The following is a 56,635-nucleotide window of genomic DNA, read 5'->3' on the forward strand; positions in this document are numbered from 1 at the left end:
AAAGATGACTCCTGTACAGTACAGGAATCATCTCCTTCAAGCAGCGTGATCTTTTTTTAAAATGTCCTTTACATAGGGTACAGATTAAAAAGCGGAGGACACTTTTTTGGTTAGCGTGGGATTGTAAGCACTTGCCCGACGCTGATCAAGCTGACGTTCGTAATATTGTTGGCGGCTGCAATCTTAGCGACAGTCGTGTTATACATCGTCGCAATCTTGTAGAGCGTATCCCCTGATTTTACCGTGTATTTTACCGTAGTCGTCGGTGGTGTGACGGTTGTACCTGGGATGATCAGTACTTGTCCGACATAGATGGAGTTGACGTTCGTAATATTGTTGGCGGCTGCAATCTTAGCGACAGTCGTTTTGTACAAAGTGGCGATCTTATAGAGCGTGTCACCCGATTTAACCGTATACTTGACGGTCGTCGTAGGTGGAGGAGTTACAGTGGAACCCGGGATGACGAGCACTTGTCCGACATAGATGAGACTGTAGTTTGTAATTTTGTTGGCCGCGGCGAGCGCAGCGACTGTGACGTTGTAAGCTCGGGCGATGCTATAGAGCGTATCGCCTGATTTGACGGTATACGTTTTGCTGGTAGATGTGTTTTGGTAAGCGAGCAATTGCGAGACGGTGACGAACTTGTAGCCTTTCGCTTTCAACTGGGCAATCATCGTCGGCAAGGCGAGTGGTGTACCTGGAGCGCCGGCACCGGTGTGCATCAAGACGATTGAGCCTGGTTTGATGTTCGCCTGTACTTTCGTATTGATTTGGCTAGCGGTGACTCCTTTCCAGTCCACGGTATCGATGTTCCATTGAATCGTATAGCCGTAGCCGGCAGCGCCGACTCCGCTCAACACGGCGCTATTGACGGCGCCGAATGGTGCCCGGAAGATTGGTTTTGTCGTTTTACCGGTAATGGATTTGATTTTTGCTTCCGTCCGATCAAGTTCTGATTTCATTTGCGTGGCGGTCAACTTTGTGAAGTCTGGATGGGTATACGAATGGTTACCGAGTTGGTGACCTTTAGCTGCGATGTTTTTAATGTATTGAGGATGGTTATTGGCGCCTGATCCAGTCAAAAAGAAAGTGGCTTTGACATTGTTCTTGGCAAGTATGTCCAAAATCTTATTCGTATTCGCACCATCCGCCCCGTCATCGAACGTCAACGCGACAACTTTACTCGTCGTATTCACGCTTGTGATGAATTTCGAAGCAGCGGCATCGGCCGATTTTGGATAAGCGACTAACGGTGCCAACATGATCAACAAGGCCATCAACACACGTACAAACTTGCTCTTCATTTTGGTTTCGCCTCCATTCTTGGGTGTATGTATCTTGATGTTAAGGCTTTCCATATATTGAGCTGTGTATATATTTTATATACCCCCTTTTAGTGGTAAACATCGTCTAACCCTAAAAATAGGGAAAGGAATTTTTGGATAATGACTCTCAATATTTGTGTTCAATTTATGAGTGACAAACGTGCCAAATATCACACAATCCTCACACATTTCCTAAAAAAGGGTGCTATCATGAACAATGTGTGAAGAATGTAAGCGATTGAATAGGGGGATTCAACATGAGCAAATCAATGAAACGGTTCGGGGTGGCATTTGGTCTCGTCGGTCTGTTCGTCCTTGGGGCGTGCGGAGCCGATGAAACGGCCAGTGGTACGGAGACGGTGCAGTCGATGGAACCGGTAGAAGCAGAATTAAACGTTCCGGACACGGCGGACAAAGACGAGACGGTCACGTTGGCGGTTCGCGTCACACAAGACGGTGAAGCGGTCGATGATGCCGACGAGATTAAGTTCGAGGTCTGGAAAAATGGCGCCAAGGAAGAGAGTGAGATGACGAAAGCGTCGCTCACAGAAGATGGAGTCTACGAGGCGAAGACGACGTTTGTCGAAGAAGCAGTTTACACGGTGCAAGTCCATGTGACGGCCCGTTCGATGCATACGATGCCGACGACGAACGTTACGGTCGGCCATCCGGAGACGGCGGCCGAGGCTGAAGCTGAAGCTGAGCAAGACCATCACAACCACGCGGGAGCAGACATTGTCCTTGATCCGACTCAAGCTGTCGCCAATGAAGTCCAACCGTTCACAGTCAACGTCAAAATTGAGCATGAGGCGTTGACGGGTGCGGACGTCCAACTCGAAGTGTTCAAAGACGGAGCGGACAAGCACGACTGGGTGAAGCTTGATGAAACGGAAGGCGGAAGCTATGCAGGTGAGCATACATTCAAAGAGTCAGGCATATACAACGTTCAAGTCCATGTGACGAAAGGACACGACATCCATGAACACATCATGGAGACGGTCGAGGTCAAATAAAAAAAACGATCGGCCGCGGCCGATCGTTTTTTTCTTATGCGTTCTGATAGAGTGACTCGACTTGCTGTTGAAGCGATTCGTTCTCGAGGAACTCGTCGTACGTCGCTTCTTTGTCGACAATCCCGTTCGGCGTCACTTCGATGATGCGCGTGGCAATCGTCGAGATGAGCTGATGGTCATGCGAGCTGAAGAGGAGGACGCCTTTGAACGTTTCGAGACCGTTGTTGAGCGCTGTGATCGACTCGAGATCCAAGTGGTTCGTCGGATCGTCGAGGACGAGGACGTTCGAGTTCGAGAGCATCATTTTCGAGAGCATGCAACGCACTTTCTCTCCCCCTGAGAGGACAGATGCTTTCTTCATGACTTCTTCGCCTGAGAAGAGCATACGTCCGAGGAAACCGCGAAGGAACGTATCCGACTCGTCGGCTGGTGAGAACTGGCGTAACCAATCCAAGATGCTCTTATCCGAGCCTTCGAAGTATTCCGAGTTGTCTTTCGGGAAGTACGACTGTGTCGTCGTCACGCCCCATTTGACCGTACCCGTGTCCGGTTCCATCTCGCCCATGATGATTTTGAAGAGAGTCGTAATGGCAACGTCCGAACGGCCGACGAATGCGACTTTGTCCGTCTTGTTGAGTGAGAACGTGACGTTGTCGAGTACTTTGACGCCATCGATCGTCTTCGAGACGTTGTCGACGTAGAGCACGTCGTTCCCGATTTCACGTTCCATCGAGAAACCGACGAACGGATAGCGACGTGATGATGGACGGATATCGTCGAGCGTGATTTTATCGAGCAACTTCTTACGCGACGTCGCTTGACGCGCCTTCGAGGCGTTCGAGCTGAAACGGGCGATGAAGTTTTGAAGTTCTTTGATTTTCTCTTCTTTTTTCTTGTTCTGGTCGTTGGCCATACGCGAAGCGAGTTGGCTCGACTCGTACCAGAAGTCGTAGTTCCCGACGTACAATTGGATCTTCCCGAAATCAAGGTCGGCCATGTGCGTACAGACTTTGTTCAAGAAGTGACGGTCGTGGGATACGACGATGACGGTATTCTCGAAGTTGATCAAGAACTCTTCGAGCCATTGGATCGCTTTGAGGTCAAGACCGTTCGTCGGCTCATCGAGGAGAAGAATGTCAGGTTTGCCAAACAATGCTTGAGCAAGGAGGACTTTGACTTTCTCGCCACCTGTGAGCTCGCTCATGAGCTTGTGGTGTGATGCATCCGTGATCCCTAGTCCTTGAAGGACCATGGCAGCTTCTGATTCGGCTTCCCAACCGTTCATCTCAGCGAATTCGCCTTCGAGTTCAGCAGCGCGCATACCATCTTCGTCAGAGAAATCTTCCTTCATATAGATGGCGTCTTTCTCTTTCATGACTTGATACAAACGCTCGTGGCCCATGATGACCGTCTCGAGTACCGCTTGATCTTCGTACGCATAATGGTCCTGCTTGAGGACGGCGAGGCGTTCGCCAGGTGAAAAGCTGACGTCACCTGTTGTCGTTTCTTGCTCGCCGGCAAGAATTTTTAAGAATGTAGACTTCCCGGCACCGTTCGCGCCGATCAAGCCGTAGCAGTTGCCTGGTGTGAACTTGATGTTCACGTCTTCGAACAACTTGCGTCCACCGAATTGGAGACTTACGTTATTTACTGTAATCATGTATAGGATCCCTCGTTTTTCTGATTAGTTTACGACGTGTATTGTATCACGTTTTTTGAAAACGCGCAGTCGTGGGTAAAAATGAAACAAACAGCAGCCTGATTCGTATAGAGAAGAAAGGGGGAATCAGCCATGAAAACAACGCTCTCGCTGAAAGAAGCGTGGTCAAACTACTACAGCCGAGATTTCTTCCGGCTCTGGGTCATCTTCCTCGTGACGAGCATCGGGTCGTATTTTCTATTCAGGGCCGTCATCGCCCCTGAACAAGTGGACGAAATTTTAGCTCAGCTCGGCGAATCATTTGAATCACAAGGATTGACGTTCGATTCGAGCGCACGCGAGACGATGATTGCCCTATTCGTGAACAATACGCGCGTCACGTTGCTCGCTTTCCTGCTCGGGATGATCCCGCTCTTCATCCCGTATATGTTCGTCGTCATCAACGCCGCGGTCATCGGCCTGGTCGCCATGCTTGTTGGGTTTGCCGGCGAGTCCGTGATCCGGGTCATCGTGCTCGGCATTTTGCCCCACGGCATCATCGAAATCTCGGCTATCTTGCTCGGAGCGGCGATGGGGTTGTCGCTTAACCGTTACATCTGGAAAAAACTACGCGGGAAAGAGACCGACGTCACGTTCAAGGCGCTGTTCGTGGCAGGCGTGAAGACATTTCTCGTCATCGCAGTTCCGCTCCTCGCCATCTCTGCGATCATCGAGGCGTACGTGACCCCACTGTTATTACAGTAAAAAAGCCATCGCTGATGGCTTTTTTACTTGAAATGAGGCGTCGTCTCGACACAGTGGGTTAAACGAATCCCTTCCGTAGACACCTCGCCATTCACTTGCCAGATTTCAAGTCCGTCCGCGATTGCGTCGCGAATCAGCTGCCGAATTCGTAAGTCGTGTTTCCGATTCGGGTTGCCGGTGAAGATGGGCGCATCATATAAGAAAACATACAGCAAGACGGCCCGACCCGTTTTCGGCAACGTCGCAATGAGTGTCTCGAGATGTCGAATCAACCGTTCGGTCTCGATCGGTCTCGTCACCGCACGCCGTTCAAAGCGGGGGAGAGGCGTTACGAACAACTCGGCTAGAGGCGCTTTCACTTCGATATAAGTGCCATCGACTTTAAAGTCGATTCGTGACGCATCGACGACTTTCTCTCGTTCCACATGTCTCGGAGAAGGAAAAGCTGAAATCACGTTCGTCCGCAACCAATGTTCGACGAAATCGTTGACGCGGCCTTGATGAATTCCAATCCATTGTCGGTCCGCGTCAATCGAGATGGCCTCCACCGTGAAGGCGGTGTTCCGTCGCGGGTCGTCCGTCGCTGAGACGAGGCAAGGCACCCCGTCAAAGACGAGGTCACCGATGCGGCCTGTGACCGGACAGTGGCAGGCGACGACAGTGTCGCCGAGCAATACGTCCATCACGAACCGATTGCGGCGTTTCAGGATGACCCCTTCCTGCAAGGGGGATACGAAGCGATACATCGTCAGACGACGCGCGTGACCGTCGTGTCGAGTTCGAACGCGACGTTGCCGGCCAAGGCGCGTGAAATCATACAGCCATCCTTCGCTTTTTTGGTGATTCGTTCGACGAGCGTGATATCGCGATCTGTGGCCGTTTTTGGAACGTTGATACGTGTCGTGTAGCGAATCGTCTCATACGTGAAGACACCGTTCGTCACGTCGACGATGCCTTCGGCGTCAATCGTGATGCCTTGATGCGGCAGTTCGCTTCGCCCGAGCATAGCCGCAAGTGTGATGATATAGCAGGTCGCCGCAGCACCGAGCAACATCTCATCCGGGTTCGTGCCGATGCCGGGTCCGTCCATTTCCGGGGGAATCGATATCTGTGTCTTTAACCGTTCGGCCTCGATCGTTCCGACGTCGTTGCGTCCGCCGGTCCAGTCGAGGTTCATTTGAAACGTATGCTTCATAAAAAATCGCCTCCAATGTCTCTATTCTAGAAGAGAACGATTGGAGGCGCATGTGTTATGCTCGCGCGCGTTCAGCGAACGTACGGAGCGTCTGGATGATGACGTGGGTCGCTTTTTCCATGTTGTTGACGGAGACGTACTCGAACTTGCCGTGATAGTTCTCGCCACCCGTGAAGATGTTCGGGGTCGGGAGTCCCATATACGACAGTTGCGAACCGTCCGTCCCGCCGCGAATCGGTTCGATTTTCGGTTCGATGCCTAGTTCGCGCATGACGTCGGCGACGGTGTCGACGATGTGTTTTACCGGCTCGATTTTCTCGGCCATGTTGTAATATTGATCGTCCATTTTCAAGTCGATACGCGCTTCGCCGTACTTCTGTTTCCATTCGACGACGAGCTTTTCAAGCAACGCTTTGCGCGCCTCAAACTTTGTGCGGTCGTGGTCGCGGATAATGTATTGCAGCGTCGTCGTCTCCACGTCGCCAGAGAAGCCGTTCAGATGGAAGAAGCCTTCATAGTCGCTCGTATGTTCCGGTGCCTCATCGGCCGGGAGGCGGTTGTGGAACGCCATCGCCAATTTCATCGAGTTGACCATCTTGTTTTTGGCGCTGCCCGGGTGCACGTTCGTCCCATGGAACGTGACCGTGGCGCCGGCAGCGTTGAAGCTCTCGTATTGCAGTTCACCGAGCGGGCCGCCGTCCATCGTATAGGCGAAATCGGCGTTGAAGCGGGCGACGTCGAACTTATGTGGTCCGCGTCCAATCTCTTCGTCCGGTGTGAAGGCGATTCGCACCGGGCCATGCGGGATTTCCGGATGGGCCAATAAGTATTCGACCGCAGTGACGATCTCGGCCATGCCGGCTTTGTCGTCGGCACCGAGCAGCGTCGTGCCGTCTGTCGTGATGAGTGTATGTCCAACGTAGCCATCGAGCTCCGGGAAGTCACGCGGCGACAAGATGACACCGAGCGCCTCGTTCAAAACAATATCGCCGCCCTCGTAATGTGCGACGAGTTGCGGGTTGACGTTCGTCCCGGTGAAGTCGGTCGCCGTATCGACGTGGGCGAGCAGGCCGATCGTCGGTACGTCATGGTCGACGTTACTCGGAAGGGTGGCGAACAAGTAGCCATAGTCATCCGTCTCGACGTCCTCGAGTCCAATCGCTTTTAACTCAGCCTCGAGATGGCGAATCAAATCCCATTGTTTCGCCGTCGACGGTGTCGTCTCACTCGTGAAGTCGGACTGTGTATCAATTTTTGCATACGTGATTAAACGTTCAATTAATTTCGATTGCATGGTCTGCCTCCTCTAATCAATCTGTTCTCGTTTAGTGTAGCATGAGAGCCGTTTTGAGAAGTATCGAAATTGTTTGAAAATAAAAAGAGAGGCGCTAAGGCCTCTACTTTTACTCAATTTGTATGAAACAAGGGTGCTGGCCTTTTTTAAAGAAGGAACGGCAGGAGAAACGGCAACAAAAACGACGTGAAGATGGCGGATAGGCCCATCGCAGCGCCCCCGGTGGCCCCTGAGAGCGGATGTTCTGTCGCGGCTTGAGCCGTGCCGATGCCGTGGCTGATCGTTCCGAGTGCGAGTCCTCGCGTGAACGGATCAGTCACTTTGAAAAGCGACAACATTAGCGGACCGAACATGGCACCGAGTATGCCACAGGCGACAGTGATGGAGGCAGCAAGCGCCGCGTCTCCTTGGAGCTGTTTTGCCAGTTCGAGTGCAATCGGAGCAGTGACGGATTTGACCGCTAGCCCGATGAGCACTTGGTCCGTCAGTTTGAGCGCCGTTCCAATCATGACTGCGACGATAATCGTCGAGACGGTACCGGCAACGATTGCACTGAGGGCACGTCTCGCGCGTGCGAGTAGCGTCGGCAAGTTGCGGTACAACGGCAGACCGAGGGCGACGGTCGCCGGGCCGAGTAAAATCGTGATCAAATCTTTGGCCGGTTCATACACGTCGTACGGTTGTTCAAAGAGAAGGAGGATCACAATCAAAATAGTTGTGCTCAAGAAGACGACGTTCGTGAACGGAGACGCCCATTTAAATGATAGTTTTCGGCTGATGAGATAGACACCAACTGTGACGAGTACCCAAAATAATGTCATGACGCTTCACCTCGTCTTCCGGAGATGATGGCGGTCACGATGAGCCCCACACTTAGACTGATCATCAAGGCGAGAAAGAGCGGGATCCCTTCTGCTTTTAATAGATTACTATAAGACATGAGACCGACCGCAATCGGGATGAAGAAGAAAGCGAGATGTTTCGTGAGGAAGCCGGCACTGTCCTCGATCCATTCGACTCGGATGATTTTTGTCATAAGTAATATCAACAACAGCATCATCCCGACGACGTTCCCAGGCACTTTCCATTCTAAAGTGGCGACGATCCAATTGCCGAGCGCGCTTAACCCGAATAAGAGCGAAAGGCCGATCATCCATTTGATAAAGAGTTGCATGTATACCATCCTTTCGCGAATACGTTCAAAACGTAAGAATTTTCTCAGATTTATTTGTACAGGTCAAGGTTAGGCAATCATCAAAAAGTGAAGTTCTTCTCTCCAAAGAGGTTTTATAAAAGCACGGAAAGCCGTGTGGAACACGTCAGGAATGACCGAATCGAAAAGAGAGTCGACCCTGTGCGGGCGACTCTCTTTTGAATTACGCTTCTTTTTTCTTACGGAACCGTGCGAAGAACTCATACACGATTGGAACGATGAGGAGCGTCAATAGCGTTGAACTTGTCAATCCACCGATGACGGTCACACCGAGACCTTTCGAAATCAAAGCGCCACCTTCAAGACCGAGCGCGAGCGGTGCGAGGGCACCAATCGTTGCGAGTGCCGTCATGAGGATTGGACGGAGGCGCGTACCGGCTGCCTCGAGCAAGGCATCACGCGTCGAGAGACCAGCTTCTTCTTTATGAATAACACGGTCAATCAAGACGATGGCGTTCGTCACAACGATCCCAATCAACATGAGCGCTCCAATCAAGGCAGATACCGAGATCGTCTCGCCAGTGATGAGAAGAGCGATAAGTCCCCCGATAATCGCGTAAGGGAGCGAGAATAGGACGACGAACGGTGTAACGGCACCGCCGAACGTGATGACGAGCACCAAGTAGACGATGGCAACGGCTGCGAGCATGGCGAGACCGAGCTGAGTGAACGATTCTTGAATCTGTTCCGTGACACCGCCGACATCATACGAGACGCCAGTCGGGAGCTCGATGTCAGACACACGTTCTTCGATGGCCGCCGAAGCTTCCGTCGCTTTGTCCGTGCTGAGCTCGACGTTGACGCGAGCGAGGAGCTTGCCGTCACGCTGAACGAGCGTATCCGGTGTCGTGCCTTCCTCGACTTCGATGAAGTCTGAGATTGGACGTGGTCCAAACGGCGTCGTCACTTCTTGTTCCTGCAAATCGTCAATGCTGTCGTACGTGACTTGTTCTGTCGGAATGATGACGTCGAGTTGCTTGTCATCAATCGTCACGGTCGAGAGCGGACTTTCTTGCGCTTGGAACTGACCAATCGTCTGGGCGAGCTGGGCGGCCGAGACGCCTGCCTCAGCAGCAGCTTGTTGGTCGACGTTGAACGTGTATTGGACGTACGATTCACGAAGGTCAGACGTTGCTTGACGGACGTAATCTGTCTCTTCTTCAATCGTCTCAATGAACGTCGGAACGATGGCTTCGAGGTCTTCGAGTGAGTTGGCGTAGACGTTGTACGTCACGCCGCTCGTTCCGGCACCGCCGGCGAAGTCTTGTTCTTTCCATTCACCGCCTGAGGCGAGTTCATTCAAGCGTTCGACGTCGGCGATTTTGACATCGGCGAAATCTTCCGTGTCCGGATCGTACTGGACGATGAAAATTCCTTGTTTGTTGTTTCCTGGGTTAAGCGGGTTCTCGCCACCGACTGTAAATTGAACGTCGGTCGCGTTCGCTTGCTCTTCCATGAAATACGTCTCGGCGATTTCGGCCGCCGCAATCGAATCATCGAGCGTTTGTCCCGGCTCTGGGTCGAACGTGACGTAAAGCGTCTTCTCAGATTCTTGGTTCAAGAAGTTGACCCCGATGGCTGGTACGAGGGCGAAACTTCCGATTAAGAGAACGGTAGCCAGGCCGAAGACGACGAGTTTATGGTTGAGCGACCAGTTGAGGACGCCGCGATACCATTCGGCGAGTTTCCCTGGTCCTTCTTCCGGCTTCAACTTGTCACGGTTCTTAAAGAACGAGTCGGCCATCATCGGCACGACCGTGATCGCGACGAGAAGTGATGCGAGCAAAGCGAAGACGACGGTCAAGGCGAACGGTAAGAACAGCTCGCCGACGAATCCGGTGACGAACCCGAGCGGCAAGAAGACGGCAATCGTAACGATTGTCGACGACGCGATCGGAATGAACACTTCTTTCGTCGCGGCGATAATCAGTTCTTTGCCGCGCAACGTCTCGTTCGGACGGGTGAGGCGACGGTAAATGTTCTCAATGACGACGATGGAGTCATCGACGACCCGTCCGATGGCGACGGTCATCGCGCCGAGCGTCATGATGTTGAGCGTGATGTCGAGCTGTTTCAAGACGATCAACGCCATCAAGAGCGAGAGCGGGATGGAGATGACCGCAATAATCGTCGAGCGGAAGTTACGAAGGAACACGAGAATAATCAAAATGGCGAATAGACCACCGAGTAACGCTTTCGAGACCATCGTCTCGACCGATTCTTCAATCGGTTGACCTTGGTCGAGCGTGACGGAGACGTTGGCCGTGTCATAGTCGGCCTCGAAGTCGGCGAGCACCTCTTTGACGGCGTTGACGACGTCGACGGTGTTCGCGTCTTGTGTTTTCGTCACTTGAATCCCGATTGAACGTTCTCCGTTTGAGCGCGAAATCGATTCCTCGATGCCACGGTCTTCAATCGTCGCGAGTTCGCTCAAAGCGACGGTCGGGACGGTTGTCGGGATATTGGCAGGTGGGACGGCACCTGGTACTTCAGTCGGGACTTGTGGGGTCTCGCCAGTCGGAAGTTCCGTTGGCGCACCTGGCACCGGCTGTTCCGTTTGTGCGGGTGAGTACGGAATTTGTAGGTCGCGGAACGCCTCGAGCGTCTCCGACTTCCCGTCGATGACGACGGCTTGCTCCGTATCACCAAGTTCATACAGGCCGAGCGCGATGCGGGCGTCGTTCGCTTGAATCAACTGTTTGACCGTGTCTTCCGTCAAGTTGTATTCGGCGAGTGCCTCCTCATCGAACTGAAGCTCGACGCGACGAATCTCTTGTCCGGCGATTTGGACGGTCTGAGCGCCTTCGACGCCTTCAAGGGCCGGTTGCAACTCATCTTCGACCAATTTCGTCAATTCGGCCAAATCGAGACTCTCATCTGAGACGGCTGCACCAACGACAGGGAACGCGTCAAAGCTGAGTCGTGATACTTGTGGGTCTTGAACGGCTTCTGGCAATTCGACGTTGCTGAGCGCGTCTTTGACGAGCTGTTCAGCTTCTTCCATATCAGTGCTGAAGTCATAATCGATTTGAATGTTTGAAGCGTTCTGGAACGAAGACGAACGAACTTGTTCGACCCCGTTCAAGCTCTTCAAGCGCTCTTCGAGCACGGTGCTGACTTCGTCGAGCACTTGTTCAGGTGAGGCTCCTGGGTAAATCGTCGTCACCGAGACGGTCGGTGTCGTGATATCAGGCAATGTTTCTAGTTTCATCGTCAAGCCGGCGAAAATTCCGGCGGCCGTCAAGATGATGGTCATCAACCAGACGGCGAACTTGTTATTGACGGAGAAGGACGTGATTTTTTGCATGGGGTTCATTTCTCCTCTAATAGATTAGTCTGTTTTACCCGAATCGATGTTCTGGGCTCGCTCGATCAAGCGAGCGATAATGTCTTGTTTTAAAGCAGGTGGGGCGACGCCGACATTGAAGTGCTCGGACATCATCATTCCTTCGAGCGCATAGCGGATGATCATCGTCTCCACTGGATCGCTCGTCTGTTGAAACTGTGCGAAGAACGTGTCGAGGTCGTGCTTCCACCGCTCTGCGTACTCTTGGTCGACGGCGAACAATGTGAGGAACGCAATCATCTTTTCGGCGTCGATGTGGATGGCTGAGCGCTCCGGATGAAGTTTCGTCTCGTCAAAGAGACGCACGAACGCCTCGACAGGGCCATTGCCATCGGCTTGGAGCGATTCGTACAAATCGTTTTGCTCGGTTTGGAGCCGTTCCACGATGGCGGTCAACAACGCTTCTTTGGATGGATAGTGGTACAAGAGACCACCTTTCGAGACACCCGCCGTCTTGGCGACTTCATCCAATGTCAGGTGATGCACACCGTGCTCCATGATGATATCGGTCGCGGCATCTAACAGTTTTTGCTTGGTGATTATTGATCGGTTTGTCATGTCATCCCTCTTTTCTGTACCGACCAGACGGTTTGTTCTCTTCTACTATAGGTGCGTAGTCATTTTGAAGTCAAGAAATGATGACGTCAAAACTGTTAAGTTATGTATTTATAACTACTGTAAACGATTTCAAAAAAAGGTTGACGTGAGAATGATTATCAGTGATGATAGTAACTGAGAGTAATTATCATTACCAACAATAGAGATGAATAAGTGGGGGATAATCAAATGAACAAAAAGTACATGGCGCTCGGCCTATCGGCTGCGCTCACAACATCACTCCTGGCCGCTTGCGCGAGCACGGAAGAGACGACGTCAAATGATAACGAGACAGCAGAAGAGTCAAAAGTCGTCAACGTCTACTCGAGCCGTCACTATGACGTCGATAAAGAACTTTACAAGCAGTTCGAAGAAGAGACGGGCGTAAAAGTTAACGTCGTCGAAGGGAAGAGCGATGAGCTTCTCGAGCGTTTGAACACAGAAGGTGAGAGCACAGAAGCCGACCTCTTTATCACGGCAGACGCCGGGAACTTGTATCAAGCGAAAGATGCGGGTCATCTTCAAGCGGTCGATAGCGACGTGCTTGAGTCGAACGTCCCTGAAAAATATCGTGATACGGACAACGAGTGGTTCGGTCTCACGAAACGGGCACGTGTCATCGTCTATGCAAAAGACCGTGTGAAACCAGAAGACTTGTCAACATACGAAGCGCTCACAGAAGAACAGTGGAACGGAAAAGTGCTCGTTCGTCCGTCTGAGAACATGTACAACATCTCACTCCTCGCTTCATTCATTGAAGTGAACGGTGTCGATCAAGCGAAAGAGTGGGCGAAAGGCATGGTCAACAATATGGCGCGTGATCCACAAGGGAACGACCGTGACCAAGCGAAAGCGGTCGTCGCCGGTGAAGGGGACGTCGCCATCATGAACACATACTACATGGGTCTCATGTTGAACTCGGAAGACGCGGAAGAGAAGAAAGTGGCCGAGCAACTCGGTGTCTTCTTCCCGAACCAAGACACAACGGGGACACACGTGAACATCTCGGGGATCGCGATGACAAAAGCAGCGAAGAACTCAGAAAACGCGAAGAAACTCATGGAGTTCATGTCTGATCCGTCAGCACAAGAGCAGTTTGCGAGCGTGAACTACGAGTATCCGGTCAACGAATCGGTTGAACCGAACGAGCTCCTTCAATCATGGGGTGAGTTCAAAGAGCAGGACATCAACTTGTCTGTCCTCGGTGAAAACCAGCAAGAAGCCATCCGTATTTTCAACGAAGCGGGCTGGAAATAAGACGACTTCGGCTTGAACAGATGTTCAGGCCGAAGGTTTTTGTGTTTCATGGCACGCTGACGGTACACCGGTGGCGCGGAAACTGATATGATGGGACAGGAAGTGACTGAACGAAAGAACGGGAGTTGTACGACATGAACTGGTACGCGCTGAAACGACAACTGAATGGATGGGCCATCCTCAGCTTTATCGCGCTGGTGTTCATCGTCCTGCCAGGCGTCGTCGTCTTGGTCGAGCTGTTCGCACCGGTCAACGAGAACTGGCAACACATTCGCGAGTACTTGTTGCCGACTTATGTGCGCAATACACTGTTCATCATGCTCGCGACCGGATTGTTGACGACCGTCATCGGAACGAGCCTGGCTTGGTTCGTCACGGTGTACGACTTTCCGTTCCGTCGGTTCTTCAAATGGGCGCTCATCTTACCGCTCGCCATCCCGCCTTACATTGGGGCTTATACGTATCACGGGATTTTAAACTATACGGGCGTCATCCAGACGACGCTTCGCAACGAGTTCGGTATCACGGTCGACCAGACGTATTTCAACATCATGACGATTCAAGGGACGGTGTTCATCTTCACGCTGTTCTTGTATCCATACATCTACACGATCACGCGTGCCTTCCTGCACAATCAATCGTCCTCGATGATTGAAAACGCCCGTATCCTCGGTCGCGGCTCGTGGGATATCTTCTTCACCGTCGTCATCCCGATTTCGCGCGTCGCCATCATCGGCGGGGTCAGCCTCGTCTTGATGGAAGTGTTGAACGACTATGGCGTCGTCAAATACTTCGGGATTCAGACGTTCAGTACGGCCATCTTCAGTACGTGGTTCGGGATGAAAGATACGTCCTCAGCGCTCAAACTCGCTGGGACGCTCATGATTCTCGTCATCGCCATCTTGACGATGGAACGGCTGATCCGAGGTCGAAAACAGTTCAGCTATGCGACGACGAAAGTGAAGCCGCTCAAACCGAGACAACTGAATGGATGGCATCGATACGCCGTGTTCGGTTATGTAGCGACCATCTTCGCGGTCGCATTCTTCATTCCGTTCGTTCAACTCGTTGCTTGGACGGTATTGACGTTTGAACAAGTGTTCACGGCCGAGTTTTTCCGTCTCGTCTGGAACACGGTGAGCGTCGCCTTCATCGCGACGATGATCATTCTCGTGTTTGCGCTCATCATCGCGAACTATACGCGCCTGTTCCCGTCAAACATGACACGCGTCATCTCGAAAGTGACGACGCTCGGTTATTCAATCCCGGGAGCGGCCATCGCCATCGCCGTCATCACGTTGTTCTTGCTGCTTGATGAGTGGGTGTTGAACGTGGCGCTCGCTTTGGACTTAGGCCAGACGTTCGTGTTCAGGACGACGCTCATCATGCTCATTTTCGCCTACGTCATCCGCTTCCTCGCCATCGGCTATAACTCGATCGAGAGTGGATTTGAGAAAGTCGGGAAGTCGTTCACGGAAGCGTCACGCATGCTCGGGTGGGGGACGGTGCAGACGTTCTTCCGGGTCGATATCCCGATGATTAAAGGGGCGATCATGAGCGCGTTCATCCTCGTCTTTATCGATATTATGAAAGAATTGCCGCTGACGCTGTTTTTACAGCCATTCAATTTTTCGACGCTCGCCACACAGGCGTTCAAATATGTCAGTGACGAGAAGATACATGAGGCCGCGCTCGCCTCGATCGTCATCGTGCTCATGAGCGGACTGTTGATCTTTGTGTTCCATAAGGTGCTTGATAAGGAGGCCGACTAATGTTTGTTCAAATCAACGATTTACACTTCAGCTATAAAGGTGCGCAAGCCGAGACGATTAAAGGATTCTCGATCTCGATCACGAAAGGTGAAATCGTCTCGCTTCTCGGTGACAGCGGTTCTGGGAAGAGTACGATTTTACGCCTCATCGCAGGGCTTGAGATGCCGAATCAAGGCGTCGTCGTCGTCAACGACTGTGTCTGTTGCGACGATTGCCAGTTCATGCCGCCTGAACAGCGTGGTGTCGGGATGGTGTTCCAAGACTATGCGCTCTTCCCGCATATGACCGTTGAGAAAAACATCCGCTTTGGTCTGCATAAATTGAGCCGGAAAGAGCGGAACGAGCGCGTCGAAGAGATGCTGACGCTCGTGAACTTGTCCGAGTTCCGTCATCGCTATCCGTACGAGCTCAGTGGCGGTCAGCAACAGCGTGTCGCGCTCGCGCGTGCGCTTGCTCCGAAACCGTCGCTCCTCATCTTGGATGAGCCGTTCAGCAACTTGGACACGTCGCTCCAACATCGCATTCGGGACGATTTGCGCCGCCTCCTCAAACAGACGGGGACGACGACGATCTTCGTTACCCACGATGAAGAGGATGCGGAGGCGCTCGCCGACCGTATCGTCTATCTCGGCGAAGGCAAAATCAAGAAACAGATCATGACGGAGAACAACAAGACGTTCAACCCGCAGATTCCGTGTTTCGTGTAAAACGTAAGAACCCGCAGACATAAATCGTCTGCGGGTTCTTTTGTGATTATTTCGTCTCTTGAGAAGGACTCGACTCGTTCCCGAGTTGATCGATCGCTGTCACATAATAAGCTGCCTGCTCGTTCATGACTTCGATGCTCTTCCGGGCGTGCGACGGGATACTTTCGATATGTGTCGCTTCACCATCGACGACTTCATAGACGCGATAGCCGATGACTGCGTCGTCACGGACGGCGTGCCACGTCAATAAGTTCCCGCGGAGTTCGACGCTCGTCGGTGCGTCGAGTTCGACTTCGGTATTGATTTCGGTATCGACAAGCTCGGTATAGACGACGAAACGCTCGTCATAACCGCCGTCACCGAACGTACCGGAACACGTGATCAAGTTCAACTGTCGACTCGACGTGGCCCCGAAGATATCCTCAATCGGTGCGTTTTTCGTATCGTAACTCTCTGTTTTTGTGACACGAAACGTCAACGTGTTGCCGTTCTCGTCGATGATCGTCACGTCATCGCCGGTCTTCAGTTGATCGAGCTCATAAAAGACGGCGGGGCCGGTCTTGCTGTCGACGTGTCCCGCGATGACGGCATTTCCTTTACTACCAGGTTTGACGCCCGGTTCGAACCAACCGACTTGGTTCTCGTCTTTTGGGACGCCCATCTGTCCGTTGTCGAGTACGCCGACCTGTTCGATTGCGGTGTCGACCTTGATTTTGGGAATTTGAAGTTGGACGGGTGTCGCGGCCTTGGCACTTTCCTCTTCCTCGGCTAATCGAAGCTTCTTCACCTCTTCCTGTAGAAGTGAGAATTCAGCCGATAAATCTGGGCTCTCCTCTATTTGTTTTTCTTCTACAGGTGGTGACGACGATTCTTGGGCGCTCGTCCACGTCCAGAAGCCAAAACAAAAGAGAGAGAGCGCCAGAAACAAATGGCGCTTGTTCATGGGGCTCCCTCCTTATTGAATTATTGAACAGATTCTTTACGGTTGCGAAGCGTTACGAAGGCGAGCAAGATTCCGCCAAGTACAGCAAGGCCAGCGTAGAGCGTGTTCATTGATTGTTCTTGTGCACCACCGAGACCTGTTTCAGGCATCTCTTCAGGCATTGTTGTTTCAGCGAACTTGTCAGGCATTTGTGTCACGATCGCGTTACCGAGTGTCTCACCAACACCGAACATGAACGCGTATCCTTCACGGAATGACATCCAAGCGGCATCCGCATCACCAGCTACATACTGATCGAACGTTTGAAGCACGAGGGCCTCATGTTGTTTGATCGCTTCTTGGCCAGCTTCTTGTGGCAAGTTACCTTCTGTCGCTGCATCGAGGAATGTGCTGAAATCGACAGCGAACTGGTCGAGCTTCATGCGTGCTTCTTCAATTTTAGCTTCATCACCTTCGAGTGTAGCGGCAACGATGTCACCTTGTGCTGTGATGTGGTTCCCGTTCCATACTTTTTCGAATTGGGCCGCACCTTCATCACCGTAGACTGAACCGATGGCTGCTTTGAAGTCGAGTGTGTTCTGATCTTCAGCCCAGCTCACGTAGTCGTAATCTTCTGCTTGATCGTAGCCTTTTTGCATGCCGATTGCTGCGAGGGCGAAGTGTTCCCCAGCAAGGCTGTTCAATGTTGAACGAAGCTCGACGGCCGGTGTGTCAGCAGCAGTTTCAAATTTGTCAGGCATCTGTGTGACGATTGCGCCTGAGAGGGCTTTACTGATGTCGAACATGAGCTTGTACCCTTCACGGTACGTCATGTATGCCGACTCGTAGTCACCTGCGACATAGTTGTCGAATACTGAGAGAACTTGGTCTTCATGAAGCTCAAGTACGTCAGCTGCAGCGTCTTTTGGTAAGTTACCTTCTGTTGCTGCATCAAGGAATGTTGAGAACTCTTCGACGAATTCATCGACTTCGGCTTCCGCGTCAGCGCGAAGCTCTTTGTCTTCTGATTTAGCCGCTTCAACGAAGTCAGCTGAGTAATCGTTGTGACCAGCGAAGATGTCTTCGAACTGGGCTGCGCCCTCATCTCCATAAATTGAAGCGATGGCCGGTGTCATGTCGAGTGCGTTTTGATCGAGTGCCTTCATCGCGACTTCAGCGTCTGGTGCTCCGTCGTAAGCTTTCATCATCGATGTGACGGCTAAGACATAATGCTCAGACAGTAATTGGTCGAGCGTGGCTCGTAAGTCACCTGCTGGTGTGCTTGCTGTCGGCGCGTGATCCGCTGCCTGTGCATTCAATGGGACGAGTAAGCCGAGTGCGAGTGCCGGTGCTACAATCTTGTTCATTGTTTTCTTCTTCATGGGTAATCGCTCCTTTTTTTGAGTGGTTGTCGTTGTTTACACCCATCTAACGGAGCGGTTCAAAAAATGGATCACTCTTTTTTTATTTTTTTTCGTTTTTTTGTTGAAGTGTGCGATACACCCCTGGTGCGACGCCATATTTTCGTTTAAAGATTCGATGAAAATATGGATAGGATCGGAATCCGGACAGCTCGGCGATCCGTTCGAGAGAGTGTTGGGTGTACTGCATCTGTTCTTCGGCGAGCTGGAGTCGAATCGATTGGGCATAGGCGACAATCGTCATACCGGTCACTTCTTTGAACAAGTGGACGGTCCGCGATACACTGAGCCCGACCGCGTCGGCGACGTCCGCCACTTTGAAGTCGCTCGTGACGTTTCCTTCTATATAACGCATCATGCGTGACACGACCGGTGGCCGCACGTTTGCTTGCACTTCTTGGACGGAACGGTCGAGCATGAGAAGCAAGGCTTCAATCAGTGTTTCAATCAAGGCCGGACTTTGTTCAGTCGTCGGGCGTCGTGCCTCTTCGGTGATGTGTTGCCAGAGTGACAACAGGCGAGGGTCGATCGAGATGGACGTGATGCGGGAACGATTCGCCGCAGTCCACCACGTATCAAGTGATGAACCGTTGCAGAAGAGATGATAATCCCCGCTCGCCGGGGTGTCGACATGCAGTTCGTACTCGTCACCAGGTTTGACGAGCAACAAATCGCCAGGCCGTACCGTATACGTCTCTCCATTGACGACGATTCGTGCCGTGCCTTCAGTCTGCAAGCGAATCAAATACGTCTCCAATCGATTAGGGAAAGGAAAAGTGTAGGTCGTTGTATGATACGAATAGCCACAAAAGCCAATTTCCATCGAATCATCCTTTCTTAATAGCAAAATCGTGCATATTCTCATCATATCATGGATAGAAATCAAGGCGAGGAGCGGGTACGATGAAATCGACAGAACGTATGAGGAGGATGAAACATGAAACAATGGTGGAAAGAAGCGGTCGTCTATCAAATTTACCCGCGCAGCTTTAATGACTCGAACGGTGACGGGATTGGGGACATCCCTGGAATCACCGAGAAGATGTCGTATTTGGCGGAACTCGGCATCGATGTCATCTGGCTATCGCCGGTGTACGATTCACCGAACGACGACAACGGATACGACATCCGCGATTACCGGGCCATCATGGATGAGTTCGGAACGATGGACGATTTCGATGCGATGCTCGAAGAAGCGCATCGTCACGGCATCAAAATTATGATGGACCTCGTCGTCAACCACTCGTCGGACGAACACCAATGGTTCATGGAGTCGCGCTCCTCAAAAGACAGCCCATATCGGGACTACTACATTTGGAAAAAAGGCGAGAACGGTCAGCCACCGACGAACTGGGGTGCTTTCTTCGGAGGGAGTGCCTGGCAATACGATGAGGCAAGCGACGAATACTACTTGCATCTGTTCAGCAAAAAGCAACCAGACTTGAACTGGGAGTCAGAGACGTTGCGCCGTGAAGTATACGATTTGATGACGTACTGGCTCGACAAAGGGGTCGACGGTTTCCGAATGGATGTCATCAACATGATCTCGAAAGATCAGAGCTATCCAGACGGCGAGACGCGGGGGACAGGTTACGGAGACGGTACACCGTTCTTCTTCAACGGACCGCGCATCCATGAGTTCATGCAGGAGATGAATCGTGAGGTCCTGTCGAAATACGATACGATCACGGTCGGTGAGATGCCGGGCGTCAGCGTCGACGAGGCGAAACTGTATACGGGAACAGACCGTGACGAGTTGAACATGGTGTTCCATTTCGAGCACGTCGACGTCGGCAACGGCAGTTTCGGCAAATGGAACCCGACGGACTGGAAGTTGACGGACTTGAAGACAATCTTCTCGCGTTGGCAAGAAGGTCTTGAAGAAGATGGCTGGAACAGTCTCTACTGGAGCAACCATGACCAACCGCGAGCCATTTCACGGTTCGGGAACGACTCGGACGAGTATCGTGTCGTCTCTGGCAAGATGCTGGCGACGCTCCTGCACATGCTGAAAGGGACACCATACATCTATCAAGGTGAAGAGTTCGGGATGACGAACGTGGCGTTCGACTCGATTGATGAGTACCGTGACATCGAGACGCTCAACGCGTATCGGGATTACACGACGAATGGCTTGTTGACGCATGATGAGATTTTCCGCGGTATTCACGCACGTGGGCGCGACAACTCGCGGACACCGGTCCAGTGGTCGGCCGAACCGCAAGGCGGATTCACGTCCGGAACGCCGTGGATCGGGGTCAACCCGAACTATATGACCGTGAACGCGGAAGCGGCGCGGCGTGATCCGGACTCGCTCTTCCATTATTATCGCCAGTTGATTCAGCTCCGGAAACAAAATCCGATCGTTGTCTACGGGAAGTATGAACTGTTACTCCCAGACGATGAAGCGATATACGCCTTCACTCGAACGTTCGAAGGGGAGACGTGGCTCGTGCTCTGTAACTTCTCGGATGAGACGGTGACACGCGAACTCCCGTATGACGTGACAGAACGTGTCATCGGGAACATGGAACCGATTGAACCGTTCACGCTTCGTCCGTACGAAGCGCAAGTGTATAAAGTGTGACGAAAAAAACTCGCCTCCTTGGCGAGTTTTTTTGTGGTCACTAGTAAAGGTGGATGCTTTCGGGAATAGAGATAGTAGAGTCTGAACGAAAAGGGGGAAACGCGATGAATACGTTAATTGCTTATTCGACCCGCTACGGGACGAGTGAGAAAGTTGCCCATTTGTTGGCCGAACGGCTTCCGGGAGACGTTCACATCCAAAATGTAGTCGAGCAGCCGGATGTCGAGTGGGCGACGGTCGACCATGTGATTGTCGGCAGCTCGATCCGGATGGGCAAAATTCAAGACGAGATGACGGCTTGGCTGCACATGAACGAAACCCAACTGCTCAAACGACCGCTCGGCCTCTATTTATGTGCCGGTACGCCGACTGCGGCCGAACGGCAACGAGAACTCGAGGATGCTTATCGAGAAGTGTTGCGGGCACATGCTTATTTCGTCGAAGTCGTCGGCAACGGCTATGATTTCGAACGAATGGGCTTTCTCGACAAAGCCATCGTCCGCATGATGGCGAAACAGACGGTGAGTTCACTTAATTTAGATGAGGCGATGCTTGATGAACTCGTCGAGTCGGCTCAAGCGTCATTGCGTACGCGATCGGAAAACCCATAAGCGAATAAATCATGGGCCTCGATCGGGCTACTCGTGGAGATGAGTACATCTCCACTTTTTTGTTCGCCTTCAATCCGACGGAGCATGACGTTCGTCAGTTGCCCGCCGACTTTCAACGCGACTGGGGCCGAGTTACGGCAAATGACGTCCTCGATCGTGACGTGATCGGTCCGGTTATCTCCGCCGAACAGTTCGATGTCGGCCCGTCCCGATGCAAATCCGCTCGCCGCAATCCGTTTCAAGCGGACGTTCCGAGACTTGTATTGAACGGCGAGCGCCGGGTTTCCACGATAGTCATATTCAGGATTCCCAATCGCCGTGAACCCGTGAATGAACACGTCTTGATACGCTGATATGACGAGGCTACGCGCAGAAGACTTCTTATAAAGACTCGAACGGACCGGCTCCATCGAGACGAGGTTCGTCCCTGAAAGGAAGCGTGCCGTCTTCGACTGCGGATCATCAGCCAAGTGGTGGCTGATGTGCCGGAAGTTGAACGAGCGATTGTCGTGATACGAGAAGTGTCCGAATATGTGAACGTCGTGAGCGGCTGAAGACGTCCCGTGCGCCTTCACTTCGACGCCCCCGAAGCAACCCTCGCTCATATTGTTGACGAGCGTGACGTGGCGCGACCCATCATCAATCTCGATTCCGTTCGAGTTCGAGAAGCCATGGGCGTGGGTCCGTCCGTGTGGATGATGGCAGTAACAGTTCGTGATATAGAGGGCGTCACTATGATGGGTCGTGATGCCATCATCGCCGTAATTCGTCGCCTCGCAATGATCGAGCCACACGTAGCGGCTACCTTTTGTGGCACGTAATCCGTCTCCCAAGTAATGATAGTGGGGTGCAGTGATATCGAATGCGTGTAACCCCGCGTTTTTCGCCGTGACGTGATGGATCCAACCGAATTTGACGTGCGCGAACGTTAACGCGCTCGAGGCGGTATCGCCACTCGACGTCCGATCGACGTCACCGAGGCGCTCCAGGTTCCAATCGAGCGTCAAATGTGAGACTTCGATATGGTGGTTGCCGGCGAAGGGAGTCGCATTTCGAAGTAATCGTCGATGTTTCGGGGCCCGGTCCGAGAGCTTGATGATCGTTTCCTGCTGGCTTGCCCCTTCAAGCACACAGTTCGACGGGATACGGATCCCGCGGACGATATATACGCCGGTCGGCACGTGGACGTGGCGGTTCGACCTAAGGGCGAGCCGGAAAGCGAGGGTGCAATCCGTCTGCCCATCCCCGATGGCGCCGTAATCGGTGACGTCGACGTGCTGACGCGTCATTTGTCTCAAGTTCAAGTACTCGGCGTCGAGCCGGCGCATCCAGACCGGACGGACGATTCCATCGACCGTCTCGAGCGGCAAGGAACTTGTCACTGGGACGATGCGTTCGGTCATCGGCAAATGCGAGAGATAAGTTTTTGCTTGATCGGGATAGTGGGCCTGTCGTGTCGCCTCATGCCAATCAAGTGTTTCTTTCAATAGATCACCGAGCGCCCAGTTCGAATGCTGGGCGATGGTGGCGGCGATATTTGAGCGATCAATGTGTGCGGTCATATGGTTCATCCTCCTAGCGTTCACTACAATTGGATGTACCCGTTTTAGAAGTATTTTTAGCAAACCGAAGTATTTAGTAGACAGAAGCATTTATCCATGGTATATTCTATATGTGCTTAATTAAGAATAGCTGGAAACATAATTCACAAAACGCTTTGGATTATTTTTCGTTTAAGATAATCCTAGAGGTTTGTGATTTTTTATTGGTCAGTTTTTTCTAGTAAGGCACTACTAGAACGCACAGCGTTTATTTCAGGAGGGTTCATTATGAACACAGGTAAAGTAAAATGGTTTAACTCAGAAAAAGGTTACGGCTTCATCGAAATGGAAGGCGGAGACGACGTATTCGTACACTTCTCAGCAATCCAAGGCGACGGCTTCAAGACACTTGAAGAAGGCCAAGCAGTAACTTTCGAAATCACTGACGGAGCTCGTGGACCACAAGCTTCTAACGTTGAAAAAATCTAATCTTCCTTTCTAAGGAATTTTATAACCTGCTCGCTTCGGCGAGCAGGTTTTTTGTTGTCCGCGTGTTTAATCACTTGCCCCGGGGGAATCAATATACGAGTGACTACCACAAGGAGGTTTTTCAGAATGGATGCAATGCAAACGGCAAAACAGATTTTAGATCATAGTAACGTAGGGACAATGGCAACGGTTTATAAAGGGAAGCCGCACAGCCGTTATATGACATTTTTCCATGATGACTTGACGCTCTACACCGCAACTTCGAAAGAAACGGATAAAGTGGATGAACTGAAAAATAATCCGTATACGCATATTTTGATTGGCTATGACGGGGACGGCGTCGGGGATACGTACCTCGAGATTTTAGGCGAGACGAGTGTATCTGACGATGAATCGATGAAAGAAAAGGTATGGAACGAGAAACTCGAAGGTTGGTTCGACGGTCCGGATGATCCAAAACTCGTCATCTTAAAAATCGCGCCACAATCGATGCGCGTGATGAATAAAAAAGGACAGCCACCTCAAGAGGTGAAGTTGTAACTCAAACAAGGACGTCCCTCGCGGACGTCCTTTTCGAATTGACCAATTTCCAAAAAGTGACTGACCTGTGACACACATATGAACGAAACGTGAACTCTTGTCCTAACCTATGTGAAAAGATGAACATGGATGATATATTGTGAATGTAATCACATATAAGCCATCATTCACTCATTCTAAGGAGGAATTATCATGTTCACAAAATTTTGGCAGAACCACAACGTCGCCACCGGTATTTTGACAGTCCTTCGTCTCTGGCTCGGCTATCACTGGCTCACAGCAGGTTGGGGCAAAATCACAGGCGGATTTGGTTCAGAAGGATATCTTCAAAACGCAGCTTCTCTCGCCACGGGTGATCACCCAGCCGTTGCCGGTTGGTGGGCAGCATTCCTTGAAAACTTCGCCATTCCGAACGCGGCCTTGTTCGATGTGTTGATCCCATACGGTGAATTCCTAGTCGGTCTTGGACTCTTGGTTGGTGCCCTTACACGTAGCGCAGCCTTCTTCGGTCTTGTCATGAACATGGCGTTCTTGCTCTCAGGTACGGTCAGCACGAACCCGACGATGTTAATCGTATCAGTCCTCATTCTCGTCGCGGGCTACAATGCTGGTAAACTTGGCGTCGATGGATTGTTCCTTCGCAAGTTCGTGGAAACAAAAGTCATGCATCGTTCACCAAATCGTCAAATAGCGTAACGACTTTATGACGTTCTCCTGTGACAAACCTCACCACTTTCGGCTACGATGAACGTAGCATCGATTGAAAAGGAGAACGAATATGAACGCGACACATTTTAAATGGCTCGGATACACAGAAGGAGTGTCTTTCTTACTCTTGTTGCTCATCGCGATGCCGCTCAAGTATTTGGCGGGCATGCCGCTCGCTGTCAGTATCGTCGGCGCGGCCCATGGTTTCCTGTTCGTCGCTTACGTGGCGGCAGCCGTCTATATGGCATGGCGTTTCAACTGGGGCTTCAAAGTGTTGGTCCTCGCCGTAATGGCGTCGGTCATCCCACTCGGACCGTTCTTGTTAGAGAAACGCGTCCTTCCATCCACAGAAAAGACATCGAACTGAAAAACGTTCGATGTCTTTTTGTGTTCACGCACTTTCTGCTTTCGCTGAAACATTTGCTTTTTCGGCAGAGATGTCGTGACGGATCCGATACATCGCGAACAACGTGATGGTGAGCAGGCAGAGCATGCAAATCGTATAGAGTGAGGCGACCGGCATCCATTCGCTCAATAGGCCAAACACGATGAATCCGAACGGTGTGATGCCCATGGCGAGGGATTCGAGAACACCGATCACGCGACCGAGATAACTTGGTTCCGTGTTCGTCTGTAAATAGAGCTGGATGGGGATATTGACGCGGATGATGAAGAATCCGCTTAATAAGGCGAAACCAGCGAAGAAGACGATAGCTGGTGTGACTGAGAAGGCAAAATAGAGCGGGACGGCCGGCCCGATAAAGAGGCAACTGATAATGATTAGCGCGGTTCGGGTCGTGGCTAGCCGATGCTTGATTTGAAAGACTGGTAACGCATGGGCGAGCGAGGCGACTAAAAAGCCGACGGCGAACATGCTTTCTAAAAAACCGAACTGGAGCGGACTGACGCCGATTTCTTGTAGGGCGGCAATCGGGAATAGTACTTCTGCGGCAACGAAGAAGAAATTGAGCAATGCTGCTAAAAGGGTCAACGTCCAAAGTACGCGCTGGCGTTTCAAGTAGTGGAAGCCAGATCGGACCTCGTTCCAAGTGGACTGCTCGGTGGGGACATGGTCATACGTTTTAAAGTGGAGACGAGAAGCGAGAAAGGCGGCGATGACAAACAAGAGCGACGAACTGAACAAAAATGCCGAGACGGGCAGCAAAGTGAACAGTGCTCCGGCGAGTAGCGGCGTGCCGATGCTTGAGATGGAAATGGTGCTTTGAATGAGCGAGTTTGCGCGTTGGAGCCCGTCTTCGTCAAACAAGAGCGGAATCGAGCTCGACAACGTGACCGATAAGAAAGTCGAGACGACAGAGAGCAGACATGTGATAATCAAGAAAGCAGGGACGCCGAACGTCCAGACGAGACTCGCGATGCCAGCAGCCAAAAATAATAAGGCGTTCACTGACTCCATCGTGATAATCACGCGTTTGCGATCCAGTTTGTCGGCGAATGCCCCGGCAAACGGAGATAATAAAACGCGCGGCACTGTGCCGGCGAGCAAGACGAGCGCGAACTGGAGCCCTGAGCCAGATGTTGTCAGCACGGTCAATCCCGCGACGAACGTGAAGAGACTGGATGCGAACAACGACATGAATTTTCCGAGCAACAATACATACAAGTTTGATGAGGTAGTCGTCATATCGATTCTCCTTTACAATTAAGTTCAACCTGATTTAACTTTATAGTAAACGATGACAACCGATTTGTATACAATAAGTTCAATTAAATTTAACTTTTAAGAGGTGGCCTATGATTGGACAACGGATTAAAGCGTTACGAAAAGAAAAAAAATTGACGCAAAGTCAACTGGCCGAAGGCATCATCACAAAATCGATGCTCAGTATGATTGAAAATGGAAAGGCGGAGGCGTCGATGCGCAGTCTTCGTGAACTCGCGAAACGGTTGGACGTGTCGGTACAGTCATTGCTCGTCGATCCGCGTGAGATTGAGCTTCAAGCACTCGTTGAAGAGATTGAATATGCCGACTTGACCCTTAGCCCGTGGAGTGAAGAAGCGACCAAACAGGCGCTTTCACCGTACTTGACGACAGAAATGAACTCGATTTGGCAAGGGAAGGCATACGTCATTATGGGTGATAACTTAAAACATGTCGATAAACGCAGTGAGTTGTTAGCCTACTATGATAAGGCGATCAAGTTATTTGAGCGGCTTGATGAGAAAGATGAATTGGCGATGGCGCTTGTTGGAAAAGCCTATTATCACATCTTATGGAATCAATTTGAGGAAGCGAGTGAACAGCTTGATCGCTTGGAACTATTAGATGTTCGAAACATGTCGTCACGAACTCGGATTGAATATGCGATGTTTCTCGTCATGAAAGAACTGACGTACGAGGGAAATCTAGCAGGGGCTATTCATCATTTAGATGACGCACTTCAATATATGCATCAGACACGAACGTACTATCGAGCGGACGATATATATCGAACAATTGCGTTATGTTCGCTGTATTTGAAGGATGAACAACGTATCAATGAAGCCTTTGTGAAAGCGAGACAATACATTCAGTTCACCGATGATCACGTCGCGAAAATAAGACTCGCGTTGTCAGAGGCGCTCTATGCCATCCATTATCGTCATGTCGAGCAGCTAGGACAGCGTATCGAAGAAATGGAACGATTATTAGCTGGCGATTACCCGTTCATTGCCGCCATTGAGATGTCCAAAGGAGTATACCACGCGATGAAAGGGGAAATTGAAGATGGCAATAGAGCCTTCAAACGTTTGTGGGAAGGTATGGATGGCTGGAAGAAGCATAGCTTGATCGATCAAGCCGTTTATTTTGAAGGTGTATTAATTGGAGCTAGCTATGGATGCGGCATGGATTTGGTACCTTCAATCCAAGAGGATGTTCAAAAATTTCCAGAAGGATTTTACCGGACACATTTGACTGAGCTGTTACAAAAAATCAAGGGCTGACGCGTCAGCCCTTGAACGTTTGAATGAGTGTCCCTTTACCGTCCTCGACTTGAATCGAGGCATGGGCACCGTTGATCAGTGTCATTTGCGGCGGGACGTGTCCGCAGTCGATGTCGTAGATGACAGGAACGTCGAGCAGTTCCTGCAGTTCCGCATACACGTCTTCTGCCGTGTAGCCTTGAACGGGCTGTTGGGCCGCACTGCGCCCGAACAGAATGCCAGACGTATGATCGAACCAACCGGCCCACTTCATTTGAAGCAGGGTCCGTTTGAGTGCCGGTACATCGAGCTCGGCGTTCTCGAAATACCAAAGAATCGGTTCCCCGTTCAAATGGGTCTGTTGGAACGTGGCGACGTCGCCGTACGGTGTACCAATCGTATGCAACAGGACGTCGATACAACCGCCGAGCAGTCGTCCGGTCGCTTCCGTCCCGCCGAGTGATTTCCATTCCGTCGGCTCGGTCAAGTGATACACATGAGGGCTCGGGTTCTCATGCTGCCACTCTTTTTGGAACTGTTCCGAGGCGAGCTGGATGACCGTCTCGCCTTCTTTCGCCGATACGACGTCGAGCCAACGCGAGCTCGTCGCGTCCCATTCTTCGCCGCGCAGGTCGACAAGGTTTGTGCCGTGTGCCGAGGCGATGCCGGTCTTGAGCGTGTATACGAATAAAAATAAGCTGACGTCCGAATATCCGAGCACCCATTTCGGCGGGAGCGCATCCCAGTCGATGGTGTCTAATAGCTCGATCAATAAGACGCCGCCCCATGGCGGAATAATCAGGTCAATGGCCTCGTCATGGAACAAGCGCGTCAACTCATCGGCCCGGACTTTTGCCGGTGCCGATTTCGCTTTGTCCTGCGTCCAGACCGATGGTTCAAATTGGAGCGTGAAGCCATGGCGAGTGAATGTGGCTTCGGCCTCGTGGAGCAACTTGTGCAGTTCAGCAGGAACACCCGATGAAGGGGCCGTCACACCGAAGTGATGACCGGTTAACTGTGGATAACGAATCATGTGAGCCTCCTGTGGATAAGTGATAGATGATGTTACGGAAATGGGTTATCCACATGTGGACAATTTATTTGTTGCGCATGCGTTCGGCGTGTTGAATGCCCCAAGCGTTCATCGTCTCGAGCACCGGGATGAGCGTTTTCCCATACTCGCTCAAGCGATAGTCGACACGAGGCGGCACCTCCGGATAGACGGTCCGGATGATGAGGTCCTGCTCTTCTAAATCGCGGAGCTGGGCCGTCAAAATCTTTTGACTGATGTTCGGAAGGGAACGTTTCAATTCGCTGAACCGCAACGTGTCTTCGTTGATGAGTGCGAGTAAAATCGATGGTTTCCATTTTCCCGTGATCATCTCGAGTGCGGTATCGACCTCACAGCTTGAAATCAGTGGCATCTGCCTCACTCCTCTCTAAGTATCCTTTAGGTAACTATACCACCTTTTTGTGCCGTCTTCTGTCGATCCTACTTAGCGAGTATACTGAGGACAGAGGTGATTAACTATGAAATTAACAAACATACAACTCGGCGCTGTCACGCTGCGCGTCAATGATTTAGAAACGATGAAAACGTATTATGAGCGCGTCATCGGAATGGATGTACTCGAGACGTCAGAACATCGCGTCACGCTCGGAACGAACGAAATGGCGCTCGTCGTCTTACATGAAGTGAAGGGTGTTCGTCTGAATCCACGAGCAGCCGGCTTGTTCCATATGGCCATTTTATTGCCGGACCGTATCGAACTCGGACGGATTCTTCGTCATTTGATTGAGCAACGGATTGAAGTCGGTCAAGGTGATCATTTGGTCAGCGAGGCGTTTTATTTGAGCGACCCGGAAGGCAACGGCATCGAGCTCTACGCGGATCGTCCCCGAGAGCAGTGGGAATATGAAGCGAACGGTCATGTGAAGATGTCGACGGACCCAGTTGAATATGAATCGATGCTCGAGGCGGCGGCCGACCGTCCGTTCACGGGCCTTCCGAACGGGACGACGATGGGGCATGTCCACTTCAAAGTACGTTCCCTAGAAGCGGCAAAATTATTCTATCAAGATCGTCTCGGTTTCACGGTGACGACCGATTCGTATCCAGGCGCCTTATTTTTAGCGGCCGACGGGTATCATCACCATATCGGGACGAACGTCTGGGCCCGGCCGAGCCAGGCGATGGGACAAGAGGCTGGTCTGGAGGCGTGGACGCTTTTGGTCGACGCAGAGACGAACCGCGCGCTTGGCGGGACGACACCGGAATGGTCGCTCACCGACGATGATGGCATCAAGGTAAATATAAAAAGCGTGGACTAATTGTCCGCGCTTTTTTAGCGTGCTGAAATCTTCTTTTGACTCGAATCAAACGAGAGGCGAATGCCGCGTTTTTGATACGCTTGTTCGACACGTTTTGAATTGATACTGAGCTCAAGATGAGCGAGTTTCAAGTGTTCGAGTTCTGGCACCGTGACATCGAGACGGACGAGCTCCATGTTGCGCTCGGCCTTTTTACGTGTGCGTCTCAAGTTACGGGGCACTTCTTCTGACGTCAGTGCCGCGATCGTTTCATTGATTAATTGTCGTTTGTCGCCTTTGACGCTTAGCGCCGTATAGAGCTTATCAAGCGAACCAAAGCGTTTGATCAACTGGACCGATTGGCTTTCGTCCAATCCGGCCACAGGCGGGATCCCGTCTGAACGGTCTCCTGTCAATGCTTTGACTGCTGAGAGCTGTTTTGGCTTCAATCCTTCGTACAACGCCGCAATCTCCTCAGGACGAATCTCGAGATGTCGCTTGAGCGGGAGCGGGCGATTGTCTTTGATGTCGCAACGAGCCTGCATTTGTTGCAACTCTTGCGTTTGAAGCCAAACGGTGATGCGTGGGCTCACGAGCTGAAGCAAGTCCTTGTCTTTCGTCATGATGACGACAGGAGCGCTACAGCTAAACTTCCGAGCGATATGAGCGATCAAATCTTCTCCTTCATAGCCTTCGACTTGATATTGCGGAATCCCGCTATCTTCAAGCAATTGGCGCATGAGTTCCATTTGAGCTTTCAACTCGGGTGGTGTCTGGCGGCGACGGCGTTTATAGCCTGGATAAAGCTCGCGGCGCCATAATGTTTCACGTGAGACGTCCCACACGACGACAAAATGAGTCGGACGATGTCTACGTAGAATCGTCCGGATGAGGCCGGTCATACCGATGACGGCACTCCGATCGTTTTTAGATACCTCGCGTCCTTTTTTCGTTCGGCTCGCGGCGGCACCGTAATAGGCACTGGCCAGCATGGAGTTTCCGTCAATTAAAAATAGTTTACGTTCCATGCGTAACCTTCTTTCTGTAGTTGTTGGACCGAACATTCATGAACTGTTCGGTGATGTTGTGTCAATGAGTGACACGCACTCAAATAAGCAACATATGTGCAGTATATCACGACAAGGTCTGAAAATATAGCGACAGTTCGGACCGCCTACGAAAAGCCCTCCCCGATTTTTCGGGGAGGGCGGTCTAATTGGTCAGTCGAGTTCAGGTTGAATCTCGTCTTTATGAGCCAAAATCAAATCGACGAAAACGATACGGTGATTGTCGATTTCACGAACAATCAGCTCATGTTCGCCCGGTAAGACGAAGCGTTCTCCAGTACGTGCATTCGCTTTTTGTGATAAGACGAAGCCGCCGATCGTATCGACATCATCCTCGATTTCGATGCCGAACCGTTCTTCGATCTCTTGCGTCAAGACGAGACCGGACAGGCGATAATGCCCGGGTGTGACTTCGGTGATTTCAGCTTGCTCGTCACGGTCGAATTCATCACGAATCTCCCCAACGATTTCCTCGAGGATATCTTCAATCGTGAGAAGTCCCGCCGTACCCCCATACTCGTCGATGACGAGACACATCATCGTCCGTGCGTTCTGCATTTTCACCATCGCCTCTTGAAGCGGCGTGAACTCCGTCACGAGCGGGAGTTGATGGATGAACGATTCGAACGGGGCGTCGCTCTTGACGAGTTGAGCGGTGAATAGCTGCTTGGCGTTAATAAAGCCAAGCACATCATCGCGGTCACCGTCACGGGTGACCGGGTAGCGCGTATATTGGTGCTCTTGGACGGTAGCGATAATCGTCTCAATCGAGTCTTCTTCGTCGATGGTCACCATGTTCATCCGTGGGACCATCGCGTCTTTGGCGACACGTTCGTCGAAAGAGAAGATATTTTGAACGTAGGCGAGCTCATTCTCGTTAATTTCTCCACTGCGGAAACTCTCGGTCATGATGATTTTGAGTTCTTCTTCCGAGTGCGCCGTCTCCTGTGCTGTCGTCTGTACGCCGAACAAGCGAAGTGTCAGCCGGGCTGTGCCGTTTAGCACGTGGATGAACGGATACAATAATTTCGTGAAGAAATAAAGCGGTCGGGCGACGAGCAGTGTCAAGCGCTCGGCTTCGTGCACGGCCAGTGTTTTCGGGACCAGTTCCCCGATGACGACGTGCAAGAAGGCAATCAGTAAGAAGGCAATCAAAAAGGATAGGACGGTAGCGAGCGATGTCGATACGTTCAAGCGGTCGACAAGCGGTTGAATCATCCCTTCGATTTGATCCGCACCGATCCAACCGAGACCGAGTGCGGCGAGCGTGATACCGAATTGTGAAGCCGATAGCGAGTCATCAAGGTTTTCAATCACCTTTTTGGCGACAGAGGCCCGTTTGTTTCCCTCGAGCACGAGTTGGTCAAGACGGGCGCCGCGCACTTTAACAATCGAGAATTCAGCCGCCACAAAAAAGGCGGTCATGAAAATGAGCAGGGCGACGATCAATAAGCTGAATAACATGGGACTGTCCAAAAATTCCCCCAAAAATCGGGGAGTCACCTCCATTAGAGTAAGTTGTATGTCGTTCAGGAGAATCCCTGAAAACGAATAGTTTGTTTCAGTATAGTAGATTTGCCACAAATATTCAAAAAACAGCCTAAAAGGTTTCACGAAGAGGGGAATGAGGGAACTACAAATCGAGAAGAGATGAAGGAGGAATTGATATGGCTAACTATCCAGAACTGAAAGGCAAAGTCGCAGTCATCACCGGCAGTTCGAAAGGACTCGGTCGAGCGATTGCAGAGCGTTACGCAAAAGAAGGGGTCCATGTCGTCCTGAACTATCGCAGCAGTGAAGACGAGATGAAGAAAGTGATTCAAGGAATTGAAGAGGCCGGCGGAAAGGCAGTCGCGGTGAAAGGTGACGTCGCGGAAGAAGGACTCGCCGAGAAGATGATTGAAACGGCCGTGTCCGAGTTCGGGAAGATGGACATCTTCGTCAATAATGCAGGGGTGCAGGTCGAAGCAAAAACGCATGAGATGGAACTCGACAACTGGAAGAAAATCATCGACACGAACTTGACTGGAACGTTCCTTGGTGTGCGGGCCGCTCTCAAATATTTTGTGGAGCACAAAATCCAAGGGAACATCATCAACATGTCGTCGGTGCATGAAGTGATTCCGCGTCCTGGTTATACCCATTACGCAGCGAGTAAGGGTGGCGTCAAGATGTTCACGAAATCGGTCGCGCTCGAGTACGCACCGAACAAGATCCGTGTCAACGGCATCGCGCCGGGGGCGATCGACACACCGATCAACGAAGAGACAATGCAAGACCCAGAAGAGAAAAAAGGGCTTGAGGCACTCATCCCGACGCATGAGATCGGGCGTCCTGAACAGATTGCGGCCGTGGCGGCCTGGCTTGCTTCTGACGAGTCGTCGTACGTCACAGGCGCGACGATTTTCGCGGATGGCGGTCTATCGCTGTACCCGGCTTTCGGACCTGAAAATAAAGTACAATGACGAAAGGGAGGACTCGCTTTACGCGAGTCCTCCCTTGTTCGTTAGCTGCTCATCTGGTCTTCTATACTATACTTTGGCAAGATAATCGTGAACGTCGAGCCATGGCCGACGCTCGAATCGACTCGAATCGAGCCGCCGTGCCCTTCAGCAATCTCTTTACAGATGGCGAGGCCGAGGCCCGTGCCGCCGATTTTACGACTGGCCGAATTGTCGACGCGATAAAACTTGTCGAACAGTTTCGGCAATGCCGCCATCGGAATCCCGATGCCTGTGTCTTGAATGGAAATCTCGATGACGTCTGATTTATCATTTGCAACGCAGACGGCCACTTTCCCGCCATCCGGTGAGTACTTGATCGCATTGTGGAGCAAGTTCGTGAACAGCTGACTGAGCCGATCCCGGTCACCATATACATAGAGATTTGTGTCACATTCGAGGGCGAGCTGATGATGTTCGCTCGCGCCTTGGTGGACGGCAATCGTCTCTTTCAAGATGTCATGCAGGCTCTCCGGTTGGCTATGGTACGTCTGTTTGCCGGACTCCATCCGTTGCACGTCCAATAAGTTTGAAATCAAGTCCTCGAGACGCAATGTCTCTTGGTGGATCATTCCTAAGTATTGGTCGGTGCGTTCGGCAGGCATCGTTCGATAACGCAACAGCTCGGTGAAGCCGATGATGCTCGTGAGCGGTGTACGCAATTCGTGCGACACGGTCGAGACGAGCTCTGTCTTCAACCGATCGACCTCGGTCTCTTGTGTCACGTCCCGGAAGACGAGCATCGTACCGTGCCGGGTACCACGCAAGTGAATCTTTTCCGCGTACATCTGGATGAAACGGGCTTCTTGATTCATCGAGAACGTCACGCTCTCTTCCATGCTCTCGCCATCAAACGCGCGACGCATAAATGAGAAGAACGAATCTTTTTGATCGACTTGAAGACCGAGTTCTTCTAGATCGGCGTCCAAGCGATACAAGTCCATCTCGTTTCGTTTCGTGGCGGCTTGATTGAACATGATGAAGAGGGCCTGGTTAGCGAATTTTTCATGCGTCGTATGCTCCACATAAATGACCGCATCACGAATCGAGTGAAGGAGCCGCGCCGTCTTCTCGCGTTCTTCCTCGACTTGATTGCGTTGCGTCGCGAGCGAAGAGGCCATTTGACGGAAGGAGTTCGTCAATTGTCCAACCTCATTTCGTGACGACACAGCCGCCGGGATCGGGATGATCCGTTCGTCCGCCAAACGTTCACTGTTGATGATCAACTCATGAAGTTGACCGGTCAGTCGTTGGACGTAAGGACGGGCGGCGATGAAGAGGACGAGCAAGACCGCTAAGAGAGAGAGGAGCCATAACACTTGGGCCCACTTCGTATGTGTGGCCAGTTGTTCCCGTAGCAGATTCTCTTCTTCATTCAATGAGTTGCGATACTCCGTGAATACGGTCTCCATATCGACGATGCTCGCGCTCATGTCAGCGGCACTTTTCGAATTGATCTTGAATTTGCGATCGGCAGGTGGTTCCGCTTGTGGATTCACTTTACCGAGCGTCGGCATTTTCAAGAACGGTTCAGTGACCGTCCCTTCGCGTTTGGCGATGACATATCGCTCTAGGCTCGGCATGACGCGTTGTTGATAGGCCGAGAATAGCGTCCGCGCGTCGCTGGCATACGTCTTCTCTTTTTCCGTGACCGCGTTCGTCTCGAACCATGCGGTCTGAATCTCAATCAAGTCTTGTTTTTCTTTCACGCGAGCGAGCATCGCCTCGTCGCCGAGGATGACATAGCCACGCATTTCATATTGCATCGACTGCCACGTTTCGAATAGTTCGGTCGCGTTCGTGCGACGTTCACTAATGTTCTCGAGCGATGATGTCGTCTGTTCGATTCGGTTTTCCGTATACATGTACACGGCGAGTGAGGTCAGGAGGATCAGTCCGATGAATAAATAGAAGACGAATAAAAACTGTCTTCCGATCCGCTGGTCAATCCATGCTTTCATAAAGACCGGTCCTTCCCGGAACTGCGTACATTCCTGATGTGACAAATATCCTGCGAGTGTCGTTCTTTCATTGTACAGATTTAAACCAGTTGTTTCCACCAATCAAGAAATAAGCGGAAATCTAACTATTGTCTATTGAATAATAGTGAACGATAAGCTATTGTTTAATATATAGTAGAGGAGGCGAGGGAATGAATCCTCAATTTAAGAAAGGCGTGCTCAACTTGTGCGTGCTCGCACTTGTCGAGACGCATGATCGTTACGGTTATGAGCTCGTGCAAGCCATTTCGGCAAAAGTCGCCATCTCAGAAGGTGCCGTCTACCCGCTCCTAAGGCGGCTCACGTCAGACGGGTACTTCACGACGTATTTAAAAGAATCGGCAGAAGGACCACCGCGAAAGTACTACGCCATCACGGAGCAGGGGAAAGCTCATTTGGCGGAACTACGCGCGGAATGGGAGACGTTCACGACCGGCGTCAACGAATTGATCGAAGGGGGAACGGACAAATGACAGAAGAACAGTATTTATTGGAACTCGAACGTTTGTTGATGGGGATGAGCGTCATCGATCGGGTTGATATTTTACGGGATGTGTCGGAGTACTTTGCGAGCGGACGACTCGACGGGAAAAGTGATGCGGCAATGGTCGAGGAGCTCGGGACGCCAAGCGCACTCGCGAGCGAGTTGCTCGGCACGGTCGAGCCACTCACTGCAGAGCGAAAGGAACCGGCTATTGTGAAAAGTCCGAACGTTGCGTTCCGCAACGTCTCGATCAATGTCCTGCAAGCACACGTCAAAGTCGTCCCGTCTGATGACGGCTTTGCCTACGCGACGCTCGAGACGGAACGGGACCACGGGGTGACGATGGATATCGTTGGAGACACGCTCGAAATCCGAATTGAGTCAGAACGTCGTTTCGGTCTGTCGAACCTATTCTCCTGGATCGTCACGAAAGCACCGGTGTTACACGTCGAGCTGCCGCGCCATGCGTATGAGAAGGTCATGATCAAAAACCGTCTCGGCTCGTGCGATATGAGCAATGTTGACGCCACGTCGGTCGACGTCGAGAGTGAGAATGGGAGCATCACGGCCCACACAGTTCGCGCCGAGCGTGCCTCATTCCGCTCCTCGAACGGAAAAGTCAGTTTGACGTCGATAACAGGACAGATCCTTGACGCGCAATCATCGAACGGGAGTGTGGAAGTGGGCGCCTCGAACGTGGACCGCCTCGAAATCCAATCGTCGAACGGTCGCCTCGATATTAACGACGTGACAGGAGCGATTGAGGGGAAAACCTCGAACGGCCGCATCGACTGTGTGATTGATGTGATCGAGCATCCAATCCGTCTGAAGACGAACAATGGCCGCATCGATATGCGTCTGAAGCAAGATCCGCGTGATGCCGTCATTCGGGCCAAGACGAGAAACGGCAAAGTTGAGCTGTTCGGGGATCGGGCGAACGAGCGGACGTTCGGGGACGGAGCGGTTGAAGTCAAACTGACGAGCTCAAACGGGAGTATCACGGTCGAATAAACTGAACACAAAAAAACTCGCTACGTGAATGGCTTCATCACGCGGCGAGTCTTTTTCCTTTATAAGTCATGGACGAGCAAGTAGGCGACACGGACAGGTCCGTGGACGCCGACAATCAAATTCATCTCGATATCGGCCGAGTTCGATGGGCCGGAGATGAAGTTGACACCGTTCGGCGAGGCGAGGTCACCGGTCCGGTCAAGTTCGGCTAATTTTTTGGCTGCCTGTGTCATCCGCGGCACGAGCACCGATTTCGGGATGATGGCAATATGGTCGCGCGGCAATAAGCTGATTGTGCGTGACTTCCCTGGAGCCGCGTACTGGACGATCGTCGCACTCTCGGCGAGGGCCTGGTCGGCAATCGTGATACCGATATCGGCCTTCACGGCGAGGGCACGGCTGTCTTCTGGCCGCTCCGCATCCCACCAGTCGAACGATTCGCTCGTCTGGGGCGCCCATGCCTGGATTCGGTCGTCACGTTCGGCGATGATGCTCTGCCCGTCATACCGTTCAATCAAGAGACGGAGTGTATCATCGAGGTTAGCCGACTCGCATTCGACGACGTCAGTATGGATGCGTGTCGCGACCATCCGGAACGTCTCGAGCAGTTCCTCGTCAGAGGCGTCTTTCAGCACCTCGTCTTGCGGGCGGTGTTTATACACGCGTTTCGGCGGCGTCAAGTCGACGTCACGTCCGAGTTGTCCGGCGATTCGTTTTAGAAAATCTTCGCGATTGGTGATCGTTCCTGGATTCATTCTACATTCCCCCGTTTCTTGAACCAATCCCGTACCGTCTGCTTGGCGGGTTGCGGCAAGTCTTTCGAATCTGTCCAGGCCGGCAAGCCTTTCTCAATTTGTCCCGCTTTCGTGAATGGGGACGATGCGAACGGTGCGATGTGTTCGGCCGCTTCGAACAAGAACGGGCTCGAAGACGTGACCGCGAAGCCTTTCATGGCGATGCGCTCGACGAACGGTGACTGTTTTTTCTCTTCGACGATGACACGGCGATGTTCGATCAATAGCTCGTGGAGCGGAATCTTGACCGGGCAGGCTTCCGTACAGGCACCGCATAGACTCGAGGCATACGGCAACTCTTTATAATTCTCGTAGCCGTCGAGGAGCGGAGCGAGCACGGCGCCGATCGGACCTGGATAAATCGAGCCGTAGGCATGACCACCGATGTGGCGGTACACGGGACAGACGTTGATACAGGCCGCACAACGGATGCATTGGAGCACAGATTGGAACTGTGTGCCGAGGATGCCGGAACGTTTGTTGTCGACGATGACGAGATGGAACTCCTCTGGTCCATCGACTTCGCCGTGATCGCGCGTGCCAGCGAACGTCGTGATGTACGAGGTGAGTCGTTGACCGACGGCGCTCCGACACAACATGTTGACGAGTACTTCGAACTCCTCGTACGACGGGACGATTCGTTCCATCCCCATGACGGAAATGACAGTGTTCGGAAGCGACGTCACCATGCGGCCGTTCCCTTCGTTCGTGACGAGCCCGACGGCACCGCTCTCGGCGATGGCGAAGTTACAACCGGTGATGCCGACCTCCGCTTTCAAAAAGTCTTTTCGTAACTCACGGCGTGCATAGCGCCCGAGCTCAGTCGGGTCGTTCGTCCCTTCGTAGCCGTGGGCCGTGAACGTCTCATGGACAGCGTTCCGGTCTTTATGAAGGGCCGGGGCAACGATATGCGACGGCGGATCATTATCGAGTTGAAGGATCCATTCCCCGAGGTCGGACTCGACGACCGTGCATCCTTCCTCATGGAGCGCCTCGTTCAGCCCGATTTCTTCTGTCACCATCGACTTCGATTTGACGACATGTTTGGCGTTTTTGGCGCGTACAACTTCCCGGATATAACGGTTCGCTTCTTCCGGCGTCTCAGCGAAGAAGACGTTGCCGCCTCGTTTCGAGATGTTCTCGCTCAATTGATATAAGTAATAGTCGAGATGTTCGAGCACGTGTTGGCGAATCTCTTCCGAATGGTCCCGGAACGCTTCCCAATCCCCGAGTTCACCTGCCGCGTTTAAACGACCGTCACGCAGACGGTTTTGCGCCGAACTGACAGCCTGACGCATGAACGGATTGTCGATTCCATCTTTGCGTCGGTCCTGAAACTTCTCATCTAACCGAATCCCCATACTCATGCTTGTTTCACCCCTTCGTTCAACACTTCCGCGATATGCATCACTTTGATCGGATGGCCTTGTTTATGCAAACGTCCCCCGATGTTCATCAGACATGAAGCGTCAGCCCCAATCAACACTTCGGCTCCCGAGTTCAAGATCGACTCGACTTTCTCATCGACCATCTGCACCGAGACGTCTGGCATTTTGACGGAGAACGTCCCCCCGAAGCCACAACAGTTGTGGACATTGTCGAGCGGGAGCATCGTCAATCCGTCGACATTTTTAAGTAGCTGGCCCGGTGCCGCCTCGATGCCGAGGAGGCGCGTCATATGACAAGACGCATGATACGTTGCCTTGGCTGGGAATTTGGCCCCGACGTCCGTCACTTCAAGCACGTCAACGATGAACTGCGTCAACTCGAACGTCTTCGCCGCATGAGCCTCAGCCCGCGCCTTCCAAGCGGGATCGTCTTTAAATAAATGTGGATAGTCGCGCATCATCATGACACAAGATCCAGACGGACCGACGATATACTCAGCATCCGCCTTCTCGAACGTCTCAATCATATGTTTCGCAATCTTTTTCGTCTCTTCATGGTAGCCACTGTTGTAAGCGGGCTGCCCGCAACACGTTTGTTCAAATGGGAAACTGACGTCACAACCTAGATGTTCTAATAGTTCGACCGTCGCTTGTCCTACCGATGGGAACAACGTATCGGAGAGACAAGTGACGAACAGCGCCACGTTAGGCATGTCCATTCCTTCTTTCCTGTTCTTAGTCAAAATCGAAAACGGTTTCACAGTTATTATTCCATAACAAACGAGGCCAAAACAGAAAAATGGAACGATTCTCACAAAAAATTGTCAAATCCTGTCTAATTGAGAACTAAATGATAATGAATCAATATTCAGAAGATGACTGCTATAAAACAGCATTACCCTGCCCGATAACAGAAAAACCCTCGTCGGTCGACGAGGGCTCGAATCTAACTTATAAGAAAAACATTTCCAGGATGAATAGCGCGCCGAACAAGTAGATGAGCGGGTGGACCGTTTCTTTGTTCATCGCTTTAAAGATCGGATAGAGGATGAAACCGAAGGCGATCCCGCGTTCGATACTGCCTGAGAGCGGCATGATGAGAATCGTCATGAACGCCGGGAAGTATTCGCTGAAGTCTGTCCAGTCGATGTAACGGACGTTCGTCAACATGAGCGCACCGACGATGATGAGGGCCGGTGCCGTGATGGCGGCAACGCCAGAGATGGCACCGATGAGCGGGCTGAAGAACAATGTCAGTCCGAACAAACCGGCCACGACCGCGGTCGTAAGACCGGTCCGTCCGCCTTGGGCGACACCAGCGGCCGACTCGATATAAGCCGTCGACGGGCTCGTCCCGACGAGCGAGCCGCCCATCGTCGCGAGTGAATCGGCGAACAAGGCGCGGTGCCCGTTTTCGATCGTCCCATCTTCTTTCAACAGGTTGGCCTGTTTTCCGACTCCGACGAGTGTTCCGGTCGTATCGAACAACGTGACGAGGAAGAACGACAAGACGGCACCGAACAAACCGTATTGGATGACGTCCGAGAACGCCGTGAGCGGATTGACCATCAGTCCTTCCGGCAATGTCGGCATCGCCGTCACGCCTTCAATCTTCAAGAGACCCATGAAGGTGGCCGCGATGCCTGTGAGCACCATCCCGATGAGGAGTGAGCCCGGCACGTTCCGTGAGAACAAGAGGGCCGAGACGATCAAACCGCCGAGGACGAGCAAGACACTCGGTGATGACAAGTCCCCGAGACGGATGAGGTTCGCCTCATCCGCAACGATGAGACCTGACAACTTCAATCCGAGCGAGGCGATGAACAACCCGATACCGGTCGTGATGGCATGCTTGAGTGACGCCGGGATGGCTTGAATCAGTTTCGTCCGAATCGGTGACAGCGACAAAATCAAGAAGAAGACCGATGAGACGAAGACGACGCCGAGCGCAGCGGACGGCGTGATCTGTTGCTGGGCGACGAGCGTATACGCGAAGAACGCATTCAGTCCCATCCCTGGTGCGACGGCAATCGGAAGGTTGGCGTAGAAAGCCATCAATCCGGTACCGATCAAGATGGCGATGATGGTCGCCGTGAACGCTTGGGCGAACGGGATGCCGGCATCTGACAGAATCGCTGGGTTGACGACAGAGATGTAAGCCATCGTCACGAACGTTGTGATGCCTGCCATCACTTCTTGTTTAACGTTCGTTCCATGTTGTTTTAATTGAAATAAGTTCATGAGTAGGACTCCCTATAATTAGTAATTTCCGAACAATAATGTCCGACAATCGTCGAACTAACGTTATCAACTTGATGACTATACAAAATGAGCTGGCTGTCGTCAATGATTTTGAGTGAAAAAACTTTAAATATCCTCATGTAAGCGCTGAATGTTCGGAAATAGGCGAAATAAAAATAGTACTTGCTCTGAAACGCGTTTCAGACTGTACGGTTAAGTCAAAGGAGGGAAAGCTCATGAATCCGACAACGTGGAAAACATGGTGTAGTGGAATCGTCTACGAACTCGTCATCAATCAGTTGTATACGCCGCTCGGAAGAATGTTGTGCGCCCGTTTTCAAGACGAGTTTCTTCATCTACCTGTCGAAGAACGGTTCCGCCTCGTGCAAGCCATCCGAAAGCAAGTGATTGCGAAAGGTGACAGTCAGGAGTCAGACTGGGTACACTATATGCAAAGACTGACAGATTGAGGTGAAGCGGAATGGCGAACATCCGAGATATCGCGAAATATGCGGACGTCTCCGTGACGACGGTGTCGCGCGTGCTCAATGAGCACCCGTATGTGTCGAAAGAGAAGCGGGAGCGGGTGCGACGGGCGATGGCCGAGCTTGGCTATTTACGGAATCAGCAGGCGCTGACGTTATCGACCGGTCGCACGCAGCGTTTCGTCGTCGTGTTGCCGTATTTGGATCATCCGTATTATGGACTGTTCGTCAACGGGCTCGCGAAAGCTGCCCTCCAAAGAGATTATCGACTCGTCATGTGGCAGACAGAGTATCAACTCGACCAAGAACGGCAAGCGCTTGATCTATTGAAGCACCGTGAAGTCGATGGGGCGATCCTGTTATCCCATACGATGTCATTCGATGAGATGGAAACGTATCGACAATTTGGTCCAATCTCGGTCGCGACCGTCGGGGCGCCGCAGACGATTTCTTCGGTCCACGTCGATCATTACACCGCGTTCGTCGCCGGTTTGCGCGTGTTGGCGCAAGCGGGATATGCCGAAATCGGCATCGTGTTGTCAAGACAAGACAGTCCAAGCTCGATCGCGCGTCAGCAGGCGTACTTCGATGAAGTCGAACTTGCGCGTGAGCGATGGGTTTGGACCGGTTACTTGACGAGCGAGGACGGGATCGGACTGGCCGATGCGTTTCTGCGTCAAAAAGAGCGTCCTCGAGCGCTCTTTTTCTCGTCGGATTATGTGGCGCTCGGTTTTTTAGGAGAATTACGCCGTCGTGGTGTCAGCATCCCGGATGAAGTCGCCATCCTGGGCTTCGATGGTCATCCGATTGGTCAGGCGTTCGGCCTGTCGACGATGCACTCGCCAAATGAAGCCATCGGACGGGCGTTGTTCGATGTGACGTTCGAGGAGATGAATGGCGGAGCTTCGGTCGCAAACAGTTTAACGGTCACATATTTGCCGGGGACGACGCTCTAAGCAACTTCCTCGCTCGGTTTTTCTGAAACGATTAGAATGGAGACAGAAGTCGAGAGGAGGATGACGAATGAAGATTAACGTGACAGAAGAAGCACTCCAATTTTTTAAAGATGAGATGGAAGTCGAGGCAGGCCAGACGGTGCGCCTTTTCGCCAAATATGGGGGTTCGACCGATTTGACGCACGGCTTCTCAGTGGGAGTCATCACAGAAGACATCGACAACGCTGTAGTCGAAACGGAAGCGGATGGGATTCGCTTCGTCGTGGCTGAACAGGATGAGTGGTTGTTCCAAGGACAAGACGTCAACGTCGAGATTCGAGGCGACGAGGTCGTGTTCGTTCAAGCGTGACATCACAGTTTGTTAACAGAAATGCGACATCCGTTTGAAGCCATCCAGCTCGGGGAACAGTCTACGACATGACAAAACCGAAAGGATGAGACAGATGTCAGAACAAGATAAAAAGCGTGAACAAGAAGAACAAGAGAAGTTGAAACGAGACCAACCGGATATTTCGCACGAAGAAGATTCAAAAGGGGATCATTCGGACCTTGAAGAGACGGACGAAGACGAACAAGCGTAAAGAGCCCCTGGTGGCTCTTTTTGTTTGGGAATTGAAAGAATGAGGATAGACGGTATAATGGATAAGGGAAAACTATCATAGTGAGGAGAATGCATCATGAGTACAGTACTAGTTTTCGGACATAAAAATCCAGACACGGATACGATTTGCTCGGCGCTCGCTTACGCGGAGCTGAAGAAAAAGTTAGGCATGGACGCTGAGGCGGTCCGTCTCGGTGAAGTGAACGGGGAGACGCAATATGCGCTCGACCACTTCCGCGTCAAGGCACCACGCCTCGTAGAACGCGTGTCAGACGAAGCGAACTCGGTCATCCTGGTCGACCATAATGAGTTCCAGCAAAGCGCGGAAGACATCGCAGACGTGCGCATTCTTGAAGTCGTCGACCATCACCGCATCGCCAACTTCCAAACAGCGGATGCCCTCTACTATCGTGCGGAGCCGGTCGGTTGTACGGCGACGATTTTGCTCAAACTCTATAAAGAGCACGGTGTCGAAATCGCGCCTGACATGGCAGGATTGATGCTATCGGCGATCATCTCGGACTCGCTCTTGTTCAAGTCACCGACTTGCACGGACGAGGACATCAAAGCGGCAAAAGAACTCGCAGCTATCTCAGGTACAGACATCGAGACATACGGTCTTGAGATGTTGAAAGCTGGAGCTGACCTTAGCCAAAAGACGATCCCAGAACTCATCTCGCTCGACGCGAAAGAGTTTGCGATGGGTGACTACCGCATTGAGATCGCTCAAGTGAACACGGTCGACGCGAACGATGTGCTGAGCCGTAAAGCTGAAGTCGAAGCGGCAATGGCCGTGAAGATGTTAGACAAAGAACTCGATTTATTCGTCTTCGCCATCACGAACATTTTGACGAACGATTCGGAGGCACTCGTTGTCGGTAAGAAGACGGATCTATTCGAGCAGGCGTTCAACGTCAAATTGGTCGATGGTCTTGCGACACTCCCTGGTGTCGTCTCACGTAAAAAACAAATCGTGCCTGTGTTGACAGCAGCAGCCACTAACTAAGAAACGAGAAAGGCCCGAAGCAGACGCTTCGAGCCTTTTTTTGCGGTTAAGATGATTGTTTTTGTCGTCCATACGTACCAATACGCCATAATTTCTCGAATGGGCCGTATCGATGCGATTTGAGCCACCACATCGAGAAGAACGCTTGGGCAATCAAAATCGCGATACTTAAGAACAATCCTTCCGTCAACGACAGACGACCGTAGTAGCCGAGGGCGATGACCGGCAGGACGACGACGAGCGTGTGCGTCAAATAGTTCGTCAGCGCCATACGGCCGAGCGCCTGAAGCGGACGGAATGCGCGCCCGTTACGGACGGCAATCGTAAAGAGACAGACGTACGTCGTCGCGAGCAGTTTCCCAGAGACGATGACGGCCGCAGAATTCGTCGCGGTATAGGCTGCACCGCCACCGTAATGATGCCAAACAATGACTGCGAAGAACGGTAGGGCCGCTACCGTACAGATGATGGCCGTCCGGGTCAAGCCTCGGATACTCCACGTGAGGAGTTTCCGTTCGCGTCCAATATACAGACCGAACAAGAACAGGCTTAGAATTTCAATCCCGACGAAAAATGAGTTTTGGAACATGTCAAAAATCTCATTGTCCAAGCGGTAGTCGAACCACGGACCGAATCCGGAATTAAAGACGGCCGGGAACGGTCCGCCAATAGACATAAATCCTAAAGCCCATTCTAAATAGATGGACGAGACATAGAATAGTAAAAAACTCCCGATTAATAAGCTCCATGCCCATGTCAAAATCGCCCGATTACTCAATCCATAAAACAGTGGGAGCAACAAGCCCCACATCGCATACGTATGTAAGATGTCACCCGACCAAATGGCCAGGTGAGCGAGTCCGAATAGGAACAAGATGGCGATACGGCGGATATAACGGCTGACCGAGTCCCCGCGCGCATACGAACGCTCGAGGAAAATCGAGAAGCCGATCCCGAACAAGAGCGAGAAGATGGTATAAAACTTCGTCTGGACGAACAAATCGAATAGCGTCCGGACGAGTAAATCGCTCCCCGCATAATCGGTGCGACCGAAAATCCAGTCGCTCCCGAGCATCGTGGGGATATTGACGAGGAAGATGCCGCACAGGGCAAAACCTCGAATGATGTCATACAGAACGATGCGTTCATTAACTTGAATCGGGCCAGCCATACGCCACTTCCTCTACACGGATTAGAATACTTTCGTCGTCCACGATTCGCAGTTCCAGACGTCGGTGACGATGTCTTGATAGAACTCCGGTTCGTGACTGATGAGTAGGATACTGCCTTTATATTCTTTCAACGCGCGCTTCAACTCTTCCTTCGCGTCGACGTCCAAGTGGTTCGTCGGCTCATCGAGGAGGAGCAAGTTCGATTCGTTGTTTTGGAGCTTACAGAGACGAACCTTCGCCTTCTCTCCACCACTGAGGACCGAGATTTTACTCTCGATATGCTTCGTCATGAGACCACATTTCGCGAGCATGGCGCGGACTTGTTGCTGGTTGAGTGATGGGAACTCGCTCCAAATCTCTTCGATACACGTGTTGTTGCTGACGGCCGCTTCTTGTTCGAAGTACCCGATCTCCAAGAACTCACCGCGTTCGACGGTTCCTTCAAGCGGGTTGATCATGCCAAGAAGGCTCTTCAACAGCGTCGTCTTCCCGATCCCGTTCGCACCGACGAGGGCAATCTTCTGACCGCGCTCCATTTGGAGGTCGAGCGGGCGTGAGAGCGGCTCGTCATAACCGATGACGAGGTTTTTGGCGTCAAAGATGAGACGGCCTGACGTACGTGCCTGCAAGAACCGGAACTCTGGTTTCGGACGTTCCGCACTCAGTTCGATGACATCCATCTTATCGAGCTTCTTCTGGCGTGACATCGCCATGTTCCGTGTCGAGACGCGTGCCTTGTTACGGGCGACGAAGTCTTTCAAGTCGGCGATTTCAGCCTGCTGGCGTTTATAAGCCGATTCAAGCTGCGATCGTTTCATCTCGTACACTTCCATGAACTTGTCGTAGTCCCCGACATAGCGTGACAAGTCTTGGTTCTCCATATGGTAGACCAAGTTGATGACGCTGTTTAAGAACGGGATATCGTGCGAAATCAAGATGAAGGCGTTGTCGTAGTTTTGGAGATAACGCTTCAACCATTCGATGTGGGCCTCGTCCAAATAGTTGGTCGGCTCATCGAGGAGGAGGATGTCCGGCTTCTCGAGAAGCAATTTCGCGAGCAATACTTTCGTCCGCTGACCACCTGAGAGGTCCGTGACGTCACGGTCGAGTCCGACATCTAAAATACCGAGACCGCGAGCGACTTCTTCGACTTTCGCGTCGATGATATAAAAGTCGTTCGAATCGAGCATTTCCTGCAGTTCGCCGACTTCGGCGAGCATGTCGTCCATCTGTTCAGGCGTCGCATCGCCCATTTCCATGTAGAGCTCACCGATTCGTGTTTCGGTGTCAATCAAGTATTGGAATGCGCTCTTCAACACGTCCCGAATCGTCATCCCACGCTCGAGGACAGCGTGCTGGTCGAGGTAACCGACACGGACGTTTTTCGCCCATTCGATTTTGCCTTCGTCCGGTTGGAGTTTGCGCGTAATGATGTTCATGAACGTTGATTTTCCTTCACCGTTCGCTCCGATGAGGCCGATGTGTTCGCCTTTCAATAGACGGAAAGACACGTCGTTCAAAATGGCGCGGTCACCGAAACCGTGGCTCAAGTTTTGTACTGTTAATATACTCATATTTCTTATTCGTTCCCTTCAAAGTTGACTATCCGATATTGTAGCATGGATTCAAAAAAATTAGTACGCCAGCCCGACTGATTGGCGGACGAAGTGTTGTTCTTCAACGGCGTTCAGCATGAACTGGGCGACATCGGCCCGTGAAATCTGTTTTCCGTTGTCTGGAATGCTGTCGACGGACGTTCGATACACCGAGGTCCGGGGACCGTCCGTCAGTTGCATCGGCCGTACGATCGTGTAATCGAACGACGAGTTGCGCCACAAATCGACCGCGGCCCGGTGATCACGGAGCGGCTTCCGAAGCATGAACGTCACGACCGTACCAGCAAGGCCCGGAATCTCTTTATCGATTCCAGCCGAGGCGAGGTAGACGACCCGAGTGACGTCATTTGCTTTCAGCGCCGGGACGAGTGCGTCGGTGACGTGGGCCAAGAAGTCCGAATCGCTCAAGTCGGTCCCGAGACAGCTGATGACGGCGTCATGACCAGCGAGGGCGTCTGTCAAAGCGGCGCTGTCTGTGACGTCGCCTTCGATGATTTCAAGTTGCGGGGTCGGAATCAATTTTTTCTGTTCCCGCACGAAGGCGGTCACATGGTGGCCATGCTCGATGGCCTGGTCGACAAACTGATGACCGGTCCGGCCTGTGGCACCTAAAACGAATAGCTTCATAATGGATGTGGCTCCTCTCGTTTTTCCAGTATCTTTAGTATACAGCAGTTTCAGAAAAATCGAACTTTTAGCCGTCTTTTCCAAAACGGGTTGCAATTTATTAAATATCGTCTAGAATAAGTCCTATCTTATATAAATAAAAGATTCGCACTCGTATATCAGCGGGAATATGGCCCGCAAGTCTCTACCGAACCACCGTAAATGGTTCGACTACGGGTGACGCTTGTCGTGTGCATTCGTTTTGTTTCCATGCGGTTCGTCGTCCCCGGGTTGGGGTGACGAATCGCATTTTTTTATTGGAGGGAAAACAATGAAGCAATTAGAAGACAAAATCAGAGATGAAGGACAAGCGTTGTCCGAACACGTATTGAAAGTCGATGCCTTCTTGAACCATCAAGTCGATCCTGTCTTAATGCAAGCCATCGGACGCGAGTTCGCAGACCGGTTCCGTGACGCGGGAATTGACCGCATCGTCACATTGGAATCGAGTGGAATCGCTCCGGCCATGATGACGGCGCTTGAGATGAACATCCCGTTCGTTTTCGCACGTAAACGTAAATCACTCACGCTCCAAGACGATCTCGTTGAAGCGGACGTCTATTCGTTCACGAAACAAGAGACGAACCGCATCAGTTTGAGCCGACGCTTCGTCCAACCCGGGGAGCGCGTGCTCGTCATCGATGACTTCCTCGCCAACGGGGAAGCCGCTCTCGGTTTGACGCAGCTCGTCGAATCCGCCGGGGCGGTCGTCGCCGGTGTCGGCATCGTCATCGAGAAGTCGTTCCAACCGGGACGGGACAAGTTGCTCGAACGAGGCTATCAAGTTGAGTCACTCGCCCGGATCGCAAAGCTTGAAGCGGGTGAGATTTCCTTCGTGGAGGTGGTCCGATGAATACGTTTAAAACAGCCAGCCTTGGTTTCCAACACTTACTTGCCATGTACACGGGCGCGGCCATTGTCCCGCTCATCGTCGGTGGCGCCATCGGACTCGGTCCGACGGAACTCGCGTATCTCGTCGCAATCGATTTGTTCATGTGTGGTGTCGCGACGCTGTTACAAGTCTGGACGACTCGTTTCACCGGTGTCGGTCTGCCAGTCGTACTCGGTTGTACGTTCACCGCGGTCGGTCCGATGATTGCCATCGGTAGTTCGAGCGGCATCACCGCCATCTATGGGGCACTCATCGCGAGCGGAATCATTGTCATCTTAATTTCAGGCTTTGTCGGGAAACTGGCTCGCTTCTTCCCGCCGGTCGTGCTCGGCTCGGTCGTGACGATTATCGGTCTCTCGCTCATCCCAGTCGCTGTCAATGATATCGGCGGTGGGACGCCAGGTGAGCCTGGCTTCGCTTCGATGCAAAATTTGGCGCTCGGTGGCTTGACCATCGGTTTGATTCTCGTCTTGAACCGAATCGGTACCGTGTTCACACGGGCGGCCGCGGTCTTGTTTGCGGTCTTGATCGGCACAGGTGTCGCCGCGTTCCTCGGTCTCGTCGACTTCAGCCCGGTCCGTGAGGCCGGCTGGTTCCAAATGGTACAACCGTTCTACTTCGGGATGCCGACGTTTGACGTCTCGGCCATCCTCGTCATGACGCTCGTGGCCATCATCTCGATGATCGAATCGACTGGTGTCTTCTTGGCATTGAGCGATATCACGAAAAAGCCGATTGGCTCGAACGAGTTGACGAAAGGGTATCGGGCCGAAGGTGTGGCGACGATTCTCGGTGGGATTTTCAACAGCTTCCCATACACGACGTTCAGTCAAAACGTCGGCCTCGTCCAATTGTCAGGCGTCAAATCGCGCCGTGTCATCTTCTGGACGAGCGGACTATTGATTTTGCTAGGCTTCTTGCCGAAAGTCGCGACGTTCACGACATTGATCCCGAAACCGGTGCTCGGTGGGGCGATGCTTGTCATGTTCGGTACGGTCGCCGCTTCAGGGATTCGAATCTTGAGCCAAGTCGATTTTGCGAAAAACGAGAACTTGATTACAATCGCCTTGTCGATCGGGGTCGGTCTCGGTATCACGGCCAACCCGGCCATCGTCGCGAACATGCCTGAGGCGGTGCAGTTGTTCACGGACAGCGCCATCGTCGCCGGATCGTTCACCGCCTTATTGTTGAACGGGTTCTTCCGACTCGTCGACCGGTTCCGTCCGGCCGAGGTCGTTGCCGAGAACCGGCAAGTCAGCTAGACTGAAAGGAACTACGTAACTAGGGGGAACAAGCATGGGGAAAACTGCACTTGTCGTTGGCGCCACCGGATTGATTGGACGCGAACTCGTCGAACAGTTGCTCGAACAAGAACGATATGATCAAGTCTGGATTGTCGTCCGTCGCTCGAAGCGTTGGAGTCACCCGAAACTGCACGAGGTCGTCGGATTTGAAGGAATGGACGAGGCGTTGCCGCATATTGATGACGTCTACTGCGCACTCGGAACGACGATCGCTGTCGCCGGTTCGCGTCAGGCATTCAAACACGTCGATCTCGACTTGCCGCTCGAAGTGGCACGGGTCGCGAAACAACACGGAGCGACACGTTATGCCGTCGTATCGGCTCAAGGCGCGTCACTTCGGTCACCGTTCTTCTACAACCGGGTGAAAGGGGAGCTCGAGAATGGGCTCAAAGTGTTCGGCTTCGAGCACTTGATTATCGCCCGGCCATCGCTCTTGCTCGGAGATCGCGAGGAGTTCCGTCTCGGCGAGAAAGCAGCCGAAGTCGTCAGCCGTCCGCTCCAACCGTTGTTGCTCGATAAACTACCGGATGCAGCGCCGATTCAAGCGCTCCACGTGGCCCGCGCCTTGATTATGGCCGCAGAAGAAGGACAGGGCATCGAAGTGTTGACGTCAGGTATGATGCAGAGGATGAGCCAATGAACCCATTAACGAAGAAACGTACCCAAGCCGTCTTGATTGATGGCGTCATTGCCGGATTGCTCAGTTTTGGTGTCGAACAGCTCGTTCGGAAGAAAGTGAAAAGCGAGTTCGTCCATGCTGTCATCACCCCGACGCTCGTCTCCTACGCGCTTGAGGCATGTCAGATGCGCCGCAGTGGACAGACGCTCGGCTATAAGCTGATGGGTCTCGAGTTGAAAAATGACGACGGGACACCGGTCACGGCCGAGCAAGCGTTTAAACGGGCGCTTCACCGCGACACAATCTCGATTGTCGCCTACGTCAAAGACCGCGCGCACTTCGAGGCCGAAGACGGTGCCGTCTTGCCGCACGACGCAGCGTTCCATATGCACGTAACCGAAAAAAACTGACCTCTCGAGGTCAGTTTTTTTAGTCTTTGATGCGGCTGAGAATGGCCGTCGTCAAGGCGACGATCGTTCCGAGGACGAGTCCGTTCGAGAACACGGTCGCCAAGAGCGGCGGCAAATCGTTCATTGCCCCAGGTGGGAGCAACATCGCCCCGGCCCCAATGACGAGCGGGAGACCGACAGTGAGTGAGGCCGTCTTTTGGTTCAATTCGAACGCCGCCTCGTTGATTCCGATGATAATCATCGTCGCGATGAGCGGGGTGACGATGGCGTATCCGACAGCGGCTGGGATACTTGCGATCAGCGAGACGAACGGACCGACGAGGGCGAGCACCATCATCAAAGCATGGGCGATGAGGTGTGGCGTGCGATGCACACTTTCAGTCGAAGACAGGAAGCCGGCTGTCCCAGAGATGGCGACCGGTCCCGGTGTCCCGAACAAGCCCGCGACCATTTGGCTGATGCCGCTGACAACGCCGGATGCCGGGACGTTCCCTTCGATTTGACGCTTCTCGCGCGAGCTGACGATGCGCTCAATCAATTTGATATTGGCAAGGACGTTCGTCATGAGCAGGAGCGTGATGACGAACGCAGTCGGGAGCAAGTTCCAATCCCACACCCACGTTCCGAACGGGAATAGTTCAGGGACGAGGAAAAATGACTCGGAACGGACGATCGGGTTCCCGAGGCCGAGCATGTTGAACAACCAAAATCCGGCGATGAGCGTCATGACGAGGCCGTACTGCTTGAACCGGCTCCGCTCGAGCGTGAGCGCGAATAAGACGAGGCCGGCCGTCGCCACGGCTTGGATTGTGTTGATGCCGTCCTCGGTCACACCGAAGCCGCCTTTGATGACGGCGCCGGACAATTGCAACACGAGCAAAATCATATAGACGCCGAGGACTTGCGGGGTAAACAACGACAGCATCCGTCGCAACAGGCCGGTGACAGTCATGACCACACCGAGCACACCACTTAAGAACAACATGAAACCGAGCGCTTGGAGCGTCTCTTGTCCGCTCCCATAAAGTGCTGGACCGATGGAGGCATAGAGTGTGAACACGCCCCACCAAATCCCGGCTGGTCCTTCTAAGATTGGCAGGCGGTGGCCGAGCAGCGTTTGGATAATGCTGAAGAGTGCGAAGACGAACAGTGAACGTGAGATGAACGTCATCGTCTCGCCTGGCGACAGTTCAAATAAGGCGGCGATTGAGAGCGGTGGTACAATGTTTGTAGCTAAAATAAAAATAAACCACTGAATCGTCGTGGTTACAGAACTTTTGGTCATGGTGTCCCCCTGGTATTTCCCTTTTTTAATACTAGTGTACCGTGACGGGGAAGTGGATGCAAATGGAGGTATATAATGAAGAAAAAACTGAAGTGGATTGGCCTCAGTCTATTAGGAGTCATGTTGGTCGCCATCATCGGCTTCCTCGTGTGGACGCAACTGACGTACGGACCGACGGAAGAAGCGCGCGGTTACGCGGCTGAGGCGAGGGAAGTGGACAATCGTCTCGAGTTCGGGCAGACGGACAGCGAGGTTGGGTTCATCTTGTATCCTGGGGCGAAAGTCGAGAAAGAGGCGTACGCTTACTATGGCACCAGACTGGCAGAAGAAGGTGTCTTCGTCGCCATCCCATCGTTGCGCTTGAATCTCGGGATAGCAGATATCGATGCAGCAGAAGATATCATCGCCGCCCACCCGGATATCGAACGTTGGGTCGTCGGGGGGCATTCACTCGGCGGTTCGGCCGCGTCTGGTTACGCGCTCGAACACGAGGAGCAAATCGACGGGGTCATCTTCCTCGCCTCGTATCCGATCAGTTCGATGGCGGACAGCGATTTACGTGTCTTGTCCGTCTCTGGGGAAATCGACGGTCTCGCGAACGAGAGCGATATCGAGGCGAGCCGTGACAATGTCCCGGATGACGCCGTCTTTCATCAAATCAAAGACGGCAATCACGCCAACTTCGGGATGTACGGCCCGCAGGACGGAGATAACGATAGCCCGCTCAGCGCCAAACAACAACTCGACGAGACGATCGATCAAATCTTGGATTGGTTATGAAAACAGCGTGCCCACATGATGGGGCACGCTGTTTTAACGTTGGTCGAGCTTATGACTGACCGCTGTCAGCAAGGCTGTCACGAGCGCGACGGCGCCGCCGACGATGGCGAGGGTCATCACGGGTGCGTTGGCATAGACAAGACCACCAAGCGCCGAGCCCATTCCGATCCCGACGTTGCTCGCGACCGGCATGAGCGAGGAGGCGAGGCCTTTGGCGTCCGGATTGAACTTCTCGGCCAAGTCGATCAAATAGATTTGCGTCGATGTCGTGAGCAGAATCGCCATGAACGACATGAGCGCGATATTGATGAGGCCGAGCGTCACGCTCGAGGTCGTCACATACAAGGCCGCCAACACGAACGCTTGGACGAGAAAGACGAACCGAAGCCGTCCAATCGGATTATGGCTGGCGATTTTCCCGGCCGCCATGTTGCTGAAGATCGAGATGAATCCGTAAGCGAACAGGATTGGACTGACCCAAGCGATAGGGACGCCGAGCACGCCTTTCAAAATCGGGACGAGATACGTATAGACGACGTACGTTGCGCCGAAACCGAACGCCGGGATGAAGAACGCGATTAAAATCCGCGGGTTCGTCAAGAGGCGCAACTGATCGGCAATCGACGTCTTGACGCTCGTCAACTGACTCGGGACGACACGGTAGACGGCGAGAAATGCGACGACGCCTAAAGCGGTCGTCAACAGGAATGTCGTTTCCCATCCGGCGCGTTGGCCGATGAACGTACCGAGCGGGACGCCGAATACGTTGGCCATCGTGAAACCGCCGAAAATGAATGAGACAGCGATGCCGCGCTTCCCGGTTGGAACCGATTCACTGGCGACGAGCATGGCGAGCGAGATGAGCACGCCCGTCACGACGGCGGTCATCATCCGGAGCACGAGCAATATCCCGTACGTCGGAGCGAGGCTGCTGAACAAGTTAAAGACGATGAACGCAGCGGTGAGCGTAAGCATCAGTTTTCGTTTCGGCAAATGGCTCGTCAGTGACATCGTCAGCGGGGTCCCGATGGCGAAGGTGATCGCGAACGCCGAGACGAGCGTTCCGGCCGTGGCAATCGAAATCGATAGGCCGTCGGCGATATCGGGTAAAATCCCGACGATGACAAATTCACTCGTCCCGAGCACGAACGTGAGCAAGGCGAGCGATAAGATAAGCGTCCAGTCGGTCCGACTGAGCGATGGGGTAGTCGTCAAAATAAAATCACTTCTTTCGTTCAAGGTTGTTAGACTTCAGTCGTTTTCAACCATACAGGATTTCCACGCAAAGCAAAACCCTTTTCCCTTCCGTGAGGAAAAGAAAAGGGTGCCATTTACCGCCAAAATGCCGTTGCTTCAACACCGGCATGATCAGAGACGATCGGACCGTTCTCGCCGTCAAAGACGACGGCATGGCGTGAGACGTGGATCGGGGCGTTCGTCAGCATCAAGTCGATGCGAAGCGCCTGCTTGTTCTCGTCCCAGCCGGCAATCTTGCCTTGGACGGTCGCATCGCCTTCACGCTCGGTCGCCAAATGGAACAAATCTTGGAGACCGTGCTCAATCAAGTAGTCGTACCCTTCGCCACGGATGAAGGCGTCGTTATTGAAGTCACCGAGCAGCAAGGCGCGGTCGTCGTCCTCGACGCGGCGCAACAGTTCATCGAGCTGATGGCGCACCGGTTCATCGGCATCATGCCACCAACCGAGGTGACAGGAGTAAATCGCCGTCGGCGCGTCCATGCCGTCCACGACCGCCTTGACGATTTTCCGAGATTTGTAATCGTTCGGGTCGGTCGTCTGGGAGACGAAGAACGACTCGGTCGACACGAACGGAGTGCGCGATAAAATCGCGACGCCCTCCTCGTAGATGTCGTATCCATAATGGGCGAAGTCCCACGTCATGTAGTAATCGACGCCTTGTTCTTTCAAACGCTCGACGAGCACATAGGCGAAGTTGTTCTCTCGAATCAAGCCGTCGATGAGTGGGGCCTCTTTATGTTGATTCACTTCTTGGAGTGCGATGATGTCATATTCCTCGCTCGCGATCCGTTCAACGATCGAGTCGATTTTCTCTTGTTGACGGTCCTCTAACCAGGCGTGACAGTTCAGCGTTAAAATATTCACGATAGTCCTCCTTTAGAAAAAACAGGCCAACTCGTACGAGCTGGCCTGTTGATTATGCACCGATGACGTCTTGAATATCAGACTTCAATACGTCGGCTTTCGGGCCGTAGATTGCTTGGACACCGCGGTCTTTCAAGATGAGACCCATGGCGCCGTTCTTTTTCCATTCGCTCTCTTCTGAGACGAGCGACATGTCTTTGACTGTGACACGGAGACGCGTCATGCAGGCATCGACGTCTTCGATGTTCTCTTCCCCACCGAGTAGAGCGATAATCCCCATGACCTGCTCGTTGCCTGTCACAGTCGATTTCTCTGTCACTTCTTCCATATAGTTCCCGTTACGACCTGGCGTCGGAAGGTTCATCTTCTTGATGAAGAAGTTGAACACACCGAAGTTCAAGAAGAAGAAGGCAGCCGAGACGAGGAAGAAGTTAATCAAGTCTTGTAACAGTCCCGCTTTGACAATCATCGGGATGCGTGTGAGCAATTCAATCGCACCGAACGCGTGGACACGAAGGTCGATGACATCCGCTAAAGCGAAGGCGGCACCGGCCAAAAGCGCGTAGACGACGTAAAGGACTGGAGCGACGAACATGAACATGAATTCGATCGGTTCTGTGACACCCGTCAAGAAGACGGCGAGACCAGCCGACAAGAACATTGGCTTGTATTGTGCTTTCTTGTCTTCGTCGACGTTGCGGTACATCGCGTAAGCGGCACCAATCAAGGCAGCGAATGACAAGATGACTTGACCGACTTTGAAGCGGGCCGGTACGACGTCAGCGAGCAAGGCGTTGTAAGCAGCTGTATCACCAGCGGCGCGCAGGTTAACGAGGTCTGTGACCCAAGCCAACCAGAGCGGATCTTGACCCGCAACGACCGAACCGGCTGTCGCACCTGTCAAAATCGTGTACGTGCCACCGAGTTCCGTGTAGTTCATCGGCACAGTGAGCATGTGGTGAAGGCCGAACGGCAAGAGGAGACGTTCGAGCGCACCGTAGATGAACGGCGCGAGAACTGGTGCCGTGTTGCGTGACGTCGCAATCCATTCACCAAA

56 protein-coding genes and 1 riboswitch (1 of these 57 cut by a window edge) are annotated in these 56,635 nt (G+C 52.4%); of the genes, 26 read left to right on the forward strand and 30 right to left on the reverse strand.

Going from position 1 to position 56,635, the window contains the following annotated elements:
* Nucleotides 1-110: 110 nt before the first annotated feature.
* A complete protein-coding gene (locus tag KNP86_RS13030; RefSeq protein WP_214754824.1) occupies nt 111-1,304 on the reverse strand; it encodes a LysM peptidoglycan-binding domain-containing protein in 1,194 nt (397 codons plus the stop codon).
* Nucleotides 1,305-1,582: 278 nt separating this feature from the next.
* Between KNP86_RS13030 and KNP86_RS13035 the strand changes: the two genes are divergently transcribed.
* Nucleotides 1,583-2,338 (forward strand): FixH family protein, encoded by a 756-nt coding sequence (locus KNP86_RS13035; protein ID WP_214754825.1) that lies wholly within the window; start codon nt 1,583-1,585, stop codon nt 2,336-2,338.
* A 34-nt stretch (nt 2,339-2,372) separates the two neighbouring features.
* Here KNP86_RS13035 and KNP86_RS13040 read toward each other — a convergent pair whose 3' ends face one another.
* Complete coding sequence (locus tag KNP86_RS13040; protein WP_034780623.1) at nt 2,373-3,998, reverse strand: ABC-F family ATP-binding cassette domain-containing protein; 1,626 nt, start codon at nt 3,996-3,998, stop codon at nt 2,373-2,375.
* A 132-nt stretch (nt 3,999-4,130) separates the two neighbouring features.
* Here KNP86_RS13040 and KNP86_RS13045 point away from each other — a divergent pair, with 132 nt between their 5' ends.
* Complete coding sequence (locus tag KNP86_RS13045) at nt 4,131-4,742, forward strand: stage II sporulation protein M (protein ID WP_214754827.1); 612 nt, start codon at nt 4,131-4,133, stop codon at nt 4,740-4,742.
* Between the two features lie 23 nt (nt 4,743-4,765).
* On the opposite strand, the gene KNP86_RS13050 is transcribed toward KNP86_RS13045, so the two are convergent.
* From KNP86_RS13050 to KNP86_RS13080, 7 genes are all read right to left on the reverse strand, one after another.
* Nucleotides 4,766-5,488 carry a DNA/RNA nuclease SfsA gene (locus KNP86_RS13050; protein WP_214754829.1) on the reverse strand — a complete coding sequence of 241 codons (723 nt, stop codon included), beginning with the start codon at nt 5,486-5,488 and terminating at the stop codon, nt 4,766-4,768.
* A 2-nt stretch (nt 5,489-5,490) separates the two neighbouring features.
* On the reverse strand, nt 5,491-5,937 hold the full coding sequence (locus KNP86_RS13055) for an SACOL1771 family peroxiredoxin (protein WP_214754831.1): 447 nt from the start codon (nt 5,935-5,937) through the stop codon (nt 5,491-5,493).
* A gap of 55 nt (nt 5,938-5,992) precedes the next feature.
* Nucleotides 5,993-7,231 carry a peptidase T gene (gene pepT, locus KNP86_RS13060; protein ID WP_214754833.1) on the reverse strand — a complete coding sequence of 413 codons (1,239 nt, stop codon included), beginning with the start codon at nt 7,229-7,231 and terminating at the stop codon, nt 5,993-5,995.
* A gap of 146 nt (nt 7,232-7,377) precedes the next feature.
* Nucleotides 7,378-8,052, reverse strand: a complete 675-nt coding sequence (locus KNP86_RS13065) for an LrgB family protein (protein ID WP_138860118.1) — start codon at nt 8,050-8,052, stop codon at nt 7,378-7,380.
* Entirely contained in the window at nt 8,049-8,405 is a 357-nt protein-coding gene (locus tag KNP86_RS13070; protein ID WP_034780640.1) for a CidA/LrgA family protein, read from the reverse strand. Before KNP86_RS13070 ends, KNP86_RS13065 begins: the two co-directional genes overlap by 4 nt.
* Before the next feature lie 202 nt (nt 8,406-8,607).
* Entirely contained in the window at nt 8,608-11,751 is a 3,144-nt protein-coding gene (locus KNP86_RS13075; protein ID WP_214754835.1) for an efflux RND transporter permease subunit, read from the reverse strand.
* A gap of 24 nt (nt 11,752-11,775) precedes the next feature.
* A complete protein-coding gene (locus KNP86_RS13080) occupies nt 11,776-12,348 on the reverse strand; it encodes a TetR/AcrR family transcriptional regulator (protein WP_052090260.1) in 573 nt (190 codons plus the stop codon).
* Between the two features lie 228 nt (nt 12,349-12,576).
* On the opposite strand from KNP86_RS13080, the gene KNP86_RS13085 reads away from it, so the two are divergent.
* From KNP86_RS13085 to KNP86_RS13095, 3 genes are all read left to right on the forward strand, one after another.
* Nucleotides 12,577-13,644, forward strand: a complete 1,068-nt coding sequence (locus tag KNP86_RS13085; protein WP_034780649.1) for a Fe(3+) ABC transporter substrate-binding protein — start codon at nt 12,577-12,579, stop codon at nt 13,642-13,644.
* A 134-nt stretch (nt 13,645-13,778) separates the two neighbouring features.
* Nucleotides 13,779-15,416, forward strand: coding sequence for an ABC transporter permease (locus tag KNP86_RS13090; protein WP_214754837.1), 1,638 nt, complete (start codon nt 13,779-13,781; stop codon nt 15,414-15,416).
* Nucleotides 15,416-16,123 (forward strand): ABC transporter ATP-binding protein, encoded by a 708-nt coding sequence (locus KNP86_RS13095; RefSeq protein ID WP_021068048.1) that lies wholly within the window; start codon nt 15,416-15,418, stop codon nt 16,121-16,123. Before KNP86_RS13090 ends, KNP86_RS13095 begins: the two co-directional genes overlap by 1 nt.
* A 46-nt stretch (nt 16,124-16,169) precedes the next feature.
* Here KNP86_RS13095 and KNP86_RS13100 read toward each other — a convergent pair whose 3' ends face one another.
* From KNP86_RS13100 to KNP86_RS13110, 3 genes are all read right to left on the reverse strand, one after another.
* Nucleotides 16,170-17,066, reverse strand: coding sequence for a class F sortase (locus tag KNP86_RS13100; RefSeq protein ID WP_214754839.1), 897 nt, complete (start codon nt 17,064-17,066; stop codon nt 16,170-16,172).
* Between the two features lie 20 nt (nt 17,067-17,086).
* The gene (locus tag KNP86_RS13105) at nt 17,087-18,427 is read right to left on the reverse strand and encodes a globin family protein (RefSeq protein WP_214754841.1); all 1,341 of its coding nucleotides are present in this window, start codon (nt 18,425-18,427) and stop codon (nt 17,087-17,089) included.
* A gap of 82 nt (nt 18,428-18,509) precedes the next feature.
* Nucleotides 18,510-19,289: a helix-turn-helix domain-containing protein gene (locus KNP86_RS13110; RefSeq protein ID WP_214709711.1), complete on the reverse strand. Its 780-nt coding sequence runs from the start codon at nt 19,287-19,289 to the stop codon at nt 18,510-18,512.
* 114 nt (nt 19,290-19,403) lie between these two features.
* Here KNP86_RS13110 and KNP86_RS13115 point away from each other — a divergent pair, with 114 nt between their 5' ends.
* Entirely contained in the window at nt 19,404-21,053 is a 1,650-nt protein-coding gene (locus tag KNP86_RS13115; protein WP_034780660.1) for a glycoside hydrolase family 13 protein, read from the forward strand.
* Between the two features lie 104 nt (nt 21,054-21,157).
* Complete coding sequence (locus KNP86_RS13120) at nt 21,158-21,664, forward strand: flavodoxin domain-containing protein (RefSeq protein ID WP_034780662.1); 507 nt, start codon at nt 21,158-21,160, stop codon at nt 21,662-21,664.
* On the opposite strand, the gene KNP86_RS13125 is transcribed toward KNP86_RS13120, so the two are convergent.
* Entirely contained in the window at nt 21,628-23,226 is a 1,599-nt protein-coding gene (locus KNP86_RS13125) for a glycoside hydrolase family 55 protein (protein WP_214754843.1), read from the reverse strand. The two genes, KNP86_RS13120 and KNP86_RS13125, sit on opposite strands and share 37 nt — an antisense overlap.
* A 267-nt stretch (nt 23,227-23,493) precedes the next feature.
* Here KNP86_RS13125 and KNP86_RS13130 point away from each other — a divergent pair, with 267 nt between their 5' ends.
* The 4 genes from KNP86_RS13130 to KNP86_RS13145 all read left to right on the forward strand — a co-directional run bounded on the left by KNP86_RS13130 (nt 23,494) and on the right by KNP86_RS13145 (nt 25,309).
* Nucleotides 23,494-23,694, forward strand: coding sequence for a cold-shock protein (locus tag KNP86_RS13130; protein ID WP_016507985.1), 201 nt, complete (start codon nt 23,494-23,496; stop codon nt 23,692-23,694).
* Between the two features lie 126 nt (nt 23,695-23,820).
* Nucleotides 23,821-24,234: a pyridoxamine 5'-phosphate oxidase family protein gene (locus KNP86_RS13135; RefSeq protein WP_029596304.1), complete on the forward strand. Its 414-nt coding sequence runs from the start codon at nt 23,821-23,823 to the stop codon at nt 24,232-24,234.
* A gap of 192 nt (nt 24,235-24,426) precedes the next feature.
* Nucleotides 24,427-24,930, forward strand: coding sequence for a DoxX family protein (locus KNP86_RS13140; RefSeq protein WP_214754845.1), 504 nt, complete (start codon nt 24,427-24,429; stop codon nt 24,928-24,930).
* Between the two features lie 82 nt (nt 24,931-25,012).
* Nucleotides 25,013-25,309, forward strand: coding sequence for a DUF3817 domain-containing protein (locus tag KNP86_RS13145; protein ID WP_029596302.1), 297 nt, complete (start codon nt 25,013-25,015; stop codon nt 25,307-25,309).
* Between the two features lie 24 nt (nt 25,310-25,333).
* Here KNP86_RS13145 and KNP86_RS13150 read toward each other — a convergent pair whose 3' ends face one another.
* Nucleotides 25,334-26,587, reverse strand: a complete 1,254-nt coding sequence (locus tag KNP86_RS13150) for an MFS transporter (protein WP_214754847.1) — start codon at nt 26,585-26,587, stop codon at nt 25,334-25,336.
* Nucleotides 26,588-26,697: 110 nt separating this feature from the next.
* On the opposite strand from KNP86_RS13150, the gene KNP86_RS13155 reads away from it, so the two are divergent.
* Nucleotides 26,698-27,888, forward strand: a complete 1,191-nt coding sequence (locus tag KNP86_RS13155; RefSeq protein WP_214754849.1) for a helix-turn-helix domain-containing protein — start codon at nt 26,698-26,700, stop codon at nt 27,886-27,888.
* Nucleotides 27,889-27,892: 4 nt separating this feature from the next.
* Here the strand turns inward: KNP86_RS13155 and KNP86_RS13160 are convergent, their stop codons facing one another.
* Both KNP86_RS13160 and KNP86_RS13165 read right to left on the reverse strand, forming a co-directional pair.
* Nucleotides 27,893-28,900 (reverse strand): S66 family peptidase, encoded by a 1,008-nt coding sequence (locus KNP86_RS13160; protein ID WP_214754850.1) that lies wholly within the window; start codon nt 28,898-28,900, stop codon nt 27,893-27,895.
* Between the two features lie 64 nt (nt 28,901-28,964).
* Nucleotides 28,965-29,291 (reverse strand): winged helix-turn-helix transcriptional regulator, encoded by a 327-nt coding sequence (locus KNP86_RS13165; protein WP_034780682.1) that lies wholly within the window; start codon nt 29,289-29,291, stop codon nt 28,965-28,967.
* A gap of 106 nt (nt 29,292-29,397) precedes the next feature.
* Here KNP86_RS13165 and KNP86_RS13170 point away from each other — a divergent pair, with 106 nt between their 5' ends.
* A complete protein-coding gene (locus tag KNP86_RS13170) occupies nt 29,398-30,198 on the forward strand; it encodes a VOC family protein (RefSeq protein WP_214754852.1) in 801 nt (266 codons plus the stop codon).
* A gap of 14 nt (nt 30,199-30,212) precedes the next feature.
* On the opposite strand, the gene KNP86_RS13175 is transcribed toward KNP86_RS13170, so the two are convergent.
* Nucleotides 30,213-31,205 (reverse strand): 5'-3' exonuclease, encoded by a 993-nt coding sequence (locus KNP86_RS13175; RefSeq protein WP_034780689.1) that lies wholly within the window; start codon nt 31,203-31,205, stop codon nt 30,213-30,215.
* 192 nt (nt 31,206-31,397) lie between these two features.
* Nucleotides 31,398-32,720 (reverse strand): hemolysin family protein, encoded by a 1,323-nt coding sequence (locus tag KNP86_RS13180; protein ID WP_034780692.1) that lies wholly within the window; start codon nt 32,718-32,720, stop codon nt 31,398-31,400.
* A 191-nt stretch (nt 32,721-32,911) separates the two neighbouring features.
* On the opposite strand from KNP86_RS13180, the gene KNP86_RS13185 reads away from it, so the two are divergent.
* Nucleotides 32,912-33,709 carry a glucose 1-dehydrogenase gene (locus KNP86_RS13185; RefSeq protein ID WP_034780694.1) on the forward strand — a complete coding sequence of 266 codons (798 nt, stop codon included), beginning with the start codon at nt 32,912-32,914 and terminating at the stop codon, nt 33,707-33,709.
* Between the two features lie 41 nt (nt 33,710-33,750).
* Here the strand turns inward: KNP86_RS13185 and KNP86_RS13190 are convergent, their stop codons facing one another.
* Complete coding sequence (locus tag KNP86_RS13190) at nt 33,751-35,706, reverse strand: HAMP domain-containing sensor histidine kinase (protein WP_214754854.1); 1,956 nt, start codon at nt 35,704-35,706, stop codon at nt 33,751-33,753.
* 191 nt (nt 35,707-35,897) lie between these two features.
* Between KNP86_RS13190 and KNP86_RS13195 the strand changes: the two genes are divergently transcribed.
* Both KNP86_RS13195 and KNP86_RS13200 read left to right on the forward strand, forming a co-directional pair.
* Complete coding sequence (locus KNP86_RS13195; protein WP_034780699.1) at nt 35,898-36,218, forward strand: PadR family transcriptional regulator; 321 nt, start codon at nt 35,898-35,900, stop codon at nt 36,216-36,218.
* Nucleotides 36,215-37,240 (forward strand): DUF4097 family beta strand repeat-containing protein, encoded by a 1,026-nt coding sequence (locus KNP86_RS13200; protein WP_034780701.1) that lies wholly within the window; start codon nt 36,215-36,217, stop codon nt 37,238-37,240. The genes KNP86_RS13195 and KNP86_RS13200 overlap by 4 nt, the downstream gene beginning before the upstream one ends.
* 59 nt (nt 37,241-37,299) lie before the next feature.
* On the opposite strand, the gene KNP86_RS13205 is transcribed toward KNP86_RS13200, so the two are convergent.
* The 4 genes from KNP86_RS13205 to KNP86_RS13220 all read right to left on the reverse strand — a co-directional run bounded on the left by KNP86_RS13205 (nt 37,300) and on the right by KNP86_RS13220 (nt 41,663).
* Nucleotides 37,300-37,995, reverse strand: coding sequence for a LutC/YkgG family protein (locus KNP86_RS13205; RefSeq protein WP_138860096.1), 696 nt, complete (start codon nt 37,993-37,995; stop codon nt 37,300-37,302).
* Nucleotides 37,992-39,395, reverse strand: a complete 1,404-nt coding sequence (locus tag KNP86_RS13210) for a LutB/LldF family L-lactate oxidation iron-sulfur protein (protein WP_483298412.1) — start codon at nt 39,393-39,395, stop codon at nt 37,992-37,994. Before KNP86_RS13210 ends, KNP86_RS13205 begins: the two co-directional genes overlap by 4 nt.
* A 2-nt stretch (nt 39,396-39,397) precedes the next feature.
* Complete coding sequence (locus KNP86_RS13215; RefSeq protein WP_214754910.1) at nt 39,398-40,135, reverse strand: (Fe-S)-binding protein; 738 nt, start codon at nt 40,133-40,135, stop codon at nt 39,398-39,400.
* Between the two features lie 238 nt (nt 40,136-40,373).
* A complete protein-coding gene (locus tag KNP86_RS13220; protein WP_214754858.1) occupies nt 40,374-41,663 on the reverse strand; it encodes an NCS2 family permease in 1,290 nt (429 codons plus the stop codon).
* A 236-nt stretch (nt 41,664-41,899) separates the two neighbouring features.
* On the opposite strand from KNP86_RS13220, the gene KNP86_RS13225 reads away from it, so the two are divergent.
* The 5 genes from KNP86_RS13225 (at nt 41,900) to KNP86_RS13245 (ending at nt 44,711) form a co-directional block, all read left to right on the forward strand.
* Entirely contained in the window at nt 41,900-42,133 is a 234-nt protein-coding gene (locus KNP86_RS13225) for a hypothetical protein (protein ID WP_034780710.1), read from the forward strand.
* Nucleotides 42,134-42,144: 11 nt separating this feature from the next.
* Complete coding sequence (locus KNP86_RS13230; RefSeq protein ID WP_214754860.1) at nt 42,145-43,104, forward strand: LacI family DNA-binding transcriptional regulator; 960 nt, start codon at nt 42,145-42,147, stop codon at nt 43,102-43,104.
* Between the two features lie 67 nt (nt 43,105-43,171).
* Nucleotides 43,172-43,453: a HesB/YadR/YfhF family protein gene (locus KNP86_RS13235; RefSeq protein WP_034780715.1), complete on the forward strand. Its 282-nt coding sequence runs from the start codon at nt 43,172-43,174 to the stop codon at nt 43,451-43,453.
* A gap of 94 nt (nt 43,454-43,547) precedes the next feature.
* Nucleotides 43,548-43,685: a hypothetical protein gene (locus KNP86_RS13240; protein ID WP_021068076.1), complete on the forward strand. Its 138-nt coding sequence runs from the start codon at nt 43,548-43,550 to the stop codon at nt 43,683-43,685.
* A gap of 96 nt (nt 43,686-43,781) precedes the next feature.
* Entirely contained in the window at nt 43,782-44,711 is a 930-nt protein-coding gene (locus KNP86_RS13245; protein ID WP_034780718.1) for a manganese-dependent inorganic pyrophosphatase, read from the forward strand.
* Nucleotides 44,712-44,757: 46 nt separating this feature from the next.
* On the opposite strand, the gene KNP86_RS13250 is transcribed toward KNP86_RS13245, so the two are convergent.
* Genes KNP86_RS13250 through KNP86_RS13260 form a run of 3 tightly spaced genes read right to left on the reverse strand, consistent with a single transcriptional unit; the run spans nt 44,758 to nt 48,126 of the window.
* Complete coding sequence (locus KNP86_RS13250) at nt 44,758-45,882, reverse strand: DUF418 domain-containing protein (protein WP_034780722.1); 1,125 nt, start codon at nt 45,880-45,882, stop codon at nt 44,758-44,760.
* Nucleotides 45,883-45,903: 21 nt separating this feature from the next.
* On the reverse strand, nt 45,904-47,457 hold the full coding sequence (locus KNP86_RS13255) for an ABC-F family ATP-binding cassette domain-containing protein (protein ID WP_214710187.1): 1,554 nt from the start codon (nt 47,455-47,457) through the stop codon (nt 45,904-45,906).
* 60 nt (nt 47,458-47,517) lie between these two features.
* Complete coding sequence (locus KNP86_RS13260) at nt 47,518-48,126, reverse strand: NAD(P)-dependent oxidoreductase (RefSeq protein ID WP_214754862.1); 609 nt, start codon at nt 48,124-48,126, stop codon at nt 47,518-47,520.
* A 131-nt stretch (nt 48,127-48,257) separates the two neighbouring features.
* Nucleotides 48,258-48,359, forward strand: a riboswitch (purine riboswitch).
* A 77-nt stretch (nt 48,360-48,436) separates the two neighbouring features.
* On the opposite strand from KNP86_RS13260, the gene KNP86_RS13265 reads away from it, so the two are divergent.
* Genes KNP86_RS13265 through KNP86_RS13280 form a run of 4 tightly spaced genes read left to right on the forward strand, consistent with a single transcriptional unit; the run spans nt 48,437 to nt 51,390 of the window.
* On the forward strand, nt 48,437-49,018 hold the full coding sequence (locus tag KNP86_RS13265) for a xanthine phosphoribosyltransferase (RefSeq protein WP_021068085.1): 582 nt from the start codon (nt 48,437-48,439) through the stop codon (nt 49,016-49,018).
* A complete protein-coding gene (locus KNP86_RS13270; RefSeq protein WP_214754864.1) occupies nt 49,015-50,319 on the forward strand; it encodes a nucleobase:cation symporter-2 family protein in 1,305 nt (434 codons plus the stop codon). The genes KNP86_RS13265 and KNP86_RS13270 overlap by 4 nt, the downstream gene beginning before the upstream one ends.
* 34 nt (nt 50,320-50,353) lie before the next feature.
* Nucleotides 50,354-51,001: an NAD(P)H-binding protein gene (locus KNP86_RS13275; RefSeq protein WP_214754866.1), complete on the forward strand. Its 648-nt coding sequence runs from the start codon at nt 50,354-50,356 to the stop codon at nt 50,999-51,001.
* A complete protein-coding gene (locus KNP86_RS13280) occupies nt 50,998-51,390 on the forward strand; it encodes an RDD family protein (RefSeq protein ID WP_034780735.1) in 393 nt (130 codons plus the stop codon). Before KNP86_RS13275 ends, KNP86_RS13280 begins: the two co-directional genes overlap by 4 nt.
* A gap of 19 nt (nt 51,391-51,409) precedes the next feature.
* Here the strand turns inward: KNP86_RS13280 and KNP86_RS13285 are convergent, their stop codons facing one another.
* The gene (locus KNP86_RS13285; RefSeq protein WP_034780737.1) at nt 51,410-52,675 is read right to left on the reverse strand and encodes a purine/pyrimidine permease; all 1,266 of its coding nucleotides are present in this window, start codon (nt 52,673-52,675) and stop codon (nt 51,410-51,412) included.
* Nucleotides 52,676-52,750: 75 nt separating this feature from the next.
* On the opposite strand from KNP86_RS13285, the gene KNP86_RS13290 reads away from it, so the two are divergent.
* Nucleotides 52,751-53,455: an alpha/beta family hydrolase gene (locus KNP86_RS13290; RefSeq protein ID WP_034780739.1), complete on the forward strand. Its 705-nt coding sequence runs from the start codon at nt 52,751-52,753 to the stop codon at nt 53,453-53,455.
* Nucleotides 53,456-53,488: 33 nt separating this feature from the next.
* Here KNP86_RS13290 and KNP86_RS13295 read toward each other — a convergent pair whose 3' ends face one another.
* From KNP86_RS13295 to KNP86_RS13305, 3 genes are all read right to left on the reverse strand, one after another.
* The gene (locus tag KNP86_RS13295) at nt 53,489-54,670 is read right to left on the reverse strand and encodes an MFS transporter (RefSeq protein ID WP_251130526.1); all 1,182 of its coding nucleotides are present in this window, start codon (nt 54,668-54,670) and stop codon (nt 53,489-53,491) included.
* 116 nt (nt 54,671-54,786) lie between these two features.
* Nucleotides 54,787-55,578 carry an endonuclease/exonuclease/phosphatase family protein gene (locus tag KNP86_RS13300; protein ID WP_029596278.1) on the reverse strand — a complete coding sequence of 264 codons (792 nt, stop codon included), beginning with the start codon at nt 55,576-55,578 and terminating at the stop codon, nt 54,787-54,789.
* Between the two features lie 52 nt (nt 55,579-55,630).
* Nucleotides 55,631-56,635 carry the 3' portion of a PTS transporter subunit IIBC gene (locus KNP86_RS13305; RefSeq protein ID WP_034780743.1) on the reverse strand. It continues 624 nt past the right edge of the window, so only the last 1,005 of its 1,629 coding nucleotides appear in the window; its start codon lies off the right edge, out of view — the gene reads right to left on this strand; its stop codon occupies nt 55,631-55,633.

Source organism: Exiguobacterium sp. s16, from assembly GCF_018618115.1.
Taxonomy (GTDB): domain Bacteria; phylum Bacillota; class Bacilli; order Exiguobacteriales; family Exiguobacteriaceae; genus Exiguobacterium; species Exiguobacterium mexicanum_A.

Excerpts from the sequence above, each read along its gene's own strand:
- KNP86_RS13030 (WP_214754824.1), bottom strand. The coding sequence starts at position 1,304 with ATGAAGAGCAAGTTTGTACGTGTGTTGATGGCCTTGTTGATCATGTTG.
- KNP86_RS13035 (WP_214754825.1), top strand. The coding sequence starts at position 1,583 with ATGAGCAAATCAATGAAACGGTTCGGGGTGGCATTTGGTCTCGTCGGT.
- KNP86_RS13040 (WP_034780623.1), bottom strand. The coding sequence starts at position 3,998 with ATGATTACAGTAAATAACGTAAGTCTCCAATTCGGTGGACGCAAGTTG.
- KNP86_RS13045 (WP_214754827.1), top strand. The coding sequence starts at position 4,131 with ATGAAAACAACGCTCTCGCTGAAAGAAGCGTGGTCAAACTACTACAGC.
- KNP86_RS13050 (WP_214754829.1), bottom strand. The coding sequence starts at position 5,488 with ATGTATCGCTTCGTATCCCCCTTGCAGGAAGGGGTCATCCTGAAACGC.
- KNP86_RS13055 (WP_214754831.1), bottom strand. The coding sequence starts at position 5,937 with ATGAAGCATACGTTTCAAATGAACCTCGACTGGACCGGCGGACGCAAC.
- pepT (WP_214754833.1), bottom strand. The coding sequence starts at position 7,231 with ATGCAATCGAAATTAATTGAACGTTTAATCACGTATGCAAAAATTGAT.
- KNP86_RS13065 (WP_138860118.1), bottom strand. The coding sequence starts at position 8,052 with ATGACATTATTTTGGGTACTCGTCACAGTTGGTGTCTATCTCATCAGC.
- KNP86_RS13070 (WP_034780640.1), bottom strand. The coding sequence starts at position 8,405 with ATGCAACTCTTTATCAAATGGATGATCGGCCTTTCGCTCTTATTCGGG.
- KNP86_RS13075 (WP_214754835.1), bottom strand. The coding sequence starts at position 11,751 with ATGCAAAAAATCACGTCCTTCTCCGTCAATAACAAGTTCGCCGTCTGG.
- KNP86_RS13080 (WP_052090260.1), bottom strand. The coding sequence starts at position 12,348 with ATGACAAACCGATCAATAATCACCAAGCAAAAACTGTTAGATGCCGCG.
- KNP86_RS13085 (WP_034780649.1), top strand. The coding sequence starts at position 12,577 with ATGAACAAAAAGTACATGGCGCTCGGCCTATCGGCTGCGCTCACAACA.
- KNP86_RS13090 (WP_214754837.1), top strand. The coding sequence starts at position 13,779 with ATGAACTGGTACGCGCTGAAACGACAACTGAATGGATGGGCCATCCTC.
- KNP86_RS13095 (WP_021068048.1), top strand. The coding sequence starts at position 15,416 with ATGTTTGTTCAAATCAACGATTTACACTTCAGCTATAAAGGTGCGCAA.
- KNP86_RS13100 (WP_214754839.1), bottom strand. The coding sequence starts at position 17,066 with ATGAACAAGCGCCATTTGTTTCTGGCGCTCTCTCTCTTTTGTTTTGGC.
- KNP86_RS13105 (WP_214754841.1), bottom strand. The coding sequence starts at position 18,427 with ATGAAGAAGAAAACAATGAACAAGATTGTAGCACCGGCACTCGCACTC.
- KNP86_RS13110 (WP_214709711.1), bottom strand. The coding sequence starts at position 19,289 with ATGGAAATTGGCTTTTGTGGCTATTCGTATCATACAACGACCTACACT.
- KNP86_RS13115 (WP_034780660.1), top strand. The coding sequence starts at position 19,404 with ATGAAACAATGGTGGAAAGAAGCGGTCGTCTATCAAATTTACCCGCGC.
- KNP86_RS13120 (WP_034780662.1), top strand. The coding sequence starts at position 21,158 with ATGAATACGTTAATTGCTTATTCGACCCGCTACGGGACGAGTGAGAAA.
- KNP86_RS13125 (WP_214754843.1), bottom strand. The coding sequence starts at position 23,226 with ATGACCGCACACATTGATCGCTCAAATATCGCCGCCACCATCGCCCAG.
- KNP86_RS13130 (WP_016507985.1), top strand. The coding sequence starts at position 23,494 with ATGAACACAGGTAAAGTAAAATGGTTTAACTCAGAAAAAGGTTACGGC.
- KNP86_RS13135 (WP_029596304.1), top strand. The coding sequence starts at position 23,821 with ATGGATGCAATGCAAACGGCAAAACAGATTTTAGATCATAGTAACGTA.
- KNP86_RS13140 (WP_214754845.1), top strand. The coding sequence starts at position 24,427 with ATGTTCACAAAATTTTGGCAGAACCACAACGTCGCCACCGGTATTTTG.
- KNP86_RS13145 (WP_029596302.1), top strand. The coding sequence starts at position 25,013 with ATGAACGCGACACATTTTAAATGGCTCGGATACACAGAAGGAGTGTCT.
- KNP86_RS13150 (WP_214754847.1), bottom strand. The coding sequence starts at position 26,587 with ATGACGACTACCTCATCAAACTTGTATGTATTGTTGCTCGGAAAATTC.
- KNP86_RS13155 (WP_214754849.1), top strand. The coding sequence starts at position 26,698 with ATGATTGGACAACGGATTAAAGCGTTACGAAAAGAAAAAAAATTGACG.
- KNP86_RS13160 (WP_214754850.1), bottom strand. The coding sequence starts at position 28,900 with ATGATTCGTTATCCACAGTTAACCGGTCATCACTTCGGTGTGACGGCC.
- KNP86_RS13165 (WP_034780682.1), bottom strand. The coding sequence starts at position 29,291 with ATGCCACTGATTTCAAGCTGTGAGGTCGATACCGCACTCGAGATGATC.
- KNP86_RS13170 (WP_214754852.1), top strand. The coding sequence starts at position 29,398 with ATGAAATTAACAAACATACAACTCGGCGCTGTCACGCTGCGCGTCAAT.
- KNP86_RS13175 (WP_034780689.1), bottom strand. The coding sequence starts at position 31,205 with ATGGAACGTAAACTATTTTTAATTGACGGAAACTCCATGCTGGCCAGT.
- KNP86_RS13185 (WP_034780694.1), top strand. The coding sequence starts at position 32,912 with ATGGCTAACTATCCAGAACTGAAAGGCAAAGTCGCAGTCATCACCGGC.
- KNP86_RS13190 (WP_214754854.1), bottom strand. The coding sequence starts at position 35,706 with ATGAAAGCATGGATTGACCAGCGGATCGGAAGACAGTTTTTATTCGTC.
- KNP86_RS13195 (WP_034780699.1), top strand. The coding sequence starts at position 35,898 with ATGAATCCTCAATTTAAGAAAGGCGTGCTCAACTTGTGCGTGCTCGCA.
- KNP86_RS13200 (WP_034780701.1), top strand. The coding sequence starts at position 36,215 with ATGACAGAAGAACAGTATTTATTGGAACTCGAACGTTTGTTGATGGGG.
- KNP86_RS13205 (WP_138860096.1), bottom strand. The coding sequence starts at position 37,995 with ATGAATCCAGGAACGATCACCAATCGCGAAGATTTTCTAAAACGAATC.
- KNP86_RS13210 (WP_483298412.1), bottom strand. The coding sequence starts at position 39,395 with ATGGGGATTCGGTTAGATGAGAAGTTTCAGGACCGACGCAAAGATGGA.
- KNP86_RS13215 (WP_214754910.1), bottom strand. The coding sequence starts at position 40,135 with ATGCCTAACGTGGCGCTGTTCGTCACTTGTCTCTCCGATACGTTGTTC.
- KNP86_RS13220 (WP_214754858.1), bottom strand. The coding sequence starts at position 41,663 with ATGAACTTATTTCAATTAAAACAACATGGAACGAACGTTAAACAAGAA.
- KNP86_RS13225 (WP_034780710.1), top strand. The coding sequence starts at position 41,900 with ATGAATCCGACAACGTGGAAAACATGGTGTAGTGGAATCGTCTACGAA.
- KNP86_RS13230 (WP_214754860.1), top strand. The coding sequence starts at position 42,145 with ATGGCGAACATCCGAGATATCGCGAAATATGCGGACGTCTCCGTGACG.
- KNP86_RS13235 (WP_034780715.1), top strand. The coding sequence starts at position 43,172 with ATGAAGATTAACGTGACAGAAGAAGCACTCCAATTTTTTAAAGATGAG.
- KNP86_RS13240 (WP_021068076.1), top strand. The coding sequence starts at position 43,548 with ATGTCAGAACAAGATAAAAAGCGTGAACAAGAAGAACAAGAGAAGTTG.
- KNP86_RS13245 (WP_034780718.1), top strand. The coding sequence starts at position 43,782 with ATGAGTACAGTACTAGTTTTCGGACATAAAAATCCAGACACGGATACG.
- KNP86_RS13250 (WP_034780722.1), bottom strand. The coding sequence starts at position 45,882 with ATGGCTGGCCCGATTCAAGTTAATGAACGCATCGTTCTGTATGACATC.
- KNP86_RS13255 (WP_214710187.1), bottom strand. The coding sequence starts at position 47,457 with ATGAGTATATTAACAGTACAAAACTTGAGCCACGGTTTCGGTGACCGC.
- KNP86_RS13260 (WP_214754862.1), bottom strand. The coding sequence starts at position 48,126 with ATGAAGCTATTCGTTTTAGGTGCCACAGGCCGGACCGGTCATCAGTTT.
- KNP86_RS13265 (WP_021068085.1), top strand. The coding sequence starts at position 48,437 with ATGAAGCAATTAGAAGACAAAATCAGAGATGAAGGACAAGCGTTGTCC.
- KNP86_RS13270 (WP_214754864.1), top strand. The coding sequence starts at position 49,015 with ATGAATACGTTTAAAACAGCCAGCCTTGGTTTCCAACACTTACTTGCC.
- KNP86_RS13275 (WP_214754866.1), top strand. The coding sequence starts at position 50,354 with ATGGGGAAAACTGCACTTGTCGTTGGCGCCACCGGATTGATTGGACGC.
- KNP86_RS13280 (WP_034780735.1), top strand. The coding sequence starts at position 50,998 with ATGAACCCATTAACGAAGAAACGTACCCAAGCCGTCTTGATTGATGGC.
- KNP86_RS13285 (WP_034780737.1), bottom strand. The coding sequence starts at position 52,675 with ATGACCAAAAGTTCTGTAACCACGACGATTCAGTGGTTTATTTTTATT.
- KNP86_RS13290 (WP_034780739.1), top strand. The coding sequence starts at position 52,751 with ATGAAGAAAAAACTGAAGTGGATTGGCCTCAGTCTATTAGGAGTCATG.